Here is a 57671-nt window from a genome sequence, read left to right on the forward strand (position 1 = left end):
TTCGGAATGAGCGGAGTCAGCTTGGCGAAGACGAGGGCGGGGACCACCTTGAAGATGGCGATCATGACGACCACCCCCAGCAACAGCGGGAGCCAGCCGCCGCTCTCGGCTTGCTTCTCGTCCTCGCCGGCTGCGATCGCTGCCGAGTAGTTGAGCATGCGCATGCCCAGCGAGAGCGACTCGACCAGGGCGGCCACGCCGCGGATGAGGGGAAGCTTGAGCACGGGATACTTGGCCCGCAGGCTCTCGATGGGCTCTTGCTTGAGATGGATCTCACCGCTCGGGGTGCGGACAGCAAGCCCGACCCCATGCTTACCGCGCATCATGACCCCTTCGATGACGGCCTGGCCGCCGATGGGGTCTACTTTCAGGACTTCGCTCACCGTTCCTCCTTGAAGATGCGACGTACGACCTCGCCCTCGGCTCCGAGTACCCCGAGCGCCTTATCGCCCAGGGTCACCTGGACGCCCCCGGCGTTGCCGATGGTGACGTCGAGGCCTTCGAGCACCGGCCAGCTCATGGTCTGACCGGGGGTCATGTTCTTGGCGAAGAGCTCGCGACCGCCACGGGTGACGCGCACCCACGACGTCGACGTCGTATGCAACTTCAAGACCGACTGGCTTGCGGGTTTGTTCCCCTCGCTCTGCTCACTCGGTTCAGGGACGGCCGTCGTGGGGGCGGCTGCCGGAGTCGGCGTATGGGTGGGGCGAGGGGTGGCCGGCTTTGCCGTGGGGAGCGCAGTGGGCTTCGGGCTCGGCTTGACGGTCGGAGCGACGATCGGCTTGGCGGTGGGCGCGACAGTCGGCGCGATGGTCGGCTTGGCCGCAGGGTGCGCGGTCGGGTGAACGGTCGACGGCGTGGCGAGGCCAGGGGCCAGCGAAGGCGTCGCGCTCGTGGTCGCGCCGGCGATCGATGGGGTGGCGACGCTGCCGGTGGCGACCGGGGTCGGGGTCGGCAGCGGGGTCACGACCGGAGAAGGCGTCGGTGCGGGGGGCGTGGGACGGGTGCTCACGACCCAGAAGTAGGCGAGGGCCCCGAGCAGCACGGCGCCGAGCACCCAGGGGAAGATCCACCAGGGGGGCGTGAAGTCACGGGTCTCGGGCGGCGGCGGCGGAAGGGGACGGGTCTCCCAGTAGCGGCTGGCCAGCTCGTCGGCGGGCAGGCCGACCGCCTGGGCGTACTTACGGATGAAGCTCTTGACGTAGACCGGTTCGGGGAGGCTTTGTTCGTCGCCTTCCTCGATGGCCTGGAGATGCGAGGCCTTGAGGTGGGTCTCGAAGGCGATGTCCTCGATGGAGCGCTTGCGCCCGAGGCGCGCCTCCTTGAGCTGCTGGCCGATCTCCGCGAGTCTGGTCAAGGTTGCCCCTCCTCAATTCCGGATTGCTGTTTCAAGGCGACGACTTCTTGCGGCGTGAGGGGGCGATAGCCCCCGAGGGAGAGTCCCTCGATCGAAATGGTGCCGACCGAGAGGCGCTTGAGGCGAACGACCGGGTGGCCGATGGCGGCGAACATGCGCCGGACCTGGCGGTTGCGGCCTTCGTGGATGGTGATGCGGACGCTCGACAAGGGGCCCTCGGTCCCGAGGGCGACGACCTTGGCGGTTGCGGTGTAGCCGTCCTCCAGCCTAAGACCGTCGCGCAGGCGCTGGAGGATGCGCTCGGTGGGATGCCCCTCGATGAGGGCGTCGTAGGTCTTGGGGACCCCGAAGCGCGGATGGGTCATGGCGAGGGTCAGCTCGCCGTCGTTGGTCAGGAGCAGGAGGCCGCTGGTGTCGTAGTCGAGACGCCCCACCGGGTGCAGGCCCGGCACCTCGGGCGCGAGCGCCATGACGGTACGGCGGCCCTTGGGGTCGCTTGTCGAGGTGATGTAGCCCGTGGGCTTGTAGAGCGCGTAGTAGACCTTGCCGGTCTCGCGCGCAAGCGGCTCGCCATCGACTGCGATCGCATCCTCGGTGGGGTCGGCCTTGGCGCCCAGTTCACGCACCACTTGACCATTGACCGTCACGCGCCCGGCGAGGATGAGCTCCTCGCTGCGGCGCCGGGACGCGATCCCCGCGCTAGCGAGGATTTTCTGCAAACGCTGGGGTGACGACATTCAGCTTCATCGCCTCTCGGACTTCGGCCATGGTTTCGCGCGCAACGGCCGAGGCCTTCTCTTTGCCTTCCTGGACGATGCTCTCCAGGAGGCCGGGGGTCTGGGCGAAGGCCTCGCGGCGCTCGCGGATGGGGGCGAGCGTCGCGTTGAGCGAGTCGGCCAGGCGACGCTTGCACTGGACGCAGCCGATAGACGCGGAGCGGCACTCTTCGGCCACCTGCGGCACCAGCTCGGGAGCGATCGCGTTGTAGTAGCTGTACACCGTGCAGACCTCGGGGTAGCCGGGGTCCTGCCGACGCTGGCGACCGGGGTCGGTCACCATGGTCATGACCTTCTGCTGGGTCGCCTCGGGGGTGTCGGCCAGCTTGATGTCGTTGTGGTAGCTCTTGCTCATCTTGCGGCCGTCGAGGCCGGGCAGGGCGGACTCCTCGGTCAGCAGCCCCTTGGGTTCGGGGAAGACCTCGCCGTACAGGTGGTTGAAGCGGCGGGCCATGTCGCGGCTGATCTCGAGGTGCGGCAGCTGGTCCTTGCCCACCGGCACCAGCTCACCCTTGAAGGCCAGGATGTCGGCGCTCATGAGGGTGGGGTAGTTGAGCCAGCCCGAGGTCATGGCGTCCTCGGCGGCGTGGAGCTCGGCTGCTTGCTCCTTGACCGTCGGGTTGCGGGTCAGCCAGCTGACCGGCGTCATCATGGAAAGGAGCAGGGTCAGTTCGGCGATCTCTTGCAGCGAGGACTGGATGTAGAGGGTGCTGCGCTTGGGGTCGATCCCCACGGCGAGCCAATCGAGCAACACCTCGCGGGTGTTGGCGCGCAGGTGCTCGGTCTTCTCGAAGCCGGTGGTCAGCGCATGCCAGTCAGCCACCATGAAGAAGCAATCGTATTCGTCCTGCAGCTTCTCCCAGTTGACCAGCACCCCGAGCCAGTGGCCGAGATGGAGCTGACCGGTTGGGCGCATGCCGCTCATAATGCGCTTTTTCGACACGGTGGGTGGTTGCCTCCAGATATGAGTCCGCGATGGTGGTGAGCGTGACGGCTTGCCGCCAGCGCCGAGAAAAGGACTTCATATTGTAACACAGGCCCCTCCGCCTCGGTTGACAAGCAGCCGCTAAAAGCCGATATTATGAGTGTTTCAGAGCGTTCGAGGGACCTGCCGTGGCCAAGTTTTCCCTGATCCGATGGATCGGCTTCGGAACCGCCGTCGTTGCGACCAGCCTTGCCGGTTGCAACCTGATCCCCTTCGTCTCCAACGACGAGCGGGTCCAGATCAGCTACGTGCGCAGCTTCAAGAGCGGCCTCTCACCCAATAGCAACCGCTCGCTGGGGATCTTCCTCCGTGAAGCGGGGAGCCTGATCGCCTACGGCCTTCCGACCCGTTACGGCCTGGATATCAATCCGTACCTCGCGGTCTTCCCCGCGATCACACTCCCACCGGCTCAGCTCAAGCCCGACTTCGTCCCGGCGCAGGGTAGCTTGCCAGAGCTCACCCGTATTCGCGCGGGCAGCGCGCTCGACATCGGCGTCACGGCTCAGCAGTCAAATGCAGAGACGGCCGTCTACACCCTCACGGTGAACCAAACCCCGACTCAGACGACCGGCCAGCTCGCCGTGACGACCACGGGGACTAACTGGCAGCTTCAGCAGCCGACCACCTCTTACGTCCTCAACGGCAACAAGGTGCCTCTGACGCCCAAGTCGCTCGATGCGGTCGCCAAGCTCAATCTGCCCTCAGGTGCCGGTCAGGCCGAGCTCTCGGCGCGCCTCAACCAGATGCAGCCGGCGGGTGCGGGCGCTCCGGCCGTGCCTGGGACCGTCTCGCTCAACTTCAAGTTGCCAGGCGTGCAAGGGAGCCTCACCGGGAGCTACCCCACCATCCAGACCCTGCGTCTCGACGGTCCTATCAGCGTGACCTCCGGCAAGGGGACCGATACCTATCTGGCACAGGTGACGGCCGCGAATGGGGGCCTCAAGGTTGCTTTGAGCAGCGCCGAGCGCAAGGTCCGGATTGATCTGACGGTGGAGAAGGGCCTGCTCTCGGGCACGGCCAAGGCCATGGACGGTCGTCTGGCTGAGCTCGCCAAGTTCACGCAGGCGCCAGGCAAGGCTCCCGAGATCGAGTTCGCTGACGGGACCAAGGAGCCCTGGAACTTCACCCTGCCCTAGCTCTTAGAGCACCTCACAAAACCAGGCCGATCTCAGGCCGCTTTGAGGGCCGACGTCAGGGGCTCTTACTCTCCCGTGATCCGCTTTAGCATGGCCTCGGTCTCGGCCGCGTCCTTCTCGGTGACGACCCCTTCCTCAATTCGCTTCTCGAGGGCCTCGAAGTCGCGGCCAAGGTCGGGCTTCAGGCCTGACTTGCGCACCACCTCGGCGGGCGCTTTTCCTGCCTGCTGCGTGAGCGAGACGAGAAAGCCGTAGTCGAAGTACAGGAGGGCCCCGAGACCGCCGAGGAGCGCAAGGCCCATCGCCCAGCGCATGAAGGTGAACTTGCGCCCCTTGTGGAAGCGCTGCCGGCGGGTCACGGGCTTGCGGCGACGGGCCTGCTCGCGCGGATCGCGCATGGGCGCCTGGGCGCGATTGGCCTTGCGGGTGCAGGGCGCGCAGAGCCCGCCGAACTGGATGCACGTGGCGCAGAAGAGGCGATCGCAGTCTGGGCACAGCTTGACGCCGAAGGTGACCTGGCGATGGACGGTGCAGTGTCGCATGCCAGCCAGTCTAGCATGCGGAACGGTCGCTCACGAGGCCCCCTGGAATCCCGCTCGATCGCCTTTACTCCGCTTCGCTCGAACCGTATAATGGGCGCTATGGCGCGCGTTTCGCGTCAACCGGTCGAGGGATCGCGCGTGGCGCGCTCGCCGGGATGTCGACGGGTCCCCGCGCGGGACCGATGAGAGGCGAGGTAGGGGGCAAGACGATGGCTGCAATGGCGCTTACGTACATGGGGAACCCCGTGCTCCGCGAGGTGGCAGAGCCGGTCCGCAAGGTCAACGCCGAGATCAAGAAGCTCGTGGCGCAGATGTTCGAGACCATGGCCCTCGAGAACGGCATCGGGCTCGCGGCGCCCCAGGTGGGCGTCAACAAGCGGGTCATCGTGCTGGACCTCAGCCATGAGGGCATCAAGCCCTTCGCGCTGATCAACCCCGAGATCATCAAGGCGTCGGGTTCGGATACCGCCGACGAAGGCTGCCTGAGCATTCCCGGCGTCTACCTGCCCGTTTGCCGTCCCTCCAAGATCAAGATCCGCGCCCGCGACCTGAACGACCGTCAGGTCATCATGGAGGCGAGCGAACTGCTCGCCCGTGCCATCCAGCACGAGATCGATCACCTGGACGGCAAGCTGTTCGTCGACATGGTCGAGGACAAGGAAGCCTTGGAGCGCGAGCTGGTCGACTTCAACGCCCGGATGGGCGGCAAGATCGTCGGCGAGGCCAAGTCCCCCGAAGCGGTGCTCAAGTAGCATGCGAAAGCCTCTCACCATCGGCGTCGCCGGCGGCACCGGCTCGGGCAAATCGACGGTCGCCCGCAACATCCTCGAGCTGGCGGGCCCCGAGCAAGTGGCTTACCTCTGCCACGACAGCTACTACTTCGACCACAGCGATCTGTCGCTCGAAGAGCGGGCCAAGGTCAACTATGACCACCCGAGCTCGCTGGACAACGCCCTGTTCGCCGAGCACATCCGCCAGCTCCAGAAGGGCTTCCCCATCGAGACGCCCATCTACAACTTCAGCACCCATGCGCGGGCGGCCGAGACCCGCACGATCATGCCGCGCCGGGTCATCCTGGTCGAAGGGATCTTGATCTTCGCGAGCCCCGAGATCCGCAGGCTGCTGGACATCCGAGTCTTCGTGGACACGGATGCGGACATCCGCTTCATCCGCCGCCTGAGCCGCGACATCAACGACCGCGGGCGCTCGCCCAACTCGGTCATCGACCAGTACCTGGCAACCGTGCGCCCCATGCACATGGAGTTTGTGGAGCCCAGCAAGAAGCACGCGAACATCGTCGTGCCCGAGGGCGGCATGAACGAGGTGGCGATCGATATCCTCAACACCAAGATCCAGTCGGTGCTCAAGAAGGCTACTGGCCAGCTCGCGCTGAACTAAGCCTCGCCCATCTCCTTGAGCGGTCCCAGATATGGGGGCCGCTCTTTTTGCGGCGCTTGGGCCGGGTCGACGCCGGTTGCAAGGAAGCTTTCCACCCGGTCGCGAGCAAAGGCTACGGCCCGCTCGGCGATGTCGGCGCCCACGAACCGGCAGCCGCGCCGCAGGGCGGCGATCGCCGCCGACCCGCTGCCCACGAAGGGGTCGCAGACCACGAAGCCCGGCTCGGCGGAGCCTGCGAGCATGGTCTCGAACAGCTCGACCGGCTTCTGGGTCGGGTACTTGGCCCGCGTCAGGCGATTGAAGACCCACACGTCGGGGATGTCGCGGCGCAGGAGCTTGCGGCTCCCTTTGGTCGCAAAGAGGACGTGCTCGTGCCGCCGGCGGAAGTAGTGCCCCATGCCGATGGCGCGCTTGTCCCAGACGATGAGGTTCTTGACGGCGAAGTGCTCGCGGACCAGCGACCCCAGGGTGAGCAGGGAGAAGCTATCGAACATCAGGTAGAGGTGGCGGTCGGGCTTGAGAACCCGGGCGCACTCGGCCAAGAAGGTGCCGTAGACCGCCGGATCATCCATGACCTCGCGGAACCAGCGTGGGTCGGCCTCGTCGCCGTAGCGCCCCACGATCCGCCCCCGGCCCAGCTTGAGGTGCTGGTTCATGCCTGAATAGGCCGGATCGGTCGTGATCACGTCAATCGACTCGGCGGGGAGGCCGCGCAGGAAGTCGATGCAGTCACGATGGGCGATCGTTGCGAGGTCGGTCTTCATGGGCCCATCCTACCCCATGCCGAAGGGCCTTGGAGTCGGGCCCTTGCGCGGCGATCGCCCCGGTCGGCCAAGGGAGCCTTAGCGGCTTGATCAAAATCCTCGGGGCCCCGCGGCGCGCCTCTTGCGGGCGCACCTGCTCGGCGAGCGATGCAGGGATGCGGCGGAGCAGGATCACTCGGCTGATATTGCCAAGCTTTTTCTCTTGCCGCTTGCTCGTCTTTCATGGGCAGCTTGCCCTATGCCGCCGCTGGAAGGCTCGCTAGCATCGAGCAGGCAACGTACCCTTCGTCTCGCCGAGGAGGTTCCCCATGGAGCACCGAGACAGATTGGAACGCACGACTGGGATGGGGGCGGGCGCGACGCTGCTGGCTCCTGAGCGCCTGCTCCAGCACAAGGCCCTCGTTCGCCGCTATGTCGAGGAGGTCTGGAACCGCCAGAAGCTGAGCAAGGCGCGAGAGATGCTCGCGCCGACCTACGTCTACCACTGTGGGGCGACCCAGTGCGACTATCCGGGCTACGGCGGTCTCGAAGAGGTGCTTGCGCGAACCCAGGCGGCCTTCCCGGATCGCCGCGCCGAGATCGTCGAGATGGTCGCCGAGCAGGATCTGGTCTCGCTCCGCTTCAAGCTGAGCGCAACCTTCCAGGGGGCATTCCTCGGCATTCGCCCGACGGGGCAACGGTTGGTGTTTTCGGCGCTCGGAGGCTACCGGGTGGTGGACGGCAAGATCGCCGATGAGTGGGGCCAAGACAACCTGGCCTATCTCTTGCTGCGCGGCGATTCGCCCACCGCCTGAGGCGCCAGGCCGGAGCGCCGTAAAAGCTCGGCGCTCCGGCCCAGGTTAGTCTTAGACGGCCGCTTTGCGATCGGGAAGCGAGACCAGGTGGTCGATCATGAGGCTGATCTCGGCGGTGGAGAGCTCGCTGCGGCTGAGCTTGTTGAAGCGCTGGATCAGGTAGTCGCGGCCATCCTGGTCGCTCCAGCCCACTCGCGCCATCTCGGCGGCCACCTTGTTGATCTGCTTGGGGGTCGCAAGCCGCGCGGGGGCTGCTGCGAGCACCTGGGCCTCGGGGGCGCTCGCCGGGCGGGCGGGTGCGTGCTCCAGCTCGCCCAGCTCTTCGAGGGCGGTCATGCCGATGTTGACCGCGTCGCGCAGGGCGCGGGCCTTGGCGCGCGTCTCGGCCATGCGCACCAGGTGCTTGGCGATGGCGGGGCCGACGTTCGCGCTGCTCGCGTCGCCGATGCCGCCGAAGACCTTGCCGTCCTCCAGCTCGACCTCTGCCGTCACCACGGCCAGATGGCCGTTCTCAGCGGCCGGCAGCTGGACCAGCTTGGTGCGGATTGCCTTGAGGCCCCGCTGGTGGGCTTCGTTGAGCAAGCCCTCGTAGGTGACGAATTCCTGCCCTTGTAGGTTGATGACGTGCCGCCGCTCCATGGGTGAACCTCCTTCGCGTGTGCCTGGAACCGGTCAAGTGGCGACGTGGCGGGCGATAACTCAGTGACCATGCCCATTTTACCCGATTTATCGAACATTTATTCGATAAATGGTGACGAGGAATCCCGCCGAGAAGTGGGCGGGACTCCCCAAGGCGATCCGCCTGCCTTCCACTACACTCGGGCCCATCGCGCCACGCGAAGGAAGGAGGCTCCCATGCGGCTGCGTCGAACCATGATCGCCTTGGCGGCGGTGACCCTCACCGCCTGTCAGTCCCAGGGCGGCAAGCAGGAGCAACCCCAGGGCGGTGGGGGCGGGCAATCCCACACCACCCAATCCCAGCACGAGCGCTCGGGGGTCGCCAAGAACCAGCTGCGTTCGGAAGGGGTCGCCACCCCGAGCGCCGCGAGTCCCAAGCATCCGAGCGCGACGCCCTATGCGAAGCCCGGCAAGCCCCTCGCGCCCAACAAGGCGAGCAATCAGCGCGATCAGCGCTGAACTCTCGGCCTCGAATCAGCGGGTCGTCTCCTCGCCGGTCGGGGATAGGACCTCGCCGGTGTAGTAACGCGCGTCGCTCGAGGCGAGAAAGACGTAGCTGGGCGCGAGCTCGGCGGGCTGGGCGGGGCGCTTCCAGAGGCTCTCGTCGCCGAAGTGCGCGACCTTCTCGTCGGGGCGGGTCGAGACGATGAGCGGCGTCCAAACCGGGCCCGGCGCTACGCAGTTGACCCGGATCCCCCGAGGGGCGAGTTGCTTGGAGAGCGACTTGGTGAAGTTGTGCATGGCGGCCTTGGTCGCCGCGTAGTCGATCAGCGTCGGGCTGCCTACCAGGCCCGTCACCGAGCCCGTGTTCAAGATGACGCTGCCCGCCTCCATCTGCGGGAGGGCCGCCTGCGTCAGCCAGACGGCCGAGAAGAAGTTGGTCCGGAAGGTCGTCTCGAGCTGCTCGGGGGTGATGCCGGTGAGGTCAGCCTGCTCGGTGTGGCGGCCGGCGTTGTTGACCAAGAGGTCCAGCCCCCCGAACTCCTCGACCACCTGCTGGATGACCTCCTTGCAGTGGGCGGGGTTCGAGAGGTCGCCCTGGATGGCGAGCCCCTTGCGGCCGGCCTTGCGCACCCAGCGCAGGGTCTCCTGGGCGTCGTCGTGCTCGTTGTAGTAGGCGATCGCGACGTCGGCCCCCTCGCGGGCGAAGGCGATCGCGATCGCCCGGCCGATGCCGCTGTCGCCGCCGGTCACGAGGGCTTTGCGCCCGAGCAGCTTGTTGGCGCCTTGGTAGCTCTCTTCGCCGTGGTCGGGGGTGGGCCGCATCTTGGCCTCGTGGCCCGGCCAGGGCTGGGCTTGGGGCGGCTTCTCACCCTTGGCTCGGGTCTCGGAGAGCGGATTGGGATTGACGGAAAGCCCCTGTTTCTCACGCGACGGGTCGGTCATCTTGCGCTCCTTCTTCGGAAGGGCCCGGCGAGCCCTCTTTCCGGTGGGCGGGGGCCCGGACGCGCGGCATGGTAGGGGATCAGGCCCGAAAGAACAGGCGCCAAGCTTTTCTTAGCAAGCAGATTGGAGATCCTTAATCTTTTTGCTATAATCAGGGCGTCAGTCATAGGGATTGTACTGAGAGCCGACCGTGATGCCGGCTCGACTCGCAGGACGGTGGCCTACCACCCCCGGGCGGGTCCGAACGAAAGCCGCACGGCGACCCTATTCGCCGCGCATGTAGGAGGAAAAACCTTTGCCGCTTCTTAAGGAAACCAAGTCCTCGATCATCGCCGAGCACAAGCGTAACGACGCTGACAACGGCTCGCCCGAGGTCCAGATCGCGCTCCTGACCGCCAAGATCGAGCAGCTCAGCGAGCACCTGACCCGCAACAAGAAGGACTTCGCGTCGCGTCGCGGCCTTCTCAAGATGGTCGGTCAGCGTCGTCGCCTTCTGGCTTACCTCATGAAGAACGACCTGGATCGCTACCGCGCGATCATCGGCAAGCTCGGCCTTCGTAAGTAAACGAGCGACGCCAAAGCCGGTCCCCCTCTCGGGTGGCCGGCTTCGCATCTTAGAACGGATCCTCCCCTCGTCTCGCGGACGGAGGAGCCACTTTGGAAAGTGAAGAGAAGAGAGTTAGAACCATGAGCAACGAAGTGAAGACTTATCGTTACCAGCTCGGCGACCACGACATCTCGATGACCTTCGGCAAGTACGCCAAGCAGGCGAGCGGTGCCGTCCTGGTCCAGTCGGGCGGCACCTCCGTGCTGGTGTCGGCGACCATGTCGAAGTCCCCCCGCGAGGGCATCGACTTCTTCCCCCTGCTGGTCGATTACGAAGAGAAGATGTACGCGGTCGGCCGCGTCCCCGGCAGCTTCATGCGCCGCGAGGGCCGCGCCTCCGAGAACGCCATCCTGGCCGGGCGTCTGATCGACCGTTCGATCCGCCCCCTCTTCCCGAACGGCTTCCGCAACGACGTGCAGGTCGTCGCCTACGTGCTGTCGAGCGACCAGAACATCCAGCCCGACGTGCTCGCCATGCTCGGCGCCTCGGCGGCTCTGATGGTCTCCGACATCCCCTTCGCTGGCCCCATCGGTGGCGTCCGCGTCGGCCGCATCAACGATGAGTGGGTGATCAACCCCACCTTCACCGAGACCGACGAGAGCGACATGGACCTGGTGGTCGCGGGTACCGCGGACGCCGTCATGATGGTCGAGGCCGGCATCAAGCTCGTGCCCGAAGCCGAAGTGCTCGAGGCGATCGAAGTGGGCTGGGACGCGGTGCGTGAGCTCTGCGCCTGGCAGGAAGAGATCGTCAAGGAGATCGGCAAGCAGAAGCTCGACGTCAAGCCCGCCGAGCTGGATGCGCGCCTGGTCGAGTTCGCCAACCAGTACATGGCCCGCATGACCGAGGCCCTCCAGAACGCCGACAAGGAAGCCCGCCAGAAGAACGTCGACGCGCTCTCGACCGAGATCCGCGAAGCGCTCGTCGGCCAGCCCGAGGACAGCGAGCTGGGTCAGCTGATTGCCGCCAAGCCCAAGCTCGTCGGCGACGTGCTCTACTACCTCGAGAAGAAGATCCTCCGCAAGCTCGTCACCGAGCAGGGCATGCGCATCGACGGCCGCAAGCTCGACGAGATCCGCCCCATCACCTGCGAAGTGGGCGTCCTGCCCCGCACGCACGGCTCGGGCCTCTTCGTCCGCGGTCAAACCCAGGTCCTCAACGTCTGCACGCTCGGTTCGTCGGGCGACGCCCAGAAGATCGATGGCCTCGACCCCATCACTTCCAAGCGTTACATGCACCACTACAACTTCCCCGGCTTCTCGACCGGTGAGGTCCGTCCCAGCCGCGGCCCCGGCCGCCGCGAGATCGGCCACGGCGCCCTCGCCGAGCGCGCCCTCCTGCCGGTCCTGCCGGACCCCAAGGAGTTCCCCTACGCGCTCCGCCTGGTCTCCGAAGCGCTCGAGTCCAACGGCTCGACCTCGATGGCCTCGACCTGCGGCTCGACCCTGTCCCTGATGGACGCGGGCGTGCCCATCAAGGCTCCGGTCGCCGGCGTGGCCATGGGCCTCATCAAGGAAGGCGATCGCTTCGCCGTCCTCACCGACATCCAGGGCATCGAGGACCACCTCGGCGACATGGACTTCAAGGTGACGGGCACCCGCGACGGCATCACCGCCCTCCAGATGGACATCAAGATCCACGGCATCTCGCTGGAGGTCATGGAGATCGCGATGGAGCAGGCGCGCAAGGGCCGCCTCTTCATCCTCGACAAGATGCTCGCGGCTATCCCCCGTCCGCGCACCGAGCTCAGCGAGTTCGCCCCGCGCATCATCACCCTCAAGATCAACCCCGACAAGATCGGCACCCTGATCGGCCCCGGCGGCAAGATGATCAAGCGCATCGTCGAAGAGACGGGCGTCAAGATCGACATCGAGGACGACGGCTCGGTCTTCATCACGACCTCCGACGCCGTCGGCGCCGATGCCGCCGTCGCGTGGGTCAACCGCCTCTGCAAGGACGTCGAGGTCGGTACGGTCTACAAGGGTAAGGTCACCCGCATCCTCAACTTCGGCGCCTTCGTCGAGATCCTTCCCGGCAAGGAAGGCCTGATCCACATCTCGCAGCTCGCCCCCGAGCGCGTCGCGAAGGTGGAAGACGTGGTCAACATCGGTGACCAGGTCGTGGTCAAGGTCGTCGAAGTCGACAGCCAGGGGCGCATCAACCTGACCAAGAAGGGCGTCGCGCCCGAAGAGGTCGAGAAGATGATGGCCGGCGCCGCCAAGTAGCGCCTGCGGCTTTTGCTTTAGGCACCCGTACCAAGAGAAGCAGGAGGGCATTCGCCCTCCTGCTTCTTTTTTGGCCAGATGCGATAAGATAGTGGGAATAACCACGCTGCGCGATTTTGAGGAAATGGAATGGAACAAAAGCACGTGCTGCCCAACGGGGTGAGGGTCTTGCTCGAGGAAATCCCCCACGTGCGCTCGGCTTCGGTCGGGTTCTGGATGGACACGGGTTCCAAGAACGAGACGGCCGAGAACAACGGCATCTCCCACTTCATCGAGCACATGCTCTTCAAGGGCACCCGCACGCGCTCGGCCCTCGATATCGCCCAGTCCCTCGAGGACAAGGGCGGCAGCCTCAACGCCTTCACCGACAAGGAGAACACCTGCTTCTACGCGCGTGTGCTCGACGACCAGGTGCCGCTCGCGATCGACGTGCTGTCGGACATGCTGCTCAACTCGGTCTTCGACCCCACCGAGCTCAAGCGCGAGCGCCGGGTGGTCCTCGAAGAGATCAAGATGTACGAGGACACCCCCGACGAGCTGGTCCAGGACATGTTCAGCCTGGCGTTCTGGGGGGACCACCCCCTCGCGCGCCCCATCGCGGGCACCCGTGGCTCCATGCGCGGGGCGGACCGGGATCAGGTCCTGTCCTACATGGACCGCTTCTACACCCCTGATCGCCTGGTTGTCTCGGTGGCGGGTAACTTCCACCCCGAGGCCGTCCTGGAGCAGCTGGACGCGACCGTCGGGCGCCTCGAACGCCCGGGGACTCGGCTCAACCAGGCGCCGCCCATCGCCAACTCCGCGGTCAAGGTCAAGTACAAGGATATCGAGCAGGTCCACGTCTGCCTCGGCACCGAGGGCATCTCGATCGCCAATCCCGATCGCTACGCGGTCACCCTGCTCGACGCCATTCTGGGCGGGGGCATGAGTTCGCGCCTCTTCCAGGAGATCCGCGAGAAGCGCGGGATGGCCTACTCCATCTCCAGCTACGAGGTCATGTACGAGGACGCCGGGGTGTTCGGCATCTATGCCGGCTGCTCGCCCAAGCAGCTGGATGAGGTCCTGCGTCTGTCCCTGGCCGAGCTCGACAAGGCCAAGGGCGGCGACATTTCCGAGTCCGAGCTGATGCGCGCCAAGGAGCAGCTCAAGGGCGGCATGCTGCTGAGCATGGAGTCCCCCCGCAACCGCATGAGCCGCATGGCGCGCAACGAACTCTGCTTCGGCCGCCTGGTCTCCCCCGAGGAGGTCCTGGCCGAGATCGAGAAGGTCACCCTCAAGGACCTGGAGCGAGTCGCCAAGCAGCTCTTCGACCCCCGCACCCTGACGGCGACGGTCGTGGGGCCGGTGCGCCGCATCAAGCTGCCGGAGTTCGCCGCATGATCCACGACAACGTGACGGTGCGCTTCCAGCGCCTTTCGGAGGCGGCGATCGCCCCCAAGGTGAGCCAGGCTGGAGACGTGGCGGCGGACCTCTTCGCCGCTGCTGCGATCCGGGTGCCCGCTCGCGGGCGGGCCATGGTGCCGACCGATGTGGCCCTCGAATTGCCGCCGGGCTTCAGGGCGCGCATCCACTCGCGCTCGGGCCTCTCGCTCAAGCACGGCATCGAGGCCGGGGCGGGGCTCATCGACAACTCCTACCGCCACGCGGTGGGGGTCTTGCTCTACAACTTCTCGGACGACGACTACCACGTGGCCGCCGGCGATCGCATCGCCCAGATCTGCATCGAGCGCTACACCGAGCCCCGCTTCGAAGAGGTGGAAACGGTGATGGCGACGGCGCGGACGACGGGCTGGGGATCGTCCGGCACTTAGGAGCAATTCACCAATGCAGCAGCGGATCAGGGTGGCGATCGCAGGCGCCGCCGGCAAGATGGGGCTGGAGACGGTACGCACCGTCGCCCTCCAGGACGACATGGAGCTGGTCGGGGCGGTGGACCCCAACCGCGAAGGCGAGGACATCGGGACGCTCGCGACGGGTGCGCCCCTGCACGTGACGTGCGTGCCCGCGATCGCGGATCTGGCCGAGGCGCGCCCCGACGTGCTGGTGGACTTCACGACCCCCTCGGTGGTCAAGGCCAATGCCCTCCAGGCGCTCGCCATGGGCATCCGGCCCGTCATCGGCACGACCGGCATGAGCACCAACGACCTGCAGGACCTGGATGACGCGGCCCTTTCCCGCGGCCTCGGGCTCATCGTGGCGCCCAACTTCGCCATCGGAGCGATCCTGCTCATGAAGTTCGCCCAGCAGGCTGCGCGCTACTTCGGCAACGCCGAGATCATCGAGCTGCACCACAACCGCAAGGCCGACGCCCCCTCGGGCACGGCCATCAAGACGGCCGAGATGATGCTCGACGTGCGCGACGCCTTCGGCCTGGACGACGCCCCCGAGACCGAGAAGATCAAGGGCGCGCGCGGCGGCGACTTCGGCGGGATCCACATCCACAGCGTGCGCCTGCCCGGCCTGGTGGCGCACCAGGAGGTCATCTTCGGCGGGGTGGGTCAGACGCTCACCATCCGGCACGACTCGCTCTCGCGCGAGAGCTTCATGCCGGGGGTGACGCTTGCGATCCGCAAGGCCCCCGAGCTCAAGGGCTTGGTCTACGGTCTCGAGCACCTTTTGTAACCCATCGGCCCTCGGGTGGGGGCGACTTTCGAGTTCCTCAAGGAGGCAAGGTGAACGGATATTCGGTGGCGATTCTCGGGGCGACGGGCATGGTCGGCCAGGAGATGCTCAGAACCCTGCTCGATCGCGGCTTCCCGGCGCGCAGCATCAAGCTTCTAGCCTCTAGCCGCACGGCGGGCAGCACCGTAACCTGCCGGGGGCGGGACTTCGTCGTCGAGCTGGCGACCCCCGAGGCCTTCGAGGGCGTCGAGCTGGTCCTCGCCTCGGCGGGCGGCTCGGTGAGCCGAGTGCTCGCCCCCGAAGCGGTCAAGCGCGGGGCGGTGGTCGTCGACAACACCTCCGAATTCCGGTTGCACGACGACGTGCCCCTGGTCATCCCCGAGATCAACGGGCATGCCCTCAAGAACCACCACGGCATCATCGCGAACCCCAACTGCTCGACGGCCATCCTCCTGATGGCGCTCGCGCCCTTGCGCGCCCTCGCCAAGATCGAGCGGGTGGTCGTCACCACCTTCCAGTCCGTCTCGGGAGCCGGCAAGGAGGCCGTGGACGAGCTGTACGCCCAGAGCGAGGCCCATCTCGAAGGGGTGGCGCTCGCGCCCCAGGCCCTCAACAAGCCTATCGCCTTCAACCTCATCCCGCACATCGACGTCTTCCAGGACAACGGCTACACCAAGGAAGAGATGAAGTTCACCCACGAGACCCGCAAGATCTTCGAGGCGCCGGACTTCCGCATCTCGGGGACCTGCGTCCGGGTGCCGGTCGCGGTGAGCCACTCGGAGTCGGTGAACGTGGAGTTCGACCGGCCGGTTTCGCCCGACGAGGTACGCGCGGCGCTCGCGGGCGCCGCCGGCGTGCGCGTCTCGGATGAGCCGGCGACCAGCACCTACCCTCAGCCCACCGACGCGGCGGGCATCGACGAGGTGCTGGTAGGCCGGATCCGGGGGGACGTGTCGCACCCAAACGCCGTCAACCTGTGGGTGGTCGGTGACAACCTTCGGCGCGGGGCGGCGCTCAACGCCGTCCTGATCGCCGAGAGCCTGCATACGCAGGGCCTGCTCGGAAACAAGGTTTCTTGCTGAGCACGCCAAGGAGGAGCACGCCATGAACACGACCGAGAGCACCACGCCCGCCATGCAATCCGACCTGGAGTACGCCCGGGGCGAGATTCGTCGCCTGAACGATCTGATCGTCGCTATCCTGAAGGCCCACGACGATCTGGGCTACGGGGTGGTCATCACCGACGGCTCGCAGATCCGCTACGTCAACGAGGCCTTCGCCAAGATGAGCGGCTACTCGTTCGAGGAGCTGCTCGCGCTGCCCTCCTTCTTCGGGATGGTGCCCGAGGTAGAGCGTACCAAGCTCATGCAGCGGATGCAGGAGCGCCTGCGGGGCGAGGCGGTCCGGGACCACTACACCACCGCCCTCACCCACAAGAGCGGCACCTGGATCGACCTGGAGGTGGTCGTCAAGGTCGCGCACCTGGACGCCATCCCCCACGTGATCGCCATCGTCAAAGACATCGCCTGAGGCCTGCCGCCGACCAAGCGCCCCGCGTTCATGCGCGGGGCGCTTGGCTAATGGACGCTTGGGCTGAAACGTGAGAAAATGGCTCCAGGCCCACGATACGGCTGCACAGAAGGAGTCCGTCAGATGAAACAGCTCGGCCGCGTCCTCACTGCGATGGTCACCCCCTTCGACTCGGAGGGCAAGGTCGACGTCGCGATGGCCAAACGCCTCGCGAAGCACCTGATCGAGAACGGCTCTGACGGCCTGGTCGTCGTCGGCACCACCGGCGAGTCCCCCACCCTCACCCACGACGAGAAGCTCGAGATGTACCGGGCTGCCGTCGAGGCGGTCGGCAGCTCGGGCAGCGTGGTGGCGGGCACCGGCTCCAACGATACGGCCGCGACCATCGCCCTGACCCAGGAGGCCGAGGCGATCGGGGTGGATGGCATCCTGCTCATCGCCCCCTACTACAACAAGCCCAACCAGGAGGGCCTCTACCGCCACTTCAAGGCGGTCGCCGAGAGCACCCGCCTGCCCATCATCCTCTACAACCACCCGCCCCGCACCGGCGTTTCCATCGCCCCCGAGACCCTCGCACGCCTCGCCGAGATTCCCAACATCGTGGGCCTCAAGGATTCGTCGGCCTCGCTGGATGCGGCGAGCGACTTCCGCAAGGTCGTCCCCGAGAGCTTCCTGCTGTACTCGGGCAACGACAGCCTCACCCTGCCCTACATGAGCATCGGCGGTTACGGCGTGATCTCGGTGGCGACCCACGTCGCCGGCCGCGAGGTCCACGCCATGGTCGATGCCTGCGTCCAGGGCCAGTGGCAGACGGCGCGGGACCTGCACTTCAAACTCTGGGATCTGTTCAACGGATTGTTCATCGCCCCCTCGCCGGCGCCGGTCAAGGACGCCCTCAAGATGGTCGGGCTCGAGACGGGCGGCGTTCGCTTGCCCCTGATCGAGGTCACCGATGCCGAGCATGCGCGGGTCGAGGAGATCCTCAAGGGGCTCCGCCTGATCAAGGAGCCCGTGGAGGCCTAATTTGACTCACCCTAGCGTCCGCGTTCTGCCGCTCGGCGGGCTCGGCGAGATCGGCAAGAACATGTGGGCCGTCGAGACCGACGACGACCTCATCATCTTGGATTGCGGCTTCGCCTTCCCCAGCGAGGAGATGTACGGCATCGACTACGTCCTGCCCGACTACTCCTACGTGGTGGAGCACCAGGCCAAGCTGCGTGGGATCTACATCTCCCACGGCCATGAGGACCACATCGGCGGCTTGCCTTACTTGCTCAAGCTGCTCGATCCCATCCCCACGGTCTATGCCACGCCCCTGACCGCGAGCATCATCGAGGCCAAGCTCAAGGAGCACCCCTCGCTGCGTGGTAAGGTGCCCCTGCAGGTGGTCAACCCGCGCGATCGCCTGGAAGCGGGCGGTTGCACTGTCGAGTACGTGCGGGTCACCCACTCCATCCCTGACGCCTGCGCGATCGCCGTCCACACCGCGGCCGGCACCTTGATCTACACCGGCGACTTCAAGATGGACCAGACGCCCGTCGACGGGCAGTTCTTCGACTTCGCCCGCTTCGCCCAGATGGGCGAGGAGGGGGTCTTGGTCCTCATGTCGGACTCGACCAACGCCACGCGCGAGGGCTTCACCCCCAGCGAGCGCCTGGTCGAGCTGGGGCTCGATTCCTCCTTCGCGACCGCCAAGAACCGGGTGATCGTGGCGACCTTCGCTTCGAGTGTCCACCGGGTGCAGTCCATCTGCTCACTCGCGCAGAAGTACGGCCGCAAGGTCGCGCTCATCGGCCGCTCGCTCCAGAAGATGGCCGAGCACGCCAAGAAGCACGGGTTCCTCACGGTGCCGGACGGCCTGATCCTGCCCATCGACAAGATCAACGCCTTGCCCCACGAAGAGGTCTGCATCATCACGACCGGCTCGCAGGGCGAGCCCACCAGCGGCCTGACCCGGATCGCCAAGCACGACCACAAGCACATCAGCGTGATCGCGGGCGACACCATCATTCTCTCGGCGATCCCCATCCCGGGCAACGAGCGCGCCGTCAGCCGCATCATCAACACCCTCTTCCAGCGCGGCGCGCGGGTCGTCTACGACACCAACCGCTCCAACGCGCCGGGGGCCCTCAAGCACGTTTCGGGCCACGCCAGCCGCGAAGAGCTGGGCCTGATGCTGGTGCTGACCAAGCCCAAGTACTTCATCCCCATCCACGGCGAGACCCGCCAGCTCACCAAGCACGGCGAGCTGGCAGTGGCGACCGGGGTGCCTCCGGAGCACGTCTTCATCCTCGAGAACGGCGACATCATCGACTTCAACCACGAGCGCGGCAAGGTGGTGGGTCAGTTCAACGCCGAGCCGGTGCTCGTCGACGGCGGCCGGATCACCAGCCTCGGCACCACCGTCATGCGCGATCGCCAGAAGCTCGGCCAAGAGGGTGTCGTCTCGACCGTCGTCACGGTGGACGAGGAAGGCTACCTGGTGGATGGGCCCGAGCTCTTGAGCCAGGGCTTCCTGTTCGCCGACGAGCTGGCTGCCATGGCCGACGAGGCCAAGGAGGCCGTGGTGGGCGCGCTGGATCGCTGCCGTACCGAGGGGGCGCTGGCGTCCGAGGCCTTGCGCTCGGCCATCAGCGAGGATCTCGGCAAGTTCCTCTACGAGCGGGTGCGCCGTCGGCCGGTCATCCTGTCCATGGTGCAGGTGGCGCGAAACGGGCGGTAGCGATTAGAGCTGCGCCAAGCGAGGTAAGTTGATTCTGGAACGGTCCGCGCATGGGGGCTTCACCTTGAATCAACCGCATCTCGACCCTGTCGTCCGACGCCTCGTCTGGCGCTTCGATGCCCCACCCGAGCGCGTCTGGCCGCTGGTTTCCGATACCGACCGAACCAATCGGCTCTTCAAGCTGGCGCCGGTGACGTACGACGTCTCGCCCAACCCGCGGGGCGGCGTCAAGCGCCGCGCCAGCGCCTGGTTTGGCCCCTTGCCCTTTACCTGGGAGGAGCGGCCGTACGAATGGGTCGAGGGCAAGGCCTACAGCGTGCGTCGCGAGTACCAGGGCGGTCCCTTTCGGACCTTCGGCCTTGAAATCTCACTCGAGCCCGACGGCACCGGCACCCGCGTAAGCGTCGTGGCCGCCTACACCCCTCGACATGCCCTGACCAAGCCCCTGGCGCGATCCTTCGCCAATGCTGCCATCAAGTTATTCGAGCAGGCTTACCGCGACTACGCGCAGGTCCTGCGTGGAGAGCGCCCGATCGAGAGCCTCTTGCCCGTCGCGAATCCGACCTCGGTACAGGGGGAGCGGGGCGAGGCGATCGCCCGTGAGCTCGTCGCACTCGGCTTCGATGAGGTGCTGGTCGCGCGCCTGGTCTTCCACGTCCTGAGCGGCCCCGAGGAGGAGCTCGACAAGATGCGCCCCTTCGCGCTCGCCAAAGACTGGCAGGTCGAGCGGCGCGAGATGCTCAAGCTCTTCCTCCACGCGACCCGACTGGGCCTGCTCGAACTCAAGTGGGACCTGCTCTGCCCGGCGTGTCGCGGGCCGCGCGAGCGCGTCGCCACCCTCTCGCAGCTCAGCGCTCAGGCGCACTGCGACGCCTGCAACATCCGCATCGACGCCGACTTCGGTCAATCGGTCGAGTTGAGCTTCCGTCCCAGCCCGAGCCTGCGCAAGGTCGAACGACGCTTCTTCTGCGTCGGGGGGCCGGCCTGGACCCCTCACGTCGTCTTCCAGGCCCTCCTGGAGCCCGGCGCCGCCCGGGAGGTGGCCCTCACCCTGGCACCAGGGACCTACCGCCTGCGCAGCCCCCAGGTGAGCAACCAGCTGACCGTCACCCTGCGTGACGAGGCCCCCGATGCCGGCGCCACCCAGCACGTCCGGATCACGTCGGCGGGCTTCGCCCCCGGGATGCTGGACCAGGACCACGCGGTCCTGCGCCTGTGCCTCGAGACGGACGCGCCGCTTCAAGTGTGCCTCGAGCGTACCGCCTGGGCGGATGACGTGGTCACGGGCGCTTACGTCAGCACCCTCCAGGAGTTCCGCAGCCTGTTCTCGGCTGAGGTCCTCGCCCCGGGGCTGGAGCTCGGAGTGGGCAAGGTCGCCATCATGTTCACCGACCTCAAGAGCTCGACGGCCATGTACGAGCAACTGGGGGATGCGACGGCCTTCTCGCTGGTGCAGACCCACTTCCGGATCCTGGAAGCGGCGATCGCCGCCAACAACGGCTCGGTGGTCAAGACCGTGGGGGACGCCGTCATGGCCTCGTTCCACGACGTGACCGATTGCGTGCGCGCCGCCTTCGAAATCCAGGCGTCGGTCGCCCGCTACAACGCGGGCCACCCCGACAAGCCGGCGCCCATCGTGGTGAAGCTGGGGGCGCACGCGGGGCCGTGCATCGCGGTCAACCTCAACGATCGGCTGGACTTCTTCGGGACGACCGTCAACATGGCCGCCCGTGTCCAGAACGAGGCGGTGGGGGAGGACGTGGTGCTCTCGCAGGCGGTCCTCGCAGATCCTGGCGTGCAGGCCCTGCTCGCGGAGCTTCCCCTGGCCAAGCGCGAGCGCTTCGACGTCACCCTCAGAGGCTTGAGCGCGAGCTACGAGCTGACCCGCCTCGTCCCGAGCGCCCAAGCGGATGCGATGGGCAAGCTTCGGCTCTTCACCGACGCGCTCAGCTAGATCGAGCGTCCCATCCTTCATCCGGGCGTTACCCGGCGATCATCCCCTGTTCGCACCCGGGGCCTATCCTGGCTGATATTCAGACAGGAGGTTGGATTTGGTGCGTCACGTCAATCGCGTCGGGCTCGTCGCCCTCGGGGGACTCTTACTCGTTTCTGGCTGCGGCGGTGTGCCCTTCGGCATGCTCCCCGAGTCGATGACCCCGCCCATCACGACGAATCCCATCGCTCCTGGCGAAGATTGGGCCGGTGGGGGAGGCGCCTACCAGCCAGCCCCCGGCCGGAGCCCGGCGCCGGTCGTGACGCCCAGCCCTGGCCGGACCCCGTCACCGGTTGGGACTCCCGATCCCGTCGCGACGCCGATCCCGCCCGCGAACGACCTGGCAGGCGCGGAGGCGATCGTCTTCCAGCAGACCAACGAGGAGCGCGCCAAGGTCGGCGCCAAGGCCCTCGCCTCGGATCCCCAGCTCAACGCCCTGGCGCGCAGCCGCAGCGAGGACATGGTCAAGCGCAACTACTTCGACCACGTCACGCCCGATGGCAAGAAGGTCTTCGACATGCTCAAGGAGATGGGCTTCGCCTACTCGACGGCCGGTGAGAACATCGCCTACAACAGCTATCCGCTCTCCCAGTCGCCCCAGCGGGCCATGACGGCCTGGATGAACAGCTCGGGCCACAAGGCGAACATTCTCAATACGCGCTTCGGTCGCATCGGGGTAGGGGCTTACAAGCGGTCGTCCGACGGGGCGATCTTCTACACCCAGGTCTTCACGAACTAAGGGGCTGCCGCAGGGGCGGGCCTACAAGACCCAGGTCTTCACGAACTAAGGAGGTGAATCAGGCGCGCGCCTGCTTGAGCTGCTGGTGCTCGACCCAGCTGATGAGCTTGGTGATCTCGACCGGCTTGGTGACCGCGTGGCTCGCGCCGGCTTTGACGAAGGCCTGCAGCTGCGAGGCGTCATGGACCATCGCCACCAGCGGAATCTGGTAGGTCGCTCGCGTGCACTTGAGGCACCGGATGGCGTCGATGGTCGAGAGGTATTCGAGGCCCGAGTCGATCAGGGCCAGGTCCACGGTCCGAGTCAGGCAGGCGGAAACCAGGGAGATGCTGCTGTCGGTGTTCAGAACGCGGTGGCCATGGCGCTCCAGGCTTGCGGTGAGATTGCGCCGCAAGATGGCCGATGGGGAGCAGACCACGATCGTGAGCATCTTTGCGCCTCGGTGGAAAATACGGTAGCCAAGCGATCATATACCCACCCTTAAGGGAGGCTGAACGCTTCGAGGCTGGAGACGAGAGAGGGGCTGTGCGCGACGTAGAGCGCTTTGCCATCCGGCGAGAAGGTGAGGCCGGCGACGTGCTGCGTTTCAGCCGTCGCGAGCTCCCCGACCTCGCGGTCCAGGATCTTGGTCTCGCCGTAGGGATAGATACCGGGGCGGCCGACGGCCACTTGGCGCTTGCCGGGGCGCAGCGCCAGGCTCAGCTGGGTGTTGCCCTTCTCGCCGCCCAGGATGAACCCGGCGGCCGGCTGGGCTTCGAGCGAGTCGTCCGCCGCCGGGAGCAACTCGACCAGCTGGAAGATGTCCGCCACGACATGGGAGATCCCTACCACCCAGCCCGGCCGAGCGGCGATCGCGCAGATGGGGAAGGGAACCTCGAGCACCTCGCCGATCTGGCCCGATGCGCGAAACACGACGAGCGTCCCGACCGCGTCGCCCTCCTGCGTCAGGTTGACCAGGAAGCGATCGCTATCCAGGCGTACGATTTGCTGGGCGGAGCCCCCGAGCTTGTGGCGCTCGATCCGTCGGCCGGTTTCGAGGTCGTAGACGTACAGATCTCCGCTCGGCAAGTAGGCGCGCTTGCCATCCGCCGAGAGGGCGGCGTGGGCGGTGATGCCGAGGTGGGCATCGACCGCGATGGGGCTTCCCACGTCGAAGGGCACCTTGCTGAGGCTGCGCGAGCCGGTGTCGACTGCGAAGAGGCCCAGCGAGACGCCTCGCTGCCAATCGCTGAAGAAGACTGAGCGGCCATCCGCGCTGATGAGCGGCGAATCGATCGCAAAGCGCAAGCCATCGAGGCGCTTCGCCTCGGTGTAGCCCCGCGAGGCGCCGTTCGGCTTCAAGACGGTGACGCCGTAGCGGGTGGTGAAGTAGAGTTCGCCGGTCGTCGGGTGGGCGACGACGCCGCGGGGATCGTCCTGGGGCGTGGGCCTGAAACGCCAGGCGGAGAGCAAGGGCCCCATGGGCGTCGCCGCAGGCTCGGGCGTGTTGTCCGGCTGAACAGAGGCAGAGGCCGTGCCCGACGAGGAGGTCGGCTGCGAGGTGCCGGTGCGCGAGGGCGTGTTGGCGAGCTGAGTGGGGGCGGCGGGGTTGAGCAGGCAGCCAGAAAGCGCTAGCGCCATGAGCAAGACCGGCAGGACGAGTCGGCGAGGCTGCGGCATGGGCTCACCTCCTGTTTACGATTATGCTGCTTGATATGAATAATATTATTTTATTTTTATGTCAACTGGTCTTGCTTGGCGAGATAGCGATCGCCCTTTGCCGTCACCACCAGCGCCTGCGGGCCCAGGCTCGGGCTGCTCTGGCAGGCGATAGGGCAGGAAGTGCAGCTCCCCGACGCGCAGGAGGCGTCCGAGGCATCGAGGGCCTGGGCCTCGACGTAGCCCAGGCGCAAGAGGTGGCCGAGCAGTTGCTCGTAGGTTTCGCGGCTGAGCCCCAGCTTGAGACGCAGGTCCAGGTTCGAGGAGGTCGGGGCGTGACGGATGGCCCCGAGCAGCTCCTTGAGCATGTTAGCCGAGCCCCAGCAGGCGCCCGACCTGGTAGATCAGGGTGCCGAGCACGAAGGCGAGCACCAGGCCGTAGGTCGCCGAGAAGGCGGTCCACTTCACGCTGAGGGTCTCGCGCCAGATGGCGACGATGGTCGAGTAGCAGGGGATGTAGACCAGGCTCACGACCATGAAGCTGTAGGCCACCAAGGGCGTGATGCTCTGGCGCAGCACGCCGCCCAGGCCGTCCTCGCCGACGCCGTAGATGACGGCGAGCGAGGCGAGCGCACCTTCCTTGGCGATGAAGCCGCCTACCAGGCTGACCAGGAGGCGCCAGTCGAAGCCCATGGGCACGCCGATGGGGGCGAGCACGTGGCCGAGGATGCCGGCGAACGACTGCTCGATGGTGCCAAAGGGCACGTGGGTGAAGATCCAGATGACGCCGGTCATCAGGGTGATCTGAGTGGCGGCGCGGCGCAGGAAGCCGCCGGCCGAGCGCCAAGCCTGCCTGAGCACGTTCCGGGCGATGGGGCGGTGGTAGGGGGGCAGCTCCATGATGAAGGGGGAGGGCTCCCCGGGGAACAGGGTCTTCTTGAAGGCCAGGCTGATGATGAGCACCAGGCTCACGCTGATGGCGTAGAGCGAGAGCATGGCGAGCGTCGCCTGCAGGCCCGTGAAGAAGGTCCCCACGAAGAAGACGAACAGGACCAGGCGGGCCTGACAGAGCATCAGGGGGTTGACCAGGATGGTCAGGAGCCGGTCGGCGCGGTTGTCCACGATGCGGGCGGCCATGACCGCGGGCACGTTGCAGCCGAAGCCCATCAGCAGGGGCAGGAAGCTACGGCCGTGCAGGCCGAAGGCGCCCATGAAGCGATCCACCACGAAGGCGGCGCGGGCGAGGTAGCCCGAGTCTTCCAAGAGGGCGAACAGGGTGAAGAAGATGGCGATGACCGGGAAGAAGCCCGCCACGGTCGCAAAGCCCGCCCACAGGCCGTCCACCATGAAGTCGCCCAGGATGCTGGGGGCGCCGAGCTTCTCGAGGGCGCTGCGGATGAGTCCGCCGCCTTGGTCGAGGAGGCCGCCGAACCCGTCGTTGATCGGGGTGGCCAGCGAGAAGGTGATGAAGAACATGAGCCCGAAGACCAGGATCATGATGGGCAGGCCCCACAGGCGGTGGGTGACGACCCGGTCGATCCGGTCGGTCCAGTCCTCGACGTCGGGGCGGCGCGTGACGACCTCGGCCATGATGTCGGCCAAGAGGGCGTACTGGGCGCCGATCACTTCGGCCTCCAGATCTTCGAGGGCGGGGGTGCGCCGCAACTGAGCGGCGCGTGCGACGGCAGGGGCGAGCGAGGGGCGGCTGGCCGCCAGCTCGCCGATGGCGGCGTCGCCTTCGAGCAGCTTGCGGGCGAACCATTCGGGGTCGAAGCCCCCGAGGGCGGTGGCGTCGAGCTTGGAGGCGACGTCGGCGATCGCTTCGGTGACGGCGGTAGGCAGGGGCGCGCGCAGGGGGCGGCCCGGGCGATCGCCATCGAGCATGCGCTGGACGGCCTGGATGGTCTCGTCCCGGCCCGTGCGGCGCTCGGCCACCATGGGCACCACCGGCACGCCGAGGCGGGCCTCCAGGGCCTTGGCGTCGATCACGACGCCCTTGGCTTCGGCGATGTCCATCATGTTGAGGACCACCACCACCTTGTCGGTCAGCTCCAGCAGTTGCAGCGTCAGGTAGAGGTTGCGCTCGAGGTTGGCCGCATCCACCAGGTTGACGACCACGTCGGGGCGTTCGAGGGCGATGAACTCGCGGGCGATGAGCTCTTCGGGCGAGAGGGCGCTCAGGCTGTAGGTGCCGGGCAGGTCGATGAGGCGCAGGGTGCGATCGCCGACCTGGTGGGAGCCCTCCATCCGCGCCACGGTCTTGCCCGACCAGTTGCCCACGTGCTGGTGCATGCCGGTCAGGGCGTTGAAGAGGGTGCTCTTGCCGACGTTGGGGTTGCCCGCGAGGGCGACGGTGGCGGTGGGCTTGGCGACCGAGGTCGGGGTGGAGGTCATGGTCACGATTAGAGCAGCTCCACGGCGATGGCCTCGGCGTCGCGGCGCCGCATGGCCAGGTGGTACCCGCGGACGGCGTACTCGACCGGATCGTTGAGCGGCGCGGTGCGCACGGCCGCGATGTCGGTGCCTGCGACCAGGCCGAGATCGAGCATGCGACGACGGGTGGGGCCGGCGCCTCCGACCGAGACGATGCGCGCGCGTTGACCGGGGGCGAGCTGGCTGAGCTTAGCGACCATGGCGACCTTCCCATCGAGCAAGTTGCAAGTGCAATTGAGAATAATTCTCAACTTACAGCAGCTTAGCCGAGCCAGCCTTCTTTGTCAATCGGCTCAGCCCTCTCGTGGGAAGGGTTTCGGGGCGATTTTAGCGCATCCGTCCGAACAGGTTCGTCAGACGCTCTAGATCCACTTCTTGTGGCGGAAGTAGCTGACCATCAGGGTGGCCAGGAGCACCATCATGCCAAGCACCGCCTCGAAGGCGAACGGCCAGTCGCTGATGGGCAGGTGGACGTTCATCCCATAGATGCCCGACAACAGGGTCAGGGGCAGCATGATGACCGAGATGACGGTCAGCGCGCGGATCACCTCGTTGGTCCGGTGGGTGGTCAGCGAGTTGTAGGTGTCGTTGAGCGACTCGATGATGCCCTTTTGATCCTCGAGCATGTCCCAGAGCCGCGCCAGGGCGTCGCCGATGTCCGAGAAATAGAGCTCGAGCTCTTCGCTGATGAGGCGGCTCTTGACGTACTCAAGCCGCGAGATCACCGGGATGAGCGGCTTGACGATGCGGCGGTAGGCGATGATGTCGCGGCGCAAGAGCGAGATCTTCTCGACGGTCTCGCGGCCCGAGAGCTCGAAGATCTCGTCCTCGATCTCCTGGACGTTGCGCTCGATCTTGTAGGCGATGGGGAAGAAGTTGTCGACCAGCTTGTCCATGACCCGGTACAGCAAATGGCCCGCGCCGAGGCCCATGTCGTCCTGGCGGACCTTCTCGGAGCCCTCGCATGCCTCGAAGAAGCGCTCGAGGGGCCAGATCTTGCTGACGTGGATGGTGATGAGGAAGCCCTCGCCCACGAAGATGTCGATCTCGGCCGGCTGGGTGACCTGCTGCTGTTTATCGAACACCGGGAAGTGCAGGACCATGAACAGGTAGTCGTCGTACTCGTCGAGCTTGGGGCGCTGCAGCCGCGAGACCACGTCCTCGAAGTCGAGCGGGTGGAAGGAGAAGTTCTCCTCCAGCCAGTCGATGTCGTGGCGGGTGGGCTGCGAGATGTCGTACCAGGTGAGGTCCTTGTGAGAGACGATCTTGATGGGCATGGCTCAGGCTCTGGTCGGGGGGGATTCGGCGATGAAGTGGGAGACCACGGGCGGCAAGGGGCCCTGGTGGAAGGCTTGCGCGCGCGCCTCGATGGCGCGATCGCTCACGGTGACCCGCTCGTGCTGGCGCAGGTGCTCAATCCAGGACTCCACGACGAAGGATTCGACCATCCTACCCGGATCCGCCGTGTCTTTGAAGAGGTTCCAGCGAATTGCCCCATCCCGCAGCCGGATTTGGCGCATGGGAGCCATGGCCCGGCCGAAGGCTTCGCTCTCGGCCGGGTCGATCCGGTATTCGACGAAGACGAAGACGGGACCGTGCTCGAAGGGGACGTCCTGGACGAGCACCGGGGTCTCCCAGTGCCGCCCGGGCGCCAGATCGAGCCCCTCGCCGGAGGGGATTTCGAAGCGATAGGTCAGGGCGAGGAAAACGAACAGCCCGATACTCGAAGCCCAGAGGGCGGGCGGCAGTCCCCAGCGCTCGGCGATCGCCCCCCAGGCGGCGCTGCCTACTGCGAGGCTGCCGAAGACCGCCAGCATGTTGACGGCGAGTGCCCGGCCCCGGACCCATGCGGGCACCGTGACCTGGATGGCGGTGTTGCACTGCGCGAGGAAGACGAGCCAGCCAACCCCCGCCCCCAGCAGGCCGGCGCAGACCGCCCAGAAGTTGACGGTCCAGGCCGGGACGCTCATGCCGAGGCCGTAGATCGCCGGCGCCAGAACCAGGGTCAGGTCGCGTGGGATCAGGCGCTGAAGGCGCGGCATCAGGGCCGCGCCGAGGACCGCCCCCGCCCCGAGGCAGCCGAGCAGGATGCCGTAGCCGCTCGGACCGAGGCCCAGCTCGTAGCGGGCGATGAGCGGGAGAAGGGCCCAGAGGGCGCTCGCCATGAGCACAAAGCTGCCGCTGCGCAGTAGTACCGCCTGGAGGGACGGCGCGTACCGGACGTAGCGCAGGCCCGCCGTCATGGCCCCCCAGACCCGCTCGGCGGGCAGCACGCTGGGCTCGGGCTGGCGCTGCCAGCGGAAGAGGACGTACAGCACCCCCAAAAAGGAGGCGGCGTTCAGCAGGAAGGTGAAGCCGGGGCCCGCGAGCGCCACCACCAGCCCCCCCAGGGCGGGCCCTACCGCCCGGGCAAGGTTGAAGCCCGCGCTGTTGAGCGCGACCGCCGGGGCGAGCTGGTCCCGCGGGACCAGCTCCGGGATGATCGCCTGCCAGGCCGGGGCGTTGAGGGCGGAGCCCAGGCCCAGAACGAAGGTGAAGCCCAAGAGCAGCCAGGCGTTCATGTGGCCCGCCACGGTCATCAGCCCGAGGGCGGTGGCGACGAGCAGCATCCAGAGCTGGGTGACCAAGAGCAGCTTGCGCCGGTCGAGCACGTCGGCGAGGGCCCCAGCAGGCAGCGCCAGCAGGAAGATCGGCAGGTTGACCGCGGTCTGGACCAGGGCGGTCATCGAGGGCGAGAGGCTCGTCATGAGCCAGGAGGCGCCCACGCTCTGCATGAGGGTCCCTACGTTCGAGGCGAACGAGGCGATCCACAGCAGGCGGAAGATGGGCTGGCGCAGCGGGCTCCAGAAGGGCTCGGGTGATGCGGACATGGGGACCTCCCTGACGGGCGATCCCCATTAAAGCTCCGAAGCAGCCGAGACGCTACGTCGAAAGGGCTCTTAATTCTTGCGCGAGGCCGCGGGGGTGAAGCTGGAGAGCTCGGCGGTCACCTGGTTGAGCTTGGGCCCCTGGCCCAGGTCGATGGTCAGGCCCTCTACGGCCTTGACCATCCCGATCCCCGCGACGTACCAGTAGTCCAGCCGGTCCACGTGGCCGTTCGGGTAGGTCAGGTAGTGGGTGAGACGCTCGGCCGCGAAGGTGCCGGCGGGCACGGTCACCGACGCGGTGCCCTCGTAGGCGACGGTCTCGGTGACGTTGGTCTTGATCCGGCCGCCCCACTTGGCGCCCGAGGTGAGCGGGAACTTCATGACGGTCAGCGAGCCCAGTTCGGGCTGGCCGTAGCGCGAGAGCACGACCCCCTGCGCCGAGCGGACCGCCAGGGTCGTCGGGGACTGGCGATCGCCGTAGTAGCGCTCCACGACCGCGGTGGTCACGCCCTGTTCGGTCTTGCTCTCGGTGACGATCATGCGCTGCTCCTGGCCGGGGCGCTCCGCGCTGTCCCCGTTGCGCTGGATGGTGCGGTAGCGCCACTCGGTGCCGGCCTCCAGCGGGTAGAGGGCCTGGAAGTCGCTGATCTGCTTGGCCTTGAGGGTGGCGGGGGCCTTGTCCGAAAGGAGCGCTCCAGTGCCCGAGAGGCCGCAGCCGGCGAGCAAGAGGGGCAGGAGGGCGAGCAGTTTCTTCGTCATGACGTCGCTTTCGGTAAAGGCAAGGGATGGCATCGTGTTTATTATAGATTAAATCCCTTTTAACTTGCTATTAATCGGTGCGGATATCCCCCTTGCCTGAATGCCTGAAGAACGCTTAGCTAGAGGGTGGCCCGTCCAGCGGGGACGGGGCGTGAGAGAGGGAAAGGACCTGGATGGAAGCGGCGGCACCAACGAAGGCGAAGGCGGCGGGACTCGGTTTTATCTTCATGACCGTCCTGCTCGACATCATGGGCATCGGGCTGATCATCCCCATCATGCCGCAGCTCGTGGCGAGTTTCCTCGGCGGGGATCTCTCGCAAGCGTCGCGCTACTTCGGGGCGCTGGCAGCTTGCTATACCGCCATGCAGTTCCTGTTCTCGCCCATGCTCGGGGCCCTCTCAGACCGCTACGGTCGCAAGCCGATCCTGCTCGGCTCGCTGCTCCTGACCGCCCTGAGCTACCTGATGCTCGGCCTGGCGCCCACGCTCGGCTGGATCTTCGTCGCTCGCACCCTCTCGGGCCTCGGCGGCGCGAGCCTCACCGTCGCCTCGACCTACATCGCCGACGTGAGCTCGCCTGAGACCCGCGCCCAGAACTACGGCCTGTTGGGGGCGGCCTTCGGCCTCGGCTTCATCATCGGCCCGGCGCTGGGCGGTTTTCTCGGCGGCTTCGACCACCGGATGCCCTTCTACGTGGCGGGGGCTCTCTCGTTTCTGAACCTGCTCTACGGCCTGTTCGTGGTGCCCGAGTCCCACGCCGTCGAGAACCGCCGCCCCTTCACCTGGGCCCAGGCCAACCCGGTTTCCTGGATCGGCCTCTTGCGCCGTCACCCGATCGTCATGGGCCTGGCGGTCTCGATGATCCTGCAGGGCCTGGCTCAGAACGGCCTCCAGAGCAACTGGGTCCTCTTCACCACCTACCGCTTCAACTGGACGCCCACCGAGAACGGGATCTCGCTCGCGGTGGTGGGCCTTTCGGCGGCCCTGGTGCAGGGGGGCCTCATCCGGGTCCTGCTGCCCAAGCTGGGTGAGCGCCGCGCCATCCTCTTCGGCCTGGCGCTCAGCGCGCTCGCCTTCCTCGCTTACGGCCTCGCGACCCAGGGCTGGATGATGTACGCCATCGTCGCAGTGGCGAGCATCGGCGGCATCGCGGGCCCTGCCGTCCAGGGCCTGGTCTCCAAGCAGGTTGGTCCCGATGAGCAGGGGGCCATCCAGGGCGCGCTGACGAGCCTCATGAGCCTCACGGGCATCGTGGGGCCCATCGTCGCCAACCAGCTCTTCGCCGAGTTCACCGGGCCGTCCGCGCCGGTGAAGCTGCCGGGCATCGCTTTCTACCTGGGGGCCGTCCTGATCGCCCTGGCCTTGTTCAACATGGCGCGCCTCTTCAAGCGTTTGCCGGCCCAGGCCCCCGAGCAGGCACCGGTCTCGGTGTAGCGTGGCGGGGGTCGTCTACGCCCCGTTGAAGGCGGCGGAGGCCTGGGCCTTTTCGGCCCTCACTTTCCCGGTCTTGCGGTCCCTCTTGCTGCCTCTTTCACCCGAGGCCGTCGCGATCGCCGCCTGGGTCGACGGGGAGCCGGCGGGTCTCGCCTTGGCCGTCCATGATCGGGAGAGCGATCGCGCCGAGCTGTGCTCGCTCTTCGTTCGACAGGCCTATCGCGGGCGCGGCCTGGCCGGAGGCTTGCTCGATCGCCTCGATGATGCCCTGCAGGCGGCCGGCGTGCGGGAGCTGGTCGCCGTCTACATGACGGGCAAGCCCTCGATTCCTGTCCTCGAACACCTGCTCGCGCAGCGCGGTTGGGAGGCCCCCGAGCGACGGATGCTGGTGCTCAGGGCCAGCTACGACACCATGGCGCGGGCGCCGTGGGTCGCGAAGGCAGGCCTGGACGACAGCTTCTCGATCTGCGCCTGGGGCGAGGTTACGCCTGACGAGCGCGAGGCCTTGCGGCGTAGCCAGGCTGAGACTTCCTGGATCGCGCCGGATCTCATCCCCTTCGACTTCGAAGAGGGCTGCCATGCCCCGACCAGCGTGGCCCTGCGCCGGGAGGGCGAGGTGGTCGGCTGGCTCATCACCCACCTGATCGGCGGCGTGCTGCGCTACACCTGTAGCTACGTCCACCCGACCCTCCAGCGCCGGGGGCGCATCCTGCCCCTCTACGCCGAGGTGATGCGCCGGGCCCACGAGATGGGCATCGATCAGGGGATGTGGACCGTGCCCGTGCACCATCCGGCCATGGCTGCTTTCGCCGAGCGCTGGATGGCACCTTACGCCGATGCCTGCGACGAGACGCGCGGCACCCGGAAGGGATTGTGACCTACTTGAAGCTCTAGGTCTTGTCTGTCATAGTCATGGCTGCTTGTTTGTCTGCATCCTGCTCAAAAGGAGTCCTCGTGAAGAAAGTCCTCTTCATCCTCGGCGAACTCAGCGACTCGGACGTGGACTGGCTCGTAGAGGCAGGTAACCGGGAGGCCGTTGCGCCGGGGCGGGTCCTCATCCGCGAGGCGAGCGCCATCGACCATGTGTACGTGATCCTCGAAGGCCGCTTTGCGGTCTCGGTCGCGGCCCTGCAGGGCAAGGAAGTCGCACAGCTCGGTTGCGGCGAGATCGTGGGCGAGATGTCGCTGGTGGACCAGCGTCCGCCGAGCGCCACGGTGACGGCCCTGGAATCCGGCCTGGTGCTCTCGGTGCCCCGCCGCGAGATCGAGCGCAAGCTCGCCCAGGACATGGCCTTCTCTGCACGCTTCTACCGGGCGCTGACGGTCTTTCTCTCGGATCGCCTGCGCAGCACCGTCAGCCGGCTCGGCTATGGCCAGAGTGGCCCCATGGACCAGGAGACCGAGTACGAGGACGAGCTCGACATGGGCGTGCTGGATAAGGCGGCGCTTGCGGGCGCGCGCTTCGACTGGCTCCTCAAGCGGATGAAGGGGGCCTGATGTCGTCGCCCCAGGATCGCCTGTTTCGCAAAGAGGCCCTGGAGCGCCTCTCGTCGCCCGAGCGGCTGGATCTCCTGATGCAGGTCGTCAGCCCCAAGGGCTGGGTCGCCCTCGCCTGCCTGGGTGGCGGGATCGTTCTGTTGGTCCTGTGGAGCATCCTCGGGCGTTTGCCGGTGACGGTCAACGCCAAGGGCGTGATCGTCCGTCCTCACGAGGTCGTGTCGTTGCAGTCTACCGGCGGCGGTCGGATTCGCGAGCTGAGGGTGAAGCCCGGGGACACGGTGAAGGCGGGCGACGTGCTCGCCGTCGTCGAGCAGCCGGAGCTCGTCGAGCAGCTCAATCAGCAGCGCGCCCGGCTCGCCGAGCTGGAGCGTCAGCAGGCGGCCATCGCAAATCTTCAGGCGAGCTTCGCCGACCAGACCCTGCGCACCATCGCCCAGCAGCGCGAGAACGTGCTGCAGCTGATCCGCGAGGCCCAGTCGCTGGACCCGGTGCTTTCGCAGCGCCTTGCCGAGAACCGTCGCCTCAACCAGTTGCACGCGGTGCCCGTGGATGCGGCCCTCGCCGCCGAGCAGGCTTTTCTCCAGAACCGCAACCGCATCGCCGAGCTCGAAGCCCAGCTCAAGGAGCTGGAGGGCAAGAAGACCTCGGTCGCCCAGCAGCGCCTCGAGGCCGAGGTACAGCGCGATCACCAGCTGCGCGAGATGCGCGCGAGCGGCGCGGTCCTCGAGGTCCAGCTCGCCCAGCAGGGCCGGGTCATCAGCCAGCGCGCGGGCCGGATCCTCGAAGTGGCGGTCGCCGTGGGTGATGTGATCGGCCCGGGTATGCGGATTGCGAGCCTCGCGCGCAGCGAGGCGGAGGCCAGCCTGATGGGGGTGACCTACTTCCCCGTCAGCGACGGCAAGAAGGTGCGGCCCGGCATGCGCCTCCAGCTGACGCCCGACACGGTCAAGCGCGAGCGCTTCGGCGGGATCATGGGCCGGGTCGTCTCGGTCTCGTCCTTCCCTGTTACCGAGCAGGGGCTGGTCAACACCCTCGGCAACGCCGAGCTCGCCCGCGCCTTCGCAGGGGCCGGCCCCTTGATCGAGGTGGTCTCCGAGCTGGAGCGGGATCCGGCCAACCAGAGCGGCTTCAAGTGGTCCTCGTCGCACGGTCCGGCGCTCGCCGTTACCACCGGCACCACGGGAGCGGCCCGCGTGACGGTCGAAGAGGTGCCGCCCATCGTTTTGGCCTTCGCGATCCTGAGGTCGAGCAGTGGCCTCTATTAAGTCCTGGCTCCAATCCAAGCGCCAGGTGCGCCGGGTCAAAACCCCCACCGTGATCCAGCTGGAGGCGGTGGAGTGCGGAGCGGCTGCCCTCGCCATGATCCTCGCCTACCACGGCCGGATCGTGCCGCTCAGCGAGCTGCGCAGCGCCTGCGGCGTCTCGCGCGACGGCAGCAAGGCGAGCAACATCCTCAAGGCGGCGCGGGACTACGGGCTCAAGGCCAAGGGCTTCAAGAAGACCATGGAAACGGTGAAGCAGCTGCCGTTCCCCTATATCGTCTTCTGGAACTTCAATCACTACCTGGTCGTGGAGGGGATGGACGACAAGCGCGTCTACCTGAACGACCCGGCGAGCGGTCGCCGCACCGTGACCCTTCCCGAGTTTGACGAGGCCTTCACCGGGGTCGTGCTCGTCCTCGAGCCCGGCGACGACTTCGCAAAGGGCGGCCGGAAGCCGAGCGCCATCCAGGCCCTGCGCAGCCGCCTCACGGGTTCGTACCGGGACCTCGCGTACTGTGTGCTCGCGGGCCTCTTCCTGGTGGTGCCGGGCATCGCCTTGCCAGTCGCCTCGCAGCTCTTCGTGGACCAGATTTTGGTCCAGGGGATGCACGACTGGCTGCGCCCCCTGCTCATCGGCATCGGGGTGATCGCCCTGCTCAAGGCGGGCCTCACGCAGCTGCGCATCTTCTACCTGCGCCGCCTCAAGCTGAAGCTCTCGGTCGTTCACTCCAGCCGCTTCTTGCAGCATTTGCTGCACCTGCCCATGGACTTCTACTCCCAGCGCTACGCGGGCGAGGTCGCGGGCCGCATCGGCATGAACGACGAGGTGGCAGGCGTCCTCTCGGGCCGGCTTGCGAGCTCGGTGATCGACACGGTCATGATCGTGTTCTACGGGGCGCTCATGTTCCACTACGACCCGGTCCTGACGGGGCTGGTGGTGGCCTCCGGCGGGGCCAACCTCGCCCTGCTCCAGTGGATGGGGGCCCGCCGCGTCGAAGCCAACCAGCGGGTGGCTCAGGAGTACGGCAAGAAGATGGGGGTCGCCATGGCCGGCCTCCAGTCCATCGAGACCCTCAAGGCCTCGGCGGCCGAGGCGGACTTCTTCACCCGCTGGGCGGGCTACGACGCCAAGGTGCTTGAGGCGACCCAGCAGACCGCTTCCCAGAACATGGTGCTCAGCCTGGTGCCTACCCTGCTCTCCACCCTGACCACCGCCGCCCTGCTCATCGTCGGCGGCTTGCGGGTCATGGAGGGTCACCTCAGCATCGGCATGCTGGTGGCCTTCCAGGGGATGGTCGGCAGCTTCCTCGGTCCCATCAACAGCCTGGTCGGGCTGGGCAGCGCCATCCAGGACCTGGTCAGCGACCTGAACCGCTTGGACGACGTGCTGGACCATCAGGCCGCCGTGCCCGTGGGCGAGAAGCCCCTGCCCGGTTCGGATGCCTTTCGCCTGGTGGGTGGGCTGGACATCACCGGCCTGACGTTCGGTTACAGCCGGGTGGCGGATCCCTTGATCGCGGATTTCGCGCTCTCGCTCAAGCCGGGCCAGCGGGTCGCCCTGGTCGGTGGCTCGGGCTCGGGCAAGTCCACCGTTGCCAAGCTGGTGAGCGGCCTGTACATCCCCTGGGAGGGCGAGATCCGCTTCGACGGAGTGCGGCGCGAGGACTGGACGCCTTCGGTCCTCACCCAGTCCGTCGCCACGGTGGACCAGGAGATTTCTTTGTTCGCCGGCTCGGTCCGCGACAACCTCACCCTGTGGGACCCCACGGTGCCCGAAGAGCGCCTGCGCCAGGCCTGTGAGGATGCGGCCATCCACGACGTGATCCTGGCGCTGCCCAGCGGGTACGACGCGACCCTCCTGGAGGGCGGGGTCAACCTTTCGGGCGGCCAGCGCCAGCGCCTCGAGATCGCCCGCGCCCTGGTCAACGACCCGGCCATCCTGGTGATGGACGAGGCCACCAGCGCCCTGGATGCCGAGACCGAGCGCCTCATCGATGCGAACCTGCGCCGCCGCGGCTGCACCTGCCTGATCGTCGCTCACCGCCTGAGCACGGTGCGCGACTGCGACGAGATCGTGGTCATGGAGTACGGCCGGATCGTCGAGCGCGGCACCCACGAGGCCCTCATCGCCAAGCAGGGCGCTTATGCGCGCCTGGTGAAGAGCGATGAGACCACCCGCGAGGAGGCCCTGTCATGAGCGACGAGCACGTCGTGGAGACCGAACAGCGGGTGGTACCCGCTGCTCAGGCTGAGCAGGATCAGCAGACGGCTTACGCGCGCTTCGTGCGCCGCCAGCGTCACGACCAGGAGGTCATGGAGAAGGCGATCGCCCAGCTCGCCTCGGTGCTCGATGCGCGCCCCGGAGAGGTCCCGGTGGACGGCACCCCCCTCTACCGTGCTGCTTTCGCGGTCGGCGCCGCCCTCGGGATCGCCGTCAAGCCGCCTGCGCGCTGGGAGGACCTCGGCCGCCTCAAGGACCCGATCGAGGCGATCGCGCGGGCCTCTCGCTTCCGCACCCGGCGCGTCCTCTTGCGCGGGGACTGGTGGAACCGGGACAACGGGCCGTTGCTCGCCTGGAGCGCCGATGGCGAGCGGCCGCTCGCGCTCTTGCCGCGGACGGCGGGGGGCTACGACTGCTTCGACCCGGCCGCCGACGAACGATATTCCGTCACGGCCGAGGTGGTGAGCGGCTTCGGGGCGCATGCCACCATGTTCTACCGGCCGCTGCCCGACACCGCCGTCAAGGCCTTCGACCTCTTGCGCCTGGGGATGCTCGCCTCGCGGCGCGACATGCCGGTGGTCATCCTCATGGCGGGGATCGTGGCGCTCTTGGGGCTCGTCACGCCCCAGGCGACGGCCTTCTTGATCGATCACGTCATCCCCGACGCCCAGCGCAGCCTCATCACCCAGGTGGGCCTCGCCCTCGGGGCGCTGGCCTTGACCCAGGCTTTGTTTCAGCTGGTCCAGAACGTCGCCCTCTTGCGGGCCGAGACCCTCGCCGAGTCGGCCACCGAGGCCGCGGTTTGGGATCGGCTGCTCAAGCTCAAGCTCACCTTCTTTAGGCAGTACGCGGCCGGCGAGCTCGCCTCGCGCATGTCGGCCATCGACCAGATCCGTCAGCTGCTCACCGGATCCACCGTCCAGGCGCTGCTCGCGGGCGTCTTCTCGCTGGCGAGCCTGGTCCAGCTCTTCGGCTTCAACCAGAAGATGGCCCTGGTGGCCCTCGGGGTGGCGGTGGTCTCGGTCGCCGTCACCACCCTCTCGGGGGCGCTGGTGCTGCGGGCGACCCGGGCGATCATGCAGGAGGGCGGCAAGATCCTCGGCCTGGTGGTGGGCCTGATCGGAGGGGTCGCCAAGATCCGCACCGCCGGGGCCGAGTCCCGGGCCTTCGCGCAGTGGGCCAAGACCTACAGCGGCTTGACCGGGCTGAACTTCCGGGCGCAACGCCTCCAGGATCGCCTCAGCCTCTTCGATGAGCTGCTGCCGATCGCAAGCACCCTCATCTTGTTCAACGGCTTCGGTCTCATGGCCAAGGCGGCCGCCGCGGACCCCGGCCAGGGGGCCGTCACGGCGGGTACCTTCATCGCCTTCAACGCGGCCTTCGGCTCCTTCGTCGCGGGCCTGACGGGCATCGGCAGCTCGGTCACCTCCTTGATGCAGGTCGTCTCCCTGTGGGAGCGCGCCAAGCCGATCCTGGAGGCCCTTCCCGAGGTGGGTCCCGACAAGGTGGACCCGGGCCGCCTCTCGGGCCGGATCGCCTTCGAGCACGTCAGCTTCCGCTACACCCCCGAGGCCCCTCACGTGCTGCGCGACGTGAGCCTCGCGCTCAATCCGGGCGAGTTCGTCGCCCTGGTGGGCCCTTCGGGCAGCGGCAAGTCGTCCCTCTTCCGCCTCTTGCTTGGCTTCGAAGAGTACGAGTCGGGCAAGATCGCCCTCGACGGCCAGGACCTCCGGGGCCTCGACCTGCCGGCGGTGCGTCGGCAGATGGGGGTGGTGCTCCAGCACGGCCGCCTGATGGCCGCCTCGATCTTCGAGAACATCGCCAACGGCGCGCTCATCACCCAGGACGAGGCATGGGAGGCCGCGCGCAACGCGGGCTTCGCCGACGACGTGACGGCCATGCCCATGGGCATGCACACCGTGGTCAGTGAAGGGGGCGGCAACCTCTCGGGGGGCCAGCGCCAGCGTCTCTTGATCGCCCGCGCCCTCGCTCTCAAGCCGCGCATCCTGCTCTTCGACGAGGCCACCAGCGCCCTGGACAGCCGGACCCAGGCCATCGTCAGCGAAAGCCTGGAGCGCATGAACGTGACGCGGCTCGTCATTGCCCACCGTCTCAGCACCATCCGCCAGGCCGATCGCATCTACGTGCTGGAGGGCGGCCAGGTGGTGCAGGAAGGCACCTTCGAGGCGCTCATGGCCGAGGAGGGGATGTTCTCGCGCCTCATGACGAGGCAAACCACCTGATGGAAAGGATCCGCGCGATGCAGACGAAACGCCCACGGGGCCTTGGATGGAATGGGGCCGCGCTCCTCGCGCTCGCGCTGGGGCTTGCAGGCTGCCAGTCCACGGGCGCCTTGCAGGCGACCCCGGCCGAGGCGGGCGTGCTGAGCCTGACGGCGACCATGAGCCAGCCGATCGGCGGGGCGCCGATGATCTCGCTGGCGCTCGCCGACCTGCCCGCGCCGCTGCGCGACGCCAAGGCCGTCACCCTGCTTGCCGGTGGTGTCGAGACGAGTGGGATCCGCGCCGCTTCGGCGATGGACTTCGCCTTCACCGGGGCCTTCCCCGCTACCGACGCGAACGCCAAGCTGCGCGGAGTCTTGGCGGCGGACGGCAAGACCGTGCGCCTCGCCGAGATCGCCCTGATTCGTCCCTAGCCCGCCAAGAGAGCAGTTGCCATGACTTCACGCCACTTCTTCGCCGCGCTCTTGCTCGTTCCGGTTCTCGCTCAGCCCGCTCTTGCCGAGCAGGCCGTGAGCGGCCAGGTCCTCGATCCGCAGGGCCGCCCGGTGCCGAACGTCTTCGTTCGCCAAGAGGGCGCCATCGTCGCCGGCTTCACCGACGCGAACGGTCGCTTCAGCCTGGTGCTCGTCCCGGAGGGGCTGCAATTTCTCGTCTTCTCGGCCGAGGGTTACCAGCTCGAACGCAAGCCGGTGGCTAGCGTCCGCAAGGTCTCGCTGAAGCCGGTCGAGGCGTACCTCCCGCAGTACCGGCCCCTGCTCTCCACGCTATCGACCAAGCCGTCAGTGCCGCCGCTCGATACCCAGCTCCAGCTCGCATACCAGGCGGGATCCTTTTCGAGCGCCTTCGCGGGCAACCGCCTCTCGGGCACCCTGGACAACCAGCTTTCGCTTTCGGGGCAAGTCCGGCTCGATGGTTGGCTGCTCGGCGGGGCGTTCGAGCGCTTCAAGGCGGCCTTGAGCATGCCTTCGCTGCCTGCTGTGGATGCGGCGGGCCTTGCGCCCGAGGAGAGCACCTACCGCCTTCGCCTGGGCCATGCGCTGGGCGGCGGAGCCTGGGAGATCGCCCCGAGCCTTTCGTTCGTGAACAGCAACGTGGCGGCGACGAACTTGCCCGTGAGCGGCACGCCCTACGACTACGCCCACGATCGCCGGGGGCTCGGCTTCGAGATGCCCTTCGCCTGGGGGCTGAGCGATCGCCTGGATCTGGTCGGAACCCTCGCTTACTATCCCGCCCTCTCCTTCAACGCGGCGCGCGCCCCTTACGCGGTGGCGGGCACGCGCCTGTGGGAAGGGGCGATCGGCCTCGGGTACGCCCTCACGCCCGCGCTGCGCCTCGAAGGGCGCTACCGCCACCAGGCCTGGGGCGGGGATCTGGCGATCGATCGCGACGACGTGGCCCTCGGCGTGACCTTCAGGCCCGAGCGGAGCCAGCCATGAACGGGCGGTATGGCGCGCGAGCCCTCGCCTTCGGTCTTTGCTGGGCCTTGATGGCGCCGAGCGCCCAGGCTCAGGTCCTGACCCTCAAGGAGGCCGTGGCGATCGCAACCCGCACCCACCCCTCGATCGAGGCGGCGCGCCTCGGGATCGACCAGGCGCAGGCGGCGGTTCGCGAGGCGCGGACGGGCTTGCAGCCTACCTTGTCCCTCTCTGGGGGCTTCAACCGGGCGGACGTGGCGGGGGTGCCCCAGCGGACCGCCTCGCCCCAGAGCCCCTACGGCTTCCAGCTCCAGCTCAGCGCGGTGCAGCCGCTCTACGATGGTCAGCGGACCGCATCGGCCGTGCGCCTTGCGGATCTTTCCGAGCAACTCGCCGCGGTGGAGCAGCGCGGGACCCGGCGCAAGGTCGCCTACGAGACGGCGCTCGCCTATTTCGCGGTCCTGCAGGCGGAGAGCATGCGGGACGCGGCGCGGATCAACGTCGAGCAGGCCAAGGAGCAGTTGACCCTTGCGGAGCTTCGCTCGCAGGGGCAGGTGGGCACGCGCCTCGAGGTGCTGCAGGCCCAGACGTCGGTTGCAATCGCGCAGGAGGGCTTTCTCCAGGCGGTCAATCAGCTGCGTCAGGCGCGCCAGACTCTGGAGAGCCATCTCGGGGGAAGCGTGGCGGATCTGAGCGTCGATCCCATGACCCAGCTCAAGCACCTGGCGTATGCCCCCGAGCAGATCGCTCAGGCCCTCGATGGGCGCCCCGAGGTGGCGCAGGCGATCCTCTCGCGCGAGGCGCAAACGGAAACGGCCCGTCAGCGCGCGCGCACCACCTGGCCCACCGTCAGCGCCATCGGTGACGTGACGACCGCACCCGGCGGCGGGACGCAGCAGACGATCGCAGCCTCGCTCGCCTGGAACTTCTTCGACAGCGGGCGCACGACAATGCAGGTGCAGCAGGCGCAACTCGGGGCCGAGCGGGCGGAGGCCTCGCTCGCAGCAACCCGCCGCGCGGCGGCCCTCGAGATCCAGACGACCGCTCAGGCCCTACAGTCTGCCCAGGAGCGCGTGGCCGTGACTCAGCAGGGCCTCCAGGCGGCGATCGAGGGCCTCAAGCTCGCCAAGGTGCGTTTCAACGCGGGGGTGGGGACGGGCCTCGAGGTGACCAGCGCCCTCTCCTCCTTGAGCCAGGCGCAGAGCGCCTACATCCAAGGCTCGTACGAGGTCAAGACCTACCAGCTCAGGCTCGCACAGGCCCTCGGCCTGGAATTTGAAGACCTCATCCCCTGAAAGTAAGTGGCGCCGGGCGAATTGCCCGGCGCCGCTCGATGCCTAACGACCGTAAACGGCGTCAGCCGCGCTTAGCGGCCTTTCTGCGCGGCTTCCGCCTGCTTCTGCAAGTTCTGGGCCGGGTAGCTGTTCGGGGTGAAGGTGGAGTAGAAGAAGTTGCCGAACATGGTGACGCAGCTCTGGACCACGTTTGTGAAGCCCTGAACGAACTGCTGCTCTGCTTGGCTCTTTCCGCCGGCGACGAGCTCGAGGTCGAGGTCCGAGAGCTCGTCCTCGCCCATCTTGGCGGGTAGGGGGACGAGGATGGCGTTGGCGGGAATCTCGACGGGCATCAGCTTGATGAACGAGGGGATCTGAATGCCGAGCACCCGCGAGGCGACCGCGTTGGGGTTGGCGATGAACTCGGCCTTGAGGGCATCATCCTGCATCAGGGCCGTCACCAGCTCGGCCTGCAACTGTTCGAGGGTCTTCTCCTGTGACATTGTTTTCCTCCGTCGTGAGATCAACTTGTGAGTTCGGCGTTGAGAGTGTCTTTTATGTCATTATTTCGCTGAAGCGCGCTTCATTGCAAGTAGGATTTGCCACGCCGCCGACGTGAGGCTCGTCACACGGCGCGGCCACAGGAGATCCCGCTGGTTAGCTCATCAGGCGCTTGTGGCATGTAGGGAGCAGTCGTTCGTCTACTCCAGGAGTTGCGCCATGGGGATTCTCTCGTCTCGCCCGATGCGCTGGGCTTGGCCTCTGTTGCCTTTGAGCCTGGTCATGGGGGGGTGTCTGGCTCAGGGGCCGCTGCTTTCGGGCAGCGAGCCGGGAGGATCTTCGCACTTGGCGAGCCAAGCACGCGCAAGCGTGAGCATCCGGGTCGCGCTGCCGCTGAGCACCCAGGCGATCGTGAGCAACACTCAGTCGGTACGGATCCTCTTGCGCAACGCGGGGGTGCCCGACCAGACGGCGACCGTCAACACAGGCGGGGCGACCACCGTCTCCTTTTCGGATCTGCCTCCCGGTGGCGGCTACACGCTGTACGCGGCAGGCTATTCAGGCCTGAACGGCACCGGGACCATGCTCAGCTGGGGTAAGCTGCCCGTCACCCTCGCCTCGGGCCGCAACCAGCTCAGCCTGAGCCTATCGGTGGTGGTGAAGGAGGGCGGCGGCGCGGACGATCTGGTCACAGGGCCCGCGGGCAACGGCGCGGTGCAGCTCGGCGCGCAGAAACTCTTCACCTCGATGACCGATTTCCAGACGCCTGGGGCGAGCACCAGTAACGTCGAGGTCTTCTATCCGGGGCAAAACTCGTACCTCTCCAAGTTCGGGACGCTCGGTAACCTGAGCGGTCAGTTCGGCTCTCACATCCAGATGCTGGCCATCGACTCCAAGGACTGCGTTTGGGTGAGTGACGACACCCACCACCGGGTCCAGAAGTTCGACCGGGACGGCAACTTCATCCTCGGGATCGGCAGTGGGCAGCTCTGGACGGTGCCCGGCGCGGTCCCGGCCCCGGCTATCAACGCCACCAACTACGGCTTCAGCGCCCCTGCCGGCGTGGTGGTGGATGCAGCGGACAACGTGTACGTCGCGGACCTGAACAACCACCGCGTGCTCAAGTACGACGCCAACGGCAACTTCCTGATGGGCTTCGGCTACAACACGCCTTGGGTCGCGCCGGCCGCCGCGCCGGCCGTGCCGGCTCACCTCAATGCCAACGGTCACTTCATCCCCTACGGCCTCGACCTCGACCGGTACGGCAACATCTATATCGGGGGGTACCCGGATCACCGGGCCTACGTGTTCAGCCCCAGCGGCCAGTTCATCCGGGGGATCGGCCAGGGGACCACCTGGGTGAGCGGGCAGGCGCCGCCTGCCGCTTTCACGCCCGGCACCAACGCGCGGGAGTTCACCAGTTGCTGGCACGTCCGGGTGGACCGGGATGGGGTCATGTACGCCACCGACGGCACCGATCGCGTTCAGGTCTTCGATCCGAACGGCGGCTTCCTCCGCAGCTTCTCCACCAAGGCTGCCGACAAGACCAGCGGCACGGCCGGCTACTTCGACATCGGTCCCGACGACAACCTCTACGTCGCCGGTTACGGGACCACGGCGCCGGTCTTCTTTCAGATGTTCACGAAGAATGGGGCGTACCTGGGCCGCTTTGGCAGGTTCGGGACCGGCGATGGCGAGTACAACAACCCGGAAGGGATCGCCTGGCTCTCCGACGGCAGCTTCTACACGGTGGATCGCAACAACAGCCGCCTCCAGCGCCTGAAAGGCATGAACTTCACCGACGTATCCGGCGGGCTGCGCCTGGTCGGGCATCGCCAGCCGGACACCCCGGTCTACGCCGCTTCGGGCACCTACATCACGCCTGCGGTGGACGCGGGGAGTTCGGTGACGTGGGGCTCTGCCTTCTGGGAGGTCCCGAGCCTGCCGGGCGGCACTCAGGTGGTGGTCGATGCGGCCACCTCGGCCGATGGGGTGACCTGGAGCGCTTGGCAGCTCGTCACAGGGACCTCGGTGCAGGGCAAGAACACGGCTTCCTTGGCTGCGTTGACGTCGCGCTTTCTCAAGCTTCGCCTCTCGCTCAGCACGGGCAATACGGCCCTTTCGCCCGAGATTCAGGAAATCGGAGTGCGCTACTGATAAGCGCCACAAGGCGCCGGGCGATTCGCCCGGCGCCTTGTCGTTGCCTCGAGGGTCGGATCCTTACCGCGGTCGTTGAAGCCCCGCGTTGTCATAGGCCTCGCCGAACTTCATGGTCAAGTTTGTGGTCTGGCTGCTGTTGGCCCCGGTGAAGACGGTGGCGCCGAGGGCTGCGATCCCGTAGCCGATCGCCTGGAAGAAATGGCCGGCCTTGCTCTTGCCGCCAGCGACGAGCTCCAGGTCAAGATCCGATAGTTCGTCCTCGCTCATCTTGGCAGGCAAAGGGATGAGGATGGCGTTGGCGGGAATCTCGACGGGCATCAGCTTGACGAACGACGGGATCTGAATGCCGAGCACCCGCGAGGCGACGGCGTTCGGGTTGGCGATGAACTCGGCCTTGAGGGCCTCGTCCTGCATCAGGGCCGTCACCAGCTCGCCCTGCAACTGTTCGAGGGTCTTCTCCTGCGACATGTCGTCCTCCACTCGGTTCCGTGACGTAACTGAACTCATTGTCGGCGCGATCGCCTGCAATAGCAAGTGCGCCTGGATCCGCTCGGGGCGTGAGGATCCTCACTCCGTTTGGTTATAGGGGGGCCAGACTGTGGCATGACTCACCTGCTTGCCAGCTTGAACCGCCGTCACATGCGGAGCTGGTGGGGGAGGTTGGATGCACCGCGCCATGGCTTGGCTTGTGATGCTGACGTTCCTCGGCGGCTGTCATCTGGCTTCGTCGCCCGGTGTCGAGCCCCCGCGCTCGCCTGCTGCCGCCCAGGGCACGGCAAGTGTCGCGCTCCGCGTGGCTTTTCCCGAGCGCACTGCTCAGGCGCTGGTCGCCAACACCCAGTCGGTCAAGATCCTCTTGCGCGACGCGGATGGCCACGACCTGACGCGCACGGTCGATACCGGCGCCCCCACGACCGTTCAGTTCGAGGGCCTCGCGCCGGGCGGCGGCTATACCCTCTATGCGGCGGGGTATTCGGGCCTCAACGCCACCGGGATCATGCTGAGCTGGGGCAAGCTGCCCGTCACCCTCGCCTCGGGCCGCAACCAGCTGAGCCTGAGCCTCTCGGTGGTGATGAAGGCAGGGGCCGGCGCGGCCGACCTGGTCACGGGTCCGAGCGGCAATGGCGCCATCCAGCTGGGGGCCCAGAAGGTCTTCACGACCATGCGGGACTTCCAGGCGCCCGGCATGAGCGCGAGCAATATCGAGCCCTTCGACCCTGCGCAGAATACCTATCTCGCCAAGTTCGGTTCGCTCGGCAGCCAGAACGGCGAGTTCGGCTCGCACATCCAGATGCTGGCCATCGACTCGAAGGGGCGAATCTGGGTCAGCGACGACATCAACGAGCGCGTGCTCCAGTTCGACAAGGACGGTGTCTTCTTGCGCGGCATCGGCAGCGACACCGTCTGGACCTCGGCGAGCAGCGCGCCGATCGTCGCCCAGGGCACCACCAACTACGGCTTCAAGGATCCCGCGGGTCTTGCCGTCGATGCCCAGGACAACCTGTACGTCTCGGACGTGAACAATCGCCGCATCCTGAAGTACGACGCGAGCGGCAACTTCCTGATGGGCTTCGGAGGCAACCAGGTCTGGGTGGCGCCCGCGACCGCCTCCATCCCCGCGCACCGCAACGATACCGGCTATTTCCGCAACTACGGCCTCGATCTGGACCGGAACGGCAACATCTACATCGGCGGGTATTCGGACAACCGGGCATACGTCTTCAGCCCCAGCGGCCAGTTCCTTCGCGCCATCGGCCAGGGCACCACCTGGACCGCGACGGCGAGCGTCACCTGGGCCACGGGCTCGGTGCCCTCGACCTTCAATTCGTGCTGGCACGTGCGGGTGGACAAGACCGACGGCACCATGTACGTCTCCGACTTCAACGAGCGGGTCCAGGTCTTCACCTCCAATGGCGACTACGTGCGCACCATCTCGACCGTTACCGCGGACAAGCCCGACCAGCGGACGGCGGGCTTCTTCGAGCTCGGTCCCGACGGCAACGTCTACGTCGCCGCCTACGGCTCGAACCCCGGGCCGAACTTCTACCAGGTCTTCACGCGCACTGGCACCTTGCTCTCGCGCTTCGGGGAGTTCGGGACCGGCAATGGCCAGTTGCAGAATCCGGAAACCATCGCCTGGGCACCGGACGGGGCTTTCTGGACGGTGGATCGCGACGGGAGCCGGGTTCAGAAGTGGCGCAGCGCGAACCCTGCCGATCCGGCGGGGGCTTTGCGCCTGAGGGGCCATCGGCAGCCGGGGCCTGCGGTTTACGTCGGACCCGGCGTCTACGAGACGCCGCCTATCGATGCGGGGGCATCGATCACCTGGGGGGCGGCTTACTGGGACATCCCAACCTTGCCGGCGGGGACCCAGGTGACGGTGGAGGCGGGGCGCTCGAACGACGGTGTCAACTGGACCTGGAGCCTGGTGTCCGGGACGCCCGGGACGGGCCGGACGGCGGCCAACCTGGTGGGGGTGACGGGGCGCTACTGCAAGCTTCGCTTGACCATGAGCACGACCAACTCCGCACTTTCGCCGATCATCCAGGAAGTCGGGGTGCTGTACTGATGCGTCATGCGTGGTTGTTGGTTCCGATCTTGCTGGTGGCCTGCGCCCCGGCGCCTCGCCCCCTCACCGGGGCGCCGGCGCCCGTTTCGGCCGCGCAGACCGAGGCCGCGCTCTGGGGGCGGGTCTCATCGGGCTACGCGGCCCAGGCGACGGCTGCCGAGCTTGTGGCCTTTGCGACGGTGACCCTGCTGGATGCCAGCAACACGGTGGTGGCCACGGGGCTGACGGATGGCACGGGGGCTTTTAGCCTCAACCCGTTCGTGAGCTGGTCGCCCGTGACCAACACGGTTTACGTGCTGGAGGCCCTCAAGAGCTTCGACAAGACCAACGACCGAGCACAGCTGCGCTTCCGAACCCTGGTGGCCTGGGACGGGACCAAGTGGAAATCGCTCTCCGGCACGACGACCGCTCAAGGCGGCGGTGCGGGCGTGCTCTTGAACGGGCGGACCACGGCGCTTGCGGCGATCAAGGACCTGCGGGGCATCGTGGGTTCGAGCCTGCTGGGTGCCCTGGATCCGGCGACCGGGGTCTTCACCCCGGCGGCCGGCGTGACGACGAGCGAGGTGGACACGGTGGCGGGGCTGGTGAGCCAGGCGCTCGCTTCGAACCTCGACCCCGTCAAGTGGCTGACCTATGCGAGCGGGGTTTACGGTCTCGCGATGGGGCCCCAGACGGGCCGCGTGGTCTTCGACCTTGAGGATGCGATTACCCAGGGCCTGGCGGGAGCCACGGCGGTCCGCGGCGTGGACGGCGGCCGAGCTTATGCGATCGCGGGCGCGATCGCCATGTACGACGGTCAGCTCGGCGCGCGCGGGGTGGGCAACGGCCTCTTCGGCCCCATGACCGGCCTCGCCATCACCTCGGAGGGCATCCTGTACGCGGGTGATCGGACGAACAACCGCATCCAGCTACTCACCCTCGACGGGAGCTTCCTGCGGACCTACACCACGGTGGGATCCGGGGTCGGGGCCCTCTCGAACCCCCACAGCCTGGACGTGAACCGCAACGGCGACTTGCTGGTGAGCGACTATGCGAACTACCGTGTCTTGAAGCTCGACGCCACGGGCAACCTCCTGTTCGGGATCGGCAACGGGAGCAGCGGCTGGACCTCGGGGCAGGGCTCCACGGGCGGCAGCGGCCACAACCAGCTCAACGCCGCGCACTATGCCAAGTTCGACGTGGCGGGCAACATCTGGATCGCCGATTCGGTCAACCACCGCGTGCTCAAGTACGATCCGAGCGGCAACTTCCTCTTGGGCGTCGGCAACGGGACGAGCTGGACGACTGCGGCCGGCAACCAGAACGCGAGCGCGTCGATCGATCGGGCCTTCGACAACGCCATCAGCTTGGCGATCGCCCCCAACCAGGAGGTCTACGTCTCGGATCGCCGAAACCACCGCATCCAGCGCCTTTCGAGCAGCGGGGCCTTCCTCGGCAAGTGGGGCAGTAACGGCACGGGCCCCGGCCAGTTCGACATGCCCGAGGACATCCTCGTCGACCAGGCGGGGAACGTCTGGGTCAGCGAGTATAACGGTCACCGCATCCAGAAGTTCACCCGCACCGGCACTTACCTCGGTCAGTTCGGTTCGAGCGGGACGGGAGCGGGCCAGTTCAACCGGGCGCGCGGCATGGCCTGGGCGCCGGACGGAGCTCTCTACGTGGCGGACGAGAACAACTACCGCATCCAGCGCCTGATTCCCTCCAACGGGCCGATGCAGTTCCCGACCGGCGGGAATTTCAACCGCGCGAAGGGCACCTTCTCCCTCTGGTTCAAGCCGAGCTGGGGGATCGAGTCGACCACGACCCGTTACCTCTTCGAGATCAGCCAGCCCAATGCGCGTTTCGTGTTGACCTACGGCAACCCGAATACCGGCCTGGCCGATAAGCTCTACTTCTACGTTTCGGACAACACGGCGAGCGAAGCGCAGACCCGGCGTGTCGGCATCGATCGCGCTGAGCTCGAGCAGGTCCTGCGACCGGGCCAGTGGCACCACGTGGCCTGCACCTGGGATGCCGCCACGGGCCAGGTGCGCTTCTTCCTGCAGGGCAAGGAGTACGGGAGCTTCCAGACGGGCAATCCCGCGAGCTTCAACTTCGGCGACCCCGGCAACCTGATGGTCGGAGCGGCCATCAGCGGGACGTCCCTGTTCGCCAATTCGGTCATCGACCAGTTCCGGATCTACGACGGGGTGCTGAGCCCCGAGGCGATCGCCCGCGAGGCGAGCAAGCTGGTCCAGGAGTGAGCGCCATGCAACGTCTTCGCTTGATGCTGACCCTCCTGCTTTCGGCCTTGATGGTGCTCGCGTGCCGTCCAGCGCCCATGACGCCTGCGATCGCGCCGGTGGCCACAGAGGCGCCGCTCTTGCGCGGCCAGCTCCAACTGCCGGAGGGCTACGGGACCCAGGCGACGGCGGGCCAGGTGCGCGCCAACGCGACGGTGACCCTGCTCGACCTATCGACCTTCCAGGCCAAGGGCACGGGCATCACTGCCCCGGACGGCTCCTTCACCGTGCAGGCCCTTGGCTCGTTCACCCCCGTCCTGGGGACGCTGTACCTGCTGGAGTCCAGCAAGGCGCTAGGGGGCACCTCGAACGCGGCCTTCAGGCTGCGGACCCTGGTGCAGTTCAATGCGGGCGGCTGGACCTCCGTCTCGGGGGCCGCGATCCAGCTCTCGCCCATGACCACGGCCGTCGCCGTCCTCTGGGATCACCTGGGCCTTTCGGCCGCGGACGTCATCGGCAAGGTGACGCGTGATCCGAGCACGGGCCTGCACCAGGCGAGCGCTCTGACGGCCACCCTGAGCGCCGCGAAGGTCCAGGAGATCGAGGGCTTGGTCAATCAGGCGCTGCTCTTGTCCATGGACCCGGTGCAGACCATCCGGCCGGGCCCGGGCGACGCGTTCAGGCTGACCCTCGAGAACGCCAGCCTGAACTTGCTGGTGAACGCGGGCTTCGAGGAGGGGAGCACGCCCCCTTCGAACTGGAAGCTGCACAACACGGCCAACGCCTCTTACTCGCTGGATACCGCGGCCCCCTACGAGGGGCGACGCAGCCTGCGCATCGCCTATACCAGTGCGGGTGACAACTGGCTCGGACAGGGCTACGACGGCACGAACGGCCGAACCCCTTTGAGGCTCGTGGCGGGCCGTACCTACACCTACTCGGTCTATGCGCGCGGAGCAGTCGGGGGCGAGAAGCTGGCGCTCGCCTTCAACTATCAGGTTCCCTTCGGCGAGCAGCGTAGCACGATCTTTGCCCTCACCACCGGCTGGAAGCGCTACTCCTGGACCTTCACCTCCGCCTACTCGACCTCCCAGGCGATCGCGCTCGTTCGCTTCAACGATTCGATCGGTCAAGCGGTCGGAGCGACCCTCTACGTGGACGCCGCCCAGCTGGAGGAGGGCGGCATCGGCAGCGATTACCAGGCGCAAACCAAGCTCTTGATCGACGGCATCGCCAATGCCTACGAGGGTGCGGGCGTCACCCCGAGCGCGGGGCGCGTCGGCAAGGGGATCGTGGTCGATAACGGGGTCAACATCGCCTCGAACTCGCTCTCGCCCCTGCAGAACACCAGCTTCGAGGTGGATAGCAACGCCGACGGCGTGCCCGATGGCATGACCAGGACCGGACCTGCTGCCCTCTGCTCCCTGGATGCCACCAACGCCCTCTTCGGGCAGTACGCCCTCAAGATGGATCGCTCGGGCGGCGCCACCACCGAAATCGTTAACTATCCCTCCTACTACCCCTTCAAGCCCGGTCGGTATTACACCGTTTCGATCTGGGTCAAGGGCCAGAACATTTCAGGGGCCCCCGACAACAGCAACTTCGGGCTCTACCTGGACCAGCGCACCCCCACGGGCGCCTACGGCGGGTCGCCGCGCATGGCGGCCCCCACCGGGACCTTCGACTGGACGCGGCTCAGCGTCAGCTTCTACTGGAACCCCGCCTGCGACCACCTGGATCTGTATCCGATCTTCCGCAACAAGACGGGGATCGCCTGGTGGGATGGTCTTCAGGTCGAAGAGGGAATGATGCCCACCCCGTACGCGGGCGATGGGACGAGCGTCGATCGGCTGACCGTCGATGCCCGCCCGCTGAATCCTGCCCAGGGCACGATCTCGTTCTGGTACCGCCCCGCCTATGACTGGAGCGACGATCGAGGCAACGGCTACCTCATGGGCATGACGAACGCGGCCGATGACGCCATCGTGTTCCTGCGAAAGAATCGGACGGCCGCGGGTGGCCAGAGTCTCACGTTGGCGGTCCATGACGGGGCGAACTGGCGCACGGCTGATTGGTTTGCGTCCACCGAGGCCTGGAAGGCGGATACCTGGCACCACGTGGGGCTGACCTGGGGTGCGCGAAACTCGGAGCTGTTCGTCGACGGAGAGTGCGTGGCGGTGAGCGACTACAGCGGAGCGATTTATTTCGCGCGGCAGCTGCGTTTGCTGTATTTCTCGGGCCTCGGCAACAACGCAGGCTACTGCTTGAACGGGACCATCGACGGGCTCAAGGTCTGGGACGCGCAGCGGGATCCGATCGCCATCCGGCGCGACGCGTTAGGTGTAACAGCTTTGTAGCATCGGGGTTTTAGCCTAACGCTTGTCGTGGCGCCCATTTCGGGCGGTTATTTCATTCCTGAATCGTGGAATGAATCATGCAGTCAGGCGTTTTGGCTAGCGAGGCTACAGCTTGAAGCGAATCTCCCTCCTGCTGGTGGCATGCCTCTGCGCGTGTCAGCCGAGCGTACGTCCCATCGTCGAGCCGCCGCAAATCGGCGCGGCTTCTCAAGAACCCGCCTCGCTTTGGGGGCGGGTGTCGTCGGGCTACGCGGCGCAGGCGACGGCAGGGGAGCTTGTGGCCTTTGCGACGGTTACGCTGCTGGACGGTAGCAACACGGTGGTGGCGACGGGGCTGACGGATGGCACGGGGACTTTCAGTCTCAATCCCTTCGTGAGCTGGGCGCCCGTGACCAACACGGTTTACGTGCTGGAGGCCCTCAAGAGCTTCGACAAGACCAACGACCGAGCACAGCTGCGCTTCCGGACCCTGGTGGCCTGGGACGGGGCCAAGTGGCGTTCGCTCTCCGGCACGACGACCGCTCAAAGCGGCGGTGCGGGCGTGCTCTTGAACGGGCGGACCACCGCGCTTGCAGCGATCAAGGACCTGAGGGCCCTCTCGGGCACCAGCTTGCTGGATGCCCTTGACCCGACGACCGGGGTGTTCACCCCGGCGGCCGGCGTGACGACCAGCGAGGTGGACACGGTGGCGGGGCTGGTGAGCCAGGCGCTCGCTTCGAACCTCGACCCCGTCAAGTGGCTGACCTATGCCAACGGTGCTTATGCCCTCACGCTGGGGGCCCAGATGGGCCGCGTCCTCTTCGACCTGGAGGATGCCCTCTCGGCTGCCGGCACCGGCAGCACCTTCGTGCCTGGGCGCGACGGGGGGCAGGCCCTCGCCTTCTCGACCGCCGTTGCGCTCTACGATGGCCAGGTGGGCAGCAGGGGCTCGGGGCAGGGGCAGCTGGATTCGCCGATCGCCGTCGCCTCCGATCGTTCGGGAACCATCTGGGTCGCTGACTGGAAGAACAACCGGTTCCAGCGCTTTACCTCGGATGGCCGCTTCTTGTCGACCTTCGGGAGCCTCGGCACGGGGGCGGGCAAGTTCGATTCGCCGCACGGCATCAGCATCGACGCCGACGGTAACTTCTTGACCTCCGAGCTCTACAACTTTCGCCTGCAGAAATTCGACCCTCAGGGCAATCTGCTCTTCGGGATCGGTCAGGGAAGCCGCTGGACCGTGCCGCCCGCCCCGGCGTCCGGGAGCCTCAGCCACGAGTTCTGGAACCCCAGCAATTGCCTGATCGCCCGTGACGGGACGATCTGGACCGCTGATGGCTTGAACGCCCGGATCATTCGCTACAGTGCGGACGGAACGGCTTTGCTGCAGACCTTCGGCTCGGGCTTCGGCACGGGCCCCGGGCAACTCAACATTCCGACGGGCTTCGCCATCGCGCCGAACGGCGACGTCTACATCTGCGATCGCTCGAACCACCGGATTCAGCGCTTTGCCTCGAACGGTGCCTTCGTCGCCGAGATTGGCAAGGGGCTGCTGACCGCGCCCGACGACGTGAAGTTCGACAACGCCGGAAACTTCTGGGTCTCGGAGTACTCGATCGCCGCCACGGCCTCGCGCGTCGTGAAATTCGACCCCAACGGCGAGCTGCTCGGCACGTTCGGTTCGCTGGGTTACGGGGACGGCCAGTTCAGGGCGGCGCGCGGGATGACGTTCGCACCGGATGGCAAGCTGTGGGTGATCGATTACAACAACCACCGTCTCCAGCGCCTGATCCCCGCGAACGCGCCGGTGGTGTTCCCGGCCAAGGATCGGTTCAACGCGACCCGGGGGACGATTTCCTTCTGGTTCAAGCCGACCTGGAACGGCAGTGACGGCCTCAACCATTGCTTCGTGCGCGTGCAGGGGGGGACCGAGACTAACTTCGGTGTCCACAAGCTCGGGAATCAGCTGTACTTCTACGCCACCTCGAAGGCGGGGGACGACGCTCAGACCCGACGCGTCGGTTTCCTGGCGTCGGATACGGCTGCGCTGATCAAGGCGGGGCGCTGGCACCATCTCGCCGCGGTCTGGGACGGCTCGGCGAACGACGTGCGCCTTTATCTCGACGGCAGGGCTGCAGGCAGTCTCGCGAACGACAACCCGGCGGCGACCCTGAACTTCGTGCCGGGTACGACTGTGACCGTCGGGGCCGATGCGAACAAGAGCGCCCCGGCCGATGCGGTCATCGATCAGCTCCGGATCCGCGATGTCGCGCTGAGTTCCGAAGCGATCGCCCGCGCGGCGCGCGGCCTCGAACAGGAGTAGCGCGATGCGTACGCTGCGGCTCGTCCTTAGCTTTGTCCTGGTTGCCCTCTTGGCCCTCGGCTGTCGTCCGGCGCCGCTTGCCGTCTCGAACCCCGGAGCGTCGGTGGTGCAGCCCGTCCTGAAGGGGGAGCTGTTGCTGCCCGGCGGTTACGACACCCAGGCGACGGCCGGCCAGGTCCGGGCCAACGCGACGGTGACCCTGATCGATCCGTCGACCTTCCAGGCCAAGGGCACGGGTATCACCGCGTCGGACGGCTCCTTCACCGTGCAGGCCCTCGGCTCGTTCACCCCCGTCCTGGGGGCGCTGTACCTCCTGGAGTCCAGCAAGGCGCTAGGCGGCACCTCGAACGCGGCCTTCAGGTTGCGGACCCTGGTGCAGTTCAACGCGGGCGGCTGGACCTCCGTCTCGGGGACGAGCATCCGGCTTTCCACCACCACGACGGCCGCCGCCATCCTCTGGGATCAGCAGGCTCTCTCGGCCTCGGACGTCATCGGCAAGCTCGTCTACGATCCGGTGACGGGGACCCTCCTGCCCGCCGCGCTGGGCGCGACGGCGCCGGAATCGCTCGTGCGATCGGTGGATGGGCTCGTCGGCGAGGCCCTCGCCCTCAACCTGGATCCGATCCAGATCGTGCGCCCGGGACCGGGCGGCACCTACGGGCTCGCGCTGGGGACCACCGAGCGCAATCGCCTCTTGAATCCTTCCTTCGAGGATCGCTTCTCGTCCTGGCAGCTGTGGGACGCGCAAGCGGTGGCCAGCTATTCGCTCGAAACGGCAGGGGCGATGGACGGCAGGATCTTCGTCCGTGCGACGGCGGCGGCGAGCGGGGACGTCTGGGTGGGGCAGGGCTATACCTCCAAGTTCATGGCCCTGGGCGTCAAGTGGGAAGCGGGCAAGACCTATACCTTCTCGATTTTCGCGCGCGCCGCGCGCGCCGGCGATCGCATCTTCCTCCACGCCAATCCCCAGACCGGCGGAGCCACCTTCAATGGCTCCACGATCTCGCTAACGACCAGCTGGCAGCGCTATTCGCTCACCTTCACCCCGACGGACACCACCAACAAGGGCGTGCTGGTGGTCAGGCTGGGGGATAAGGCAGGGCAGACCCTGTATCCGACGGTTGTCGATCTCGACGGGGCTCAGTTCGAGGAAGGCGCCGCGACCGATTTACGCCCTCAGGGTCGGCTGATGCTCGATGGCTTCGGCAACGCCTTCGAGAGCGTCGGGGTGACGCCGGTCGCCGGGCGCGGCGGGACGGCCGTCTTCATCGATCGCGCGGTCAACGTTCTGCCGAACTCCAGCTTCGAAAAGGACGCGGATGCTAACGGCATCCCGGACGGGATGGTCCGGGTCGGTTCGAGCACGGCGACCATCTCGCTGGACCCGGACGCCCTCTTCCATGGGCGTGCGCTCAAGCTCGACAAGAGCACGGGTGCGACAGCGGATTACGCCCGCTTCAATCACGTCTACACCTACGAGGCGGGCAAGACCTATACCTTCTCGGTCTGGGTCAAGGGGCAAAACGTTTCGGGGCCTCAGAGCTCCACCGATTTCGGGATCTACGTGGATGCTTACCTCCCGAATGCGGCCCTCTCCTCGCCGGACGTCCGCAACGTCGCAGCACCCGTGGGCACCTTCGATTGGACCCGGGTTTCCTTCTCGCATACCTTCTTCAACACCTGCGCGTCGGCTTCGGTGATCCCGATCTTCCGCAACAAGAGCGGCACGGTCTGGTTCGACGGCTTCCAGGTGGAGCAGGGCCCCAAGGCGACGCCTTACGCCGGCGAGCCCGGGCAGGATCGCCTGACCTACGATGCCTTCCGGTACGTCAGCAAGACGCAGGGCACGATCGCGTTCTGGTACCAGCCGACGTACTCCTGGACCGACGGGGACTTCAAGCTGCTCTCGATCGATGGGGCGAATAGTATCAAGTGGCCCGTGCTCTACTTGTCCAAGGTCGGTGGTAACCTCACCCTGATGACCCATGGGGGCCCCGGTTCGGTTTGGGATGCCGGCGCGACCTGGACGCCCACCTCGGAGCCCTGGAAAGCAGGCGAGTGGCATCACTTGGCGATCACCTGGGGGCCTGCAGGTGACGAGATCTACTTCGACGGCGCGCGGGTGGCGACAGGGCCCTTTTCAGGCAACCTCAACGGGGGCTCGGCGCTCAACCTGCTCACTTTTGCCTGCAACGACTTCCTGAACACGAACATCTTCTCGGTGGTCAACCCGCAAGGGGCACTGGACGGTCTCAAGGTCTGGGACGTGCAGCGATCGCCCGACGAGATTCGTCGCGCCTACCTGGGAGTGATGCCATGAAGCGCTCGCCTCTCTACCTGGGGCTCTGGTCCCTGTTGCCACTGGTGCTGGCGGTGGGTGGCTGCATCCTTGATCGCCCGCTCGCCTCGCCGGGAAACGCCGGCCAATCGCTCGTCGCCGCACGGGGAACGGCGTCTGTGACCATTCGGGTCGCGCTGCCGCTGAGCACTCAGGCGATCCTAAGCAATACCCAGTCGGTGAAGATTCTCTTGCGCAGCGCGGGGGTGCCCGACCAGACGGCGACCGTCAACACGGGCGGCGCCACGACGGTCTCCTTCGAGGGCCTGCCGTCCGGTGGAGGCTACACCCTGTACGCGGCGGGCTATTCGGGCCTCAACGGCACCGGGACCATGCTCAGCTGGGGCAAGCTGCCCGTCACCCTCGCTTCGGGCCGCAACCAGCTCAGCTTGAGCCTGTCGGTGGTGGTGAAGGCAGGCGGCGGTGCCGACGACCTCGTGACGGGCCCCGCCGGGAACGGTGCGACCCAGCTCGGGGCCCAGGCCTCGTTTACCACCATGCAGGAGTTCAGCACGCCGGGGGCCACCACCAGCAACGTCGAGGTCTTCGACTCGAATCAGTTCGCCTACCTCTCTTCCTTCGGGGCGACGGGCAGCCTGAACGGGGAGTTCGTCTTCCCGGACTCGGCGGCCGCCGATTCGCTGGGGAACATCTACGTCGCCGATCGCGGCAACCACCGCATCCAGAAATTCGATTCGAACCTCAATTTCGTGCGGGCGTGGGGCGAGGGCCAGATCTGGGGGCCGGAGAGCACCCCGCCCCCGGTCGCATCAGGCAGCTTGAACGGCTGGTTCAATGATCCGCTCGGCGTGATGGTGGACCGGGACGACTTCGTCTGGGTGGCGGACACCGGAAACCACCGGATGCTGCGCTTCGACACCAGTGGGAATTTCCGCATGGGCATCGGCAACGGGAATAATCCCTGGTACGCGGGGAGCAACGCCCCTGCGCCTGCAACCGGCTCGGTGAACGGCTGGTTCAGCTCGCCCCACGGCGTGGCCCAGGATCCGCAAGGCAACTTCTGGGTGGGGGATGCCGTCAACTACCGCCTCCAGAAGTTCAATCCGACCGGCACCTTCCTGCGGGGGATCGGCAACGGCACCACGTGGGTCTCGGGGACGGCCGCCCCGGCGCCCGTGGCGAGCGACGCGCCGCGCTATTTCAAGCGGTCTTATACCGTCGCCATCGACGGCGAGGGCTACCTGTACGCGACGGATCACCAGAACAACCGGATCCAGAAGCTGACCCCCGACGGCGCCTTCCTCACCTCGTGGGCGACCGGTGGTGCCACCTATCCGATCCTCACGGCCCCATGGGGCCGTGTGCTCGCTGGGGCCCCCTACTCGGGAGCCACCAACAACATTGGGGTTTTCTCCCTGACGGGCGAGCGGCTTAGCCAGTTCGGCAGTTTCGGGAGTGGTCCCGCTCAGTTCCGGGAGATCCGGCGCATGAACTTCATGCCCGATGGGTCGCTGCTCATCGGTGACTACAACAACGGGCGCTTCCAGCGCTTCAGAGGCGTCGACGAGCGCTCGAAGAGTGGGGCCTTGCGCCTGACGGGCCACCGCCAGCCGGATACGCCCGTCTACGCCCTTTCGGGCACTTACGTGACACCGCCGCTGGACGCGGGCAGCTCCGTCCCTTGGAGCGCCGCCTACTGGGACCTCGAGAGCCTGCCTGCTGGTACCCAGGTGGCCGTCGAGAGCGCGACCTCGAGCGACGCGGTGACCTGGAGCGCCTGGAACCTGGTGACGGGGACCTCGGCACAGGGCAAGAACGTGGCCAACCTCGTGGCGACCACGGGTCGCTTCCTCAGGCTCCGCTTGACGCTGACCACGGGCAACGCGGCCTTCTCACCGACGGTGCAGGAAGTCGGGGCCCTGTACTGATCCAGGCTCAAGAAATCGAACGCGAGACGCCGGG

Annotated in this window: 50 protein-coding genes (1 of these 50 running past the window's edge); 32 read left to right on the plus strand and 18 right to left on the minus strand. The window is 66.9% G+C overall.

The features are described from left to right. The 4 genes in view from J7643_05760 to trpS are tightly spaced (each overlapping or abutting the next) and all read right to left on the minus strand, a layout consistent with a single transcriptional unit that may run on beyond the window. Window positions 1-383, minus strand: the start of a protein-coding gene (locus tag J7643_05760; protein ID MBO9540081.1) for a DUF1385 domain-containing protein. The gene continues 544 nt to the left of window position 1, outside the view; only the first 383 of its 927 coding nucleotides appear in the window; it begins with the start codon at window positions 381-383; the stop codon falls past the left edge of the window. Next, window positions 380-1357: a helix-turn-helix domain-containing protein gene (locus J7643_05765; protein ID MBO9540082.1), complete on the minus strand. Its 978-nt coding sequence runs from the start codon at window positions 1355-1357 to the stop codon at window positions 380-382. Before J7643_05765 ends, J7643_05760 begins: the two co-directional genes overlap by 4 nt. Next, window positions 1354-2094: an rRNA pseudouridine synthase gene (locus J7643_05770; protein MBO9540083.1), complete on the minus strand. Its 741-nt coding sequence runs from the start codon at window positions 2092-2094 to the stop codon at window positions 1354-1356. The genes J7643_05765 and J7643_05770 overlap by 4 nt, the downstream gene beginning before the upstream one ends. Continuing rightward, entirely contained in the window at window positions 2057-3076 is a 1020-nt protein-coding gene (gene trpS / locus J7643_05775; GenBank protein ID MBO9540084.1) for a tryptophan--tRNA ligase, read from the minus strand. Before trpS ends, J7643_05770 begins: the two co-directional genes overlap by 38 nt. A gap of 170 nt (window positions 3077-3246) precedes the next feature. Between trpS and J7643_05780 the strand changes: the two genes are divergently transcribed. Continuing rightward, the gene (locus J7643_05780) at window positions 3247-4254 is read left to right on the plus strand and encodes a hypothetical protein (GenBank protein MBO9540085.1); all 1008 of its coding nucleotides are present in this window, start codon (window positions 3247-3249) and stop codon (window positions 4252-4254) included. 65 nt (window positions 4255-4319) lie between these two features. On the opposite strand, the gene J7643_05785 is transcribed toward J7643_05780, so the two are convergent. Then, window positions 4320-4796 (minus strand): hypothetical protein, encoded by a 477-nt coding sequence (locus tag J7643_05785; GenBank protein MBO9540086.1) that lies wholly within the window; start codon window positions 4794-4796, stop codon window positions 4320-4322. Window positions 4797-4978: 182 nt separating this feature from the next. Here J7643_05785 and def point away from each other — a divergent pair, with 182 nt between their 5' ends. Together def and udk are read left to right on the plus strand one after the other, a co-directional pair. Then, the gene (gene def, locus J7643_05790) at window positions 4979-5548 is read left to right on the plus strand and encodes a peptide deformylase (protein ID MBO9540087.1); all 570 of its coding nucleotides are present in this window, start codon (window positions 4979-4981) and stop codon (window positions 5546-5548) included. 1 nt (window position 5549) lies between these two features. Beyond that, complete coding sequence (udk, locus tag J7643_05795; GenBank protein MBO9540088.1) at window positions 5550-6194, plus strand: uridine kinase; 645 nt, start codon at window positions 5550-5552, stop codon at window positions 6192-6194. On the opposite strand, the gene J7643_05800 is transcribed toward udk, so the two are convergent. Then, window positions 6191-6958, minus strand: coding sequence for a site-specific DNA-methyltransferase (locus J7643_05800; protein ID MBO9540089.1), 768 nt, complete (start codon window positions 6956-6958; stop codon window positions 6191-6193). The two genes, udk and J7643_05800, sit on opposite strands and share 4 nt — an antisense overlap. A gap of 308 nt (window positions 6959-7266) precedes the next feature. Between J7643_05800 and J7643_05805 the strand changes: the two genes are divergently transcribed. Beyond that, the gene (locus tag J7643_05805) at window positions 7267-7752 is read left to right on the plus strand and encodes an ester cyclase (GenBank protein ID MBO9540090.1); all 486 of its coding nucleotides are present in this window, start codon (window positions 7267-7269) and stop codon (window positions 7750-7752) included. 51 nt (window positions 7753-7803) lie between these two features. Here J7643_05805 and J7643_05810 read toward each other — a convergent pair whose 3' ends face one another. Further along, window positions 7804-8391 (minus strand): hypothetical protein, encoded by a 588-nt coding sequence (locus J7643_05810; GenBank protein MBO9540091.1) that lies wholly within the window; start codon window positions 8389-8391, stop codon window positions 7804-7806. 216 nt (window positions 8392-8607) lie between these two features. On the opposite strand from J7643_05810, the gene J7643_05815 reads away from it, so the two are divergent. Next, entirely contained in the window at window positions 8608-8889 is a 282-nt protein-coding gene (locus J7643_05815) for a hypothetical protein (protein MBO9540092.1), read from the plus strand. Between the two features lie 15 nt (window positions 8890-8904). On the opposite strand, the gene J7643_05820 is transcribed toward J7643_05815, so the two are convergent. After that, window positions 8905-9816 (minus strand): SDR family oxidoreductase, encoded by a 912-nt coding sequence (locus tag J7643_05820; protein ID MBO9540093.1) that lies wholly within the window; start codon window positions 9814-9816, stop codon window positions 8905-8907. Window positions 9817-10111: 295 nt separating this feature from the next. Between J7643_05820 and rpsO the strand changes: the two genes are divergently transcribed. The 11 genes from rpsO (at window position 10112) to J7643_05875 (ending at window position 22254) form a co-directional block, all read left to right on the plus strand. Further along, window positions 10112-10381, plus strand: a complete 270-nt coding sequence (gene rpsO / locus J7643_05825) for a 30S ribosomal protein S15 (protein MBO9540094.1) — start codon at window positions 10112-10114, stop codon at window positions 10379-10381. A gap of 122 nt (window positions 10382-10503) precedes the next feature. Beyond that, window positions 10504-12648 carry a polyribonucleotide nucleotidyltransferase gene (locus J7643_05830; GenBank protein MBO9540095.1) on the plus strand — a complete coding sequence of 715 codons (2145 nt, stop codon included), beginning with the start codon at window positions 10504-10506 and terminating at the stop codon, window positions 12646-12648. Window positions 12649-12777: 129 nt separating this feature from the next. Next, a complete protein-coding gene (locus tag J7643_05835) occupies window positions 12778-14028 on the plus strand; it encodes an insulinase family protein (GenBank protein MBO9540096.1) in 1251 nt (416 codons plus the stop codon). Next, entirely contained in the window at window positions 14025-14459 is a 435-nt protein-coding gene (gene dut / locus J7643_05840) for a dUTP diphosphatase (protein ID MBO9540097.1), read from the plus strand. The genes J7643_05835 and dut overlap by 4 nt, the downstream gene beginning before the upstream one ends. Before the next feature lie 13 nt (window positions 14460-14472). Then, window positions 14473-15270, plus strand: a complete 798-nt coding sequence (locus J7643_05845) for a 4-hydroxy-tetrahydrodipicolinate reductase (protein MBO9540098.1) — start codon at window positions 14473-14475, stop codon at window positions 15268-15270. 50 nt (window positions 15271-15320) lie between these two features. After that, complete coding sequence (locus J7643_05850) at window positions 15321-16352, plus strand: aspartate-semialdehyde dehydrogenase (protein ID MBO9540099.1); 1032 nt, start codon at window positions 15321-15323, stop codon at window positions 16350-16352. A gap of 22 nt (window positions 16353-16374) precedes the next feature. After that, complete coding sequence (locus J7643_05855; GenBank protein ID MBO9540100.1) at window positions 16375-16800, plus strand: PAS domain S-box protein; 426 nt, start codon at window positions 16375-16377, stop codon at window positions 16798-16800. A 123-nt stretch (window positions 16801-16923) separates the two neighbouring features. Then, window positions 16924-17823, plus strand: a complete 900-nt coding sequence (gene dapA, locus J7643_05860; GenBank protein MBO9540101.1) for a 4-hydroxy-tetrahydrodipicolinate synthase — start codon at window positions 16924-16926, stop codon at window positions 17821-17823. A 61-nt stretch (window positions 17824-17884) separates the two neighbouring features. Then, the gene (locus J7643_05865) at window positions 17885-19522 is read left to right on the plus strand and encodes a ribonuclease J (protein MBO9540102.1); all 1638 of its coding nucleotides are present in this window, start codon (window positions 17885-17887) and stop codon (window positions 19520-19522) included. A 64-nt stretch (window positions 19523-19586) separates the two neighbouring features. Further along, the gene (locus J7643_05870; GenBank protein ID MBO9540103.1) at window positions 19587-21476 is read left to right on the plus strand and encodes an SRPBCC family protein; all 1890 of its coding nucleotides are present in this window, start codon (window positions 19587-19589) and stop codon (window positions 21474-21476) included. A 100-nt stretch (window positions 21477-21576) separates the two neighbouring features. Then, the gene (locus J7643_05875; GenBank protein MBO9540104.1) at window positions 21577-22254 is read left to right on the plus strand and encodes a hypothetical protein; all 678 of its coding nucleotides are present in this window, start codon (window positions 21577-21579) and stop codon (window positions 22252-22254) included. A gap of 58 nt (window positions 22255-22312) precedes the next feature. Here J7643_05875 and J7643_05880 read toward each other — a convergent pair whose 3' ends face one another. The 8 genes from J7643_05880 to J7643_05915 form a co-directional block, all read right to left on the minus strand. Continuing rightward, complete coding sequence (locus tag J7643_05880; protein MBO9540105.1) at window positions 22313-22684, minus strand: response regulator; 372 nt, start codon at window positions 22682-22684, stop codon at window positions 22313-22315. 50 nt (window positions 22685-22734) lie between these two features. Then, the gene (locus J7643_05885; GenBank protein ID MBO9540106.1) at window positions 22735-23913 is read right to left on the minus strand and encodes a hypothetical protein; all 1179 of its coding nucleotides are present in this window, start codon (window positions 23911-23913) and stop codon (window positions 22735-22737) included. A gap of 56 nt (window positions 23914-23969) precedes the next feature. Further along, window positions 23970-24260, minus strand: coding sequence for a hypothetical protein (locus tag J7643_05890; protein ID MBO9540107.1), 291 nt, complete (start codon window positions 24258-24260; stop codon window positions 23970-23972). 1 nt (window position 24261) lies between these two features. After that, window positions 24262-26292: a ferrous iron transport protein B gene (gene feoB / locus J7643_05895; protein ID MBO9540108.1), complete on the minus strand. Its 2031-nt coding sequence runs from the start codon at window positions 26290-26292 to the stop codon at window positions 24262-24264. 2 nt (window positions 26293-26294) lie between these two features. Beyond that, complete coding sequence (locus tag J7643_05900; GenBank protein ID MBO9540109.1) at window positions 26295-26525, minus strand: ferrous iron transport protein A; 231 nt, start codon at window positions 26523-26525, stop codon at window positions 26295-26297. A 162-nt stretch (window positions 26526-26687) separates the two neighbouring features. Continuing rightward, window positions 26688-27602 carry a magnesium/cobalt transporter CorA gene (gene corA / locus J7643_05905; GenBank protein MBO9540110.1) on the minus strand — a complete coding sequence of 305 codons (915 nt, stop codon included), beginning with the start codon at window positions 27600-27602 and terminating at the stop codon, window positions 26688-26690. A 3-nt stretch (window positions 27603-27605) separates the two neighbouring features. Beyond that, a complete protein-coding gene (locus J7643_05910) occupies window positions 27606-29195 on the minus strand; it encodes an MFS transporter (GenBank protein MBO9540111.1) in 1590 nt (529 codons plus the stop codon). Between the two features lie 69 nt (window positions 29196-29264). Continuing rightward, window positions 29265-29951, minus strand: coding sequence for a hypothetical protein (locus J7643_05915; GenBank protein MBO9540112.1), 687 nt, complete (start codon window positions 29949-29951; stop codon window positions 29265-29267). A 173-nt stretch (window positions 29952-30124) separates the two neighbouring features. On the opposite strand from J7643_05915, the gene J7643_05920 reads away from it, so the two are divergent. The 9 genes from J7643_05920 to J7643_05960 all read left to right on the plus strand — a co-directional run bounded on the left by J7643_05920 (window position 30125) and on the right by J7643_05960 (window position 41320). Beyond that, entirely contained in the window at window positions 30125-31384 is a 1260-nt protein-coding gene (locus J7643_05920; protein ID MBO9540113.1) for a TCR/Tet family MFS transporter, read from the plus strand. 1 nt (window position 31385) lies between these two features. Then, window positions 31386-32261, plus strand: coding sequence for a GNAT family N-acetyltransferase (locus J7643_05925; GenBank protein ID MBO9540114.1), 876 nt, complete (start codon window positions 31386-31388; stop codon window positions 32259-32261). A 77-nt stretch (window positions 32262-32338) separates the two neighbouring features. Then, window positions 32339-32881 carry a cyclic nucleotide-binding domain-containing protein gene (locus tag J7643_05930; GenBank protein MBO9540115.1) on the plus strand — a complete coding sequence of 181 codons (543 nt, stop codon included), beginning with the start codon at window positions 32339-32341 and terminating at the stop codon, window positions 32879-32881. Continuing rightward, the gene (locus tag J7643_05935; GenBank protein MBO9540116.1) at window positions 32881-34149 is read left to right on the plus strand and encodes an NHLP bacteriocin system secretion protein; all 1269 of its coding nucleotides are present in this window, start codon (window positions 32881-32883) and stop codon (window positions 34147-34149) included. Before J7643_05930 ends, J7643_05935 begins: the two co-directional genes overlap by 1 nt. Continuing rightward, window positions 34136-36343, plus strand: coding sequence for an NHLP family bacteriocin export ABC transporter peptidase/permease/ATPase subunit (locus J7643_05940; GenBank protein ID MBO9540117.1), 2208 nt, complete (start codon window positions 34136-34138; stop codon window positions 36341-36343). The genes J7643_05935 and J7643_05940 overlap by 14 nt, the downstream gene beginning before the upstream one ends. Continuing rightward, window positions 36340-38610, plus strand: coding sequence for an NHLP bacteriocin export ABC transporter permease/ATPase subunit (locus J7643_05945; GenBank protein ID MBO9540118.1), 2271 nt, complete (start codon window positions 36340-36342; stop codon window positions 38608-38610). Before J7643_05940 ends, J7643_05945 begins: the two co-directional genes overlap by 4 nt. A gap of 17 nt (window positions 38611-38627) precedes the next feature. Next, on the plus strand, window positions 38628-39023 hold the full coding sequence (locus tag J7643_05950) for a hypothetical protein (protein ID MBO9540119.1): 396 nt from the start codon (window positions 38628-38630) through the stop codon (window positions 39021-39023). Window positions 39024-39044: 21 nt separating this feature from the next. Then, window positions 39045-40046: a carboxypeptidase regulatory-like domain-containing protein gene (locus J7643_05955; GenBank protein MBO9540120.1), complete on the plus strand. Its 1002-nt coding sequence runs from the start codon at window positions 39045-39047 to the stop codon at window positions 40044-40046. Then, window positions 40043-41320 (plus strand): TolC family protein, encoded by a 1278-nt coding sequence (locus J7643_05960; GenBank protein ID MBO9540121.1) that lies wholly within the window; start codon window positions 40043-40045, stop codon window positions 41318-41320. The genes J7643_05955 and J7643_05960 overlap by 4 nt, the downstream gene beginning before the upstream one ends. 71 nt (window positions 41321-41391) lie before the next feature. Here the strand turns inward: J7643_05960 and J7643_05965 are convergent, their stop codons facing one another. Then, complete coding sequence (locus J7643_05965) at window positions 41392-41802, minus strand: hypothetical protein (protein MBO9540122.1); 411 nt, start codon at window positions 41800-41802, stop codon at window positions 41392-41394. Between the two features lie 343 nt (window positions 41803-42145). Here J7643_05965 and J7643_05970 point away from each other — a divergent pair, with 343 nt between their 5' ends. Further along, complete coding sequence (locus J7643_05970) at window positions 42146-43957, plus strand: NHL repeat-containing protein (GenBank protein ID MBO9540123.1); 1812 nt, start codon at window positions 42146-42148, stop codon at window positions 43955-43957. A gap of 63 nt (window positions 43958-44020) precedes the next feature. On the opposite strand, the gene J7643_05975 is transcribed toward J7643_05970, so the two are convergent. Continuing rightward, window positions 44021-44428, minus strand: a complete 408-nt coding sequence (locus tag J7643_05975; GenBank protein MBO9540124.1) for a hypothetical protein — start codon at window positions 44426-44428, stop codon at window positions 44021-44023. 196 nt (window positions 44429-44624) lie between these two features. On the opposite strand from J7643_05975, the gene J7643_05980 reads away from it, so the two are divergent. From J7643_05980 to J7643_06005, 6 genes are all read left to right on the plus strand, one after another. Continuing rightward, entirely contained in the window at window positions 44625-46529 is a 1905-nt protein-coding gene (locus tag J7643_05980) for an NHL repeat-containing protein (protein MBO9540125.1), read from the plus strand. A 17-nt stretch (window positions 46530-46546) separates the two neighbouring features. Further along, complete coding sequence (locus tag J7643_05985; protein MBO9540126.1) at window positions 46547-48772, plus strand: hypothetical protein; 2226 nt, start codon at window positions 46547-46549, stop codon at window positions 48770-48772. 5 nt (window positions 48773-48777) lie between these two features. Beyond that, entirely contained in the window at window positions 48778-51108 is a 2331-nt protein-coding gene (locus J7643_05990; GenBank protein ID MBO9540127.1) for a carbohydrate binding domain-containing protein, read from the plus strand. A gap of 112 nt (window positions 51109-51220) precedes the next feature. Further along, window positions 51221-53410, plus strand: coding sequence for a hypothetical protein (locus J7643_05995; GenBank protein ID MBO9540128.1), 2190 nt, complete (start codon window positions 51221-51223; stop codon window positions 53408-53410). A 4-nt stretch (window positions 53411-53414) separates the two neighbouring features. Then, window positions 53415-55730, plus strand: a complete 2316-nt coding sequence (locus J7643_06000; protein MBO9540129.1) for a carbohydrate binding domain-containing protein — start codon at window positions 53415-53417, stop codon at window positions 55728-55730. Beyond that, on the plus strand, window positions 55727-57637 hold the full coding sequence (locus tag J7643_06005) for a hypothetical protein (protein ID MBO9540130.1): 1911 nt from the start codon (window positions 55727-55729) through the stop codon (window positions 57635-57637). Before J7643_06000 ends, J7643_06005 begins: the two co-directional genes overlap by 4 nt. The last annotated feature ends 34 nt before the right edge of the window (window positions 57638-57671 follow it).

The organism is bacterium, from assembly GCA_017744355.1.
In the GTDB taxonomy this organism is placed as follows: domain Bacteria; phylum Cyanobacteriota; class Sericytochromatia; order S15B-MN24; family UBA4093; genus JAGIBK01.

Bases quoted from the DNA above. Each gene is read 5' to 3' on its own strand.
- J7643_05770 (MBO9540083.1), bottom strand. From the start codon at position 2,094: ATGTCGTCACCCCAGCGTTTGCAGAAAATCCTCGCTAGCGCGGGGATC.
- J7643_05785 (MBO9540086.1), bottom strand. From the start codon at position 4,796: ATGCGACACTGCACCGTCCATCGCCAGGTCACCTTCGGCGTCAAGCTG.
- def (MBO9540087.1), top strand. From the start codon at position 4,979: ATGAGAGGCGAGGTAGGGGGCAAGACGATGGCTGCAATGGCGCTTACG.
- udk (MBO9540088.1), top strand. From the start codon at position 5,550: ATGCGAAAGCCTCTCACCATCGGCGTCGCCGGCGGCACCGGCTCGGGC.
- J7643_05800 (MBO9540089.1), bottom strand. From the start codon at position 6,958: ATGAAGACCGACCTCGCAACGATCGCCCATCGTGACTGCATCGACTTC.
- J7643_05805 (MBO9540090.1), top strand. From the start codon at position 7,267: ATGGAGCACCGAGACAGATTGGAACGCACGACTGGGATGGGGGCGGGC.
- J7643_05810 (MBO9540091.1), bottom strand. From the start codon at position 8,391: ATGGAGCGGCGGCACGTCATCAACCTACAAGGGCAGGAATTCGTCACC.
- J7643_05815 (MBO9540092.1), top strand. From the start codon at position 8,608: ATGCGGCTGCGTCGAACCATGATCGCCTTGGCGGCGGTGACCCTCACC.
- J7643_05820 (MBO9540093.1), bottom strand. From the start codon at position 9,816: ATGACCGACCCGTCGCGTGAGAAACAGGGGCTTTCCGTCAATCCCAAT.
- J7643_05830 (MBO9540095.1), top strand. From the start codon at position 10,504: ATGAGCAACGAAGTGAAGACTTATCGTTACCAGCTCGGCGACCACGAC.
- J7643_05835 (MBO9540096.1), top strand. From the start codon at position 12,778: ATGGAACAAAAGCACGTGCTGCCCAACGGGGTGAGGGTCTTGCTCGAG.
- dut (MBO9540097.1), top strand. From the start codon at position 14,025: ATGATCCACGACAACGTGACGGTGCGCTTCCAGCGCCTTTCGGAGGCG.
- J7643_05845 (MBO9540098.1), top strand. From the start codon at position 14,473: ATGCAGCAGCGGATCAGGGTGGCGATCGCAGGCGCCGCCGGCAAGATG.
- J7643_05855 (MBO9540100.1), top strand. From the start codon at position 16,375: ATGAACACGACCGAGAGCACCACGCCCGCCATGCAATCCGACCTGGAG.
- dapA (MBO9540101.1), top strand. From the start codon at position 16,924: ATGAAACAGCTCGGCCGCGTCCTCACTGCGATGGTCACCCCCTTCGAC.
- J7643_05865 (MBO9540102.1), top strand. From the start codon at position 17,885: ATGTGGGCCGTCGAGACCGACGACGACCTCATCATCTTGGATTGCGGC.
- J7643_05880 (MBO9540105.1), bottom strand. From the start codon at position 22,684: ATGCTCACGATCGTGGTCTGCTCCCCATCGGCCATCTTGCGGCGCAAT.
- J7643_05885 (MBO9540106.1), bottom strand. From the start codon at position 23,913: ATGCCGCAGCCTCGCCGACTCGTCCTGCCGGTCTTGCTCATGGCGCTA.
- J7643_05890 (MBO9540107.1), bottom strand. From the start codon at position 24,260: ATGCTCAAGGAGCTGCTCGGGGCCATCCGTCACGCCCCGACCTCCTCG.
- J7643_05900 (MBO9540109.1), bottom strand. From the start codon at position 26,525: ATGGTCGCTAAGCTCAGCCAGCTCGCCCCCGGTCAACGCGCGCGCATC.
- corA (MBO9540110.1), bottom strand. From the start codon at position 27,602: ATGCCCATCAAGATCGTCTCTCACAAGGACCTCACCTGGTACGACATC.
- J7643_05910 (MBO9540111.1), bottom strand. From the start codon at position 29,195: ATGTCCGCATCACCCGAGCCCTTCTGGAGCCCGCTGCGCCAGCCCATC.
- J7643_05915 (MBO9540112.1), bottom strand. From the start codon at position 29,951: ATGACGAAGAAACTGCTCGCCCTCCTGCCCCTCTTGCTCGCCGGCTGC.
- J7643_05920 (MBO9540113.1), top strand. From the start codon at position 30,125: ATGGAAGCGGCGGCACCAACGAAGGCGAAGGCGGCGGGACTCGGTTTT.
- J7643_05935 (MBO9540116.1), top strand. From the start codon at position 32,881: ATGTCGTCGCCCCAGGATCGCCTGTTTCGCAAAGAGGCCCTGGAGCGC.
- J7643_05945 (MBO9540118.1), top strand. From the start codon at position 36,340: ATGAGCGACGAGCACGTCGTGGAGACCGAACAGCGGGTGGTACCCGCT.
- J7643_05950 (MBO9540119.1), top strand. From the start codon at position 38,628: ATGCAGACGAAACGCCCACGGGGCCTTGGATGGAATGGGGCCGCGCTC.
- J7643_05955 (MBO9540120.1), top strand. From the start codon at position 39,045: ATGACTTCACGCCACTTCTTCGCCGCGCTCTTGCTCGTTCCGGTTCTC.
- J7643_05960 (MBO9540121.1), top strand. From the start codon at position 40,043: ATGAACGGGCGGTATGGCGCGCGAGCCCTCGCCTTCGGTCTTTGCTGG.
- J7643_05965 (MBO9540122.1), bottom strand. From the start codon at position 41,802: ATGTCACAGGAGAAGACCCTCGAACAGTTGCAGGCCGAGCTGGTGACG.
- J7643_05975 (MBO9540124.1), bottom strand. From the start codon at position 44,428: ATGTCGCAGGAGAAGACCCTCGAACAGTTGCAGGGCGAGCTGGTGACG.
- J7643_05980 (MBO9540125.1), top strand. From the start codon at position 44,625: ATGCACCGCGCCATGGCTTGGCTTGTGATGCTGACGTTCCTCGGCGGC.
- J7643_05990 (MBO9540127.1), top strand. From the start codon at position 48,778: ATGCAACGTCTTCGCTTGATGCTGACCCTCCTGCTTTCGGCCTTGATG.
- J7643_06000 (MBO9540129.1), top strand. From the start codon at position 53,415: ATGCGTACGCTGCGGCTCGTCCTTAGCTTTGTCCTGGTTGCCCTCTTG.
- J7643_06005 (MBO9540130.1), top strand. From the start codon at position 55,727: ATGAAGCGCTCGCCTCTCTACCTGGGGCTCTGGTCCCTGTTGCCACTG.